Here is a 57627-nt window from a genome sequence, read left to right as displayed (position 1 = left end):
GGTGGGCAATGGCGACAGCGTGCTCATCAGCGGTTTCATTCTGGGAGAGGTGCAGAGTTCGACCGTTGTTCTGCGGGTCCTGGGACCGACTCTGGGCTCTTTCGGAATCGCCAATCCGTTAAGCGATCCGATCATGACGGTCTACAACAGTTACGGCACCATTTTGGCCAGCAACAATAACTGGCAGGACGATCCCAACGCGTCCGAGATTCAGCAGAACGGTCTCGCCCCGGGCAACGCCGCGGAATCGGCGATTGTTCTCCATCTGCCGGCGGGCGCTTACACCACTCTCGCTTTTGGCGCCAACGGATCGACCGGAGTCGGCTTGGTGGAAGTGTTTAATCTCCAATAAACGCTTCGGCGCTCGCGCCGCCTTTCGTCCCAAATCCGGCCCGGTTTGTCCCTAAAAAGTTGCGCTGGCTGCTGGAATCGTGTTTTGGCAATGGCATTCCGCGAAGCCCCGTTGATTCCACCAATGCAAAAACCACCGCAACCCTTTCACATTCCGCTGGAACGACGCCGCTTCCTGAAGAGCCTCGCGCTGATTTCCGCCGGCTTCACCGTTCCCGGCTATCTCGCGGAAGCGTTAACTCTCACGCCCCAAGTAACGCAGGGCCCCTACTATCCGCGGGGCGCCAACATCCCGTTGGACGATGATAACGACCTTGCCATTTTCGACCCAAACATTACGGCTGCCGCCGGAATTATTAGTTACATCAGCGGCCGGGTCCTCGATACCAGCGGCAATCCGATCAAGAATGCGCTGGTCGAAATCTGGCACGCCGACAACGGCGGCAATTACATCTACTCCGCCAGTGCGCCCCGCAATCCCGCCGCCGATCCAAAGTTCGCGGGCTTCGGACAATTCCTGACCGCGTCCAGCGGAGCGTATCTGTTTCGGACGGTCAAAGCCGGTCTTTATCAAGGCCGCACCCGCCACTTTCACCTGGCGGTTACGCTCCCGGGCCAGACGACCCGCTATACGTCGCAAACTTTCTGGAACGAAATCGCCCGCGACGCGAATGGCAATCCGTGGCCGACCCAGAACAGCAATGACATGGTCCTGCAGGGGATCTCAGATCCGCAGCAACGCGCCTCCGTCATTCTCGATTACACACCCGTCCCGGGGGCAACCATGGGAGAAGTGCAGGCCACTTATGATTTTGTCATGGGCATCACTCCGGTCGAGCCGACCTACCCAGGCGGTGGCAGTCTGCTCACCCAAGGCGCCTTAGTCGCGGGACCGGTGGGAGGCAATCCTCGCTTCAAACTCACTTTCCCGGTGTATAACGGCTACACCTACGAAGTCTACGGCGATCCGACTCTCGCCGACGTGAGCTGGAGGGCGCTGCCCTTTTCACTCGCTCAAACGGGGACAATCGACCGGAACCGTTACACAGCCACAGCTGATGGCAGCTTGAGCATCTTCGTCGAAGAGAAAGCGATAAAGGATTTCTACAAAGTCTCCTTCCGCGTTCCTGGCGCTAACATTGGCACTCCCTAATCGACATGAACGGAAAACTTTATCCTGTGAAATTGTCGCGCTCCTTCTTCTGCAACTTTGGCCGCTGGCCAGGTTTGGCACTCGTCCTCCTCTTCGCGACGACCGGTCTTTCCCAAACGGCCGGCAATAGCGACCCGAGCGGTTTCCTCAGCTTGACCGTTGACGGCACCGGCGGCGGCGCCAATCGCCTGACCTATCTGGGCCTCGGCGTCACCCGGCCAGTTGAATATCAGCGCACAGCCAGCGTCGTCGGAAGCAACAGTATCACGGACAGTGGCGCCAGCTGGACTTCCAATCAGTACGGCGGCGGCGTTTACTTCGTCGAGATCACCAGCGTCAATGGCTCGAACTCAGCAGCAGGAGTCGGCACCACCTACAGCATTCTCTCAAACACGACCACCACCCTGACCCTCGCCACGAACCTCGCCGCCGGCATCACGGCGCCGGTCGGGTACAAGATCCGGAAGCAATGGACCATCGCGAGTGTCTTTGGCGCTAACGATGAAGCCGGCCTCCAGGGTGGAACCGCCGCCACCGCCGATCTCGTGCAGCTTTGGAATGGAGCCGCCCTGGACTCCTATTACTATCAAACCTCAGGCAGCGTCGGCTGGCGGAAAGTCGGCGATACCGCGACGGACGCAGGCGGCACCCTGATTCCATTCTATTCCGCGGTCGTGGTAATGCGGCAGCAGACGGCGAACTTGAGTTTTGTTTTGAACGGCACCGTCAAGTCTGGCCAGACGTCAATTCCAATTGTCGTAGGGGATAACTACGTCGGAAATGTTTACCCATCGAATCTCACCCTGGCAGGCAGTAATCTCTACACCGGAAATGGTGCGACCGGGCTGATCGGCGGCGATTCCTCCACGGCAGACCAGGTGATGCTTTGGAACGGCACCGCTTTCGATATTTATTACTATCAAACCTCAGGCGGCGGCGGCACAGGGTGGCGAAAAGTTGGCGACTCATCTACCGACGCCGGACAGACCGTCATTGCGCAAGGCTCCGGCTTTGTCATCAAGCGACGCAATGGGGGTGCCTTCAATTGGGTCGTTCCTGAAACGTTAACTGGGGGCGCGCCGACTCCGACACCTTCCGCAACACCGACGCCAACGGCGACCGCTACCGCGACAGCAACACCCAATCCGACGGCTACACCCACCCCCACCGTGGCGCCCACGGCCACCGCAAGCCCTTCGCCGACCGCCACGCCTGGCGTCACTCCGACTCCTACATCCACACCTTTGCCGTCGGCCCAGACACTTAACCTCTCGACCCGGATGCGCGTTCAAACCGGGGACGGCGTGGGCATTGGCGGCTTCATCATCACTGGGACCGCCCCGAAGCAGGTGCTGATTCGTGGAATCGGACCGTCGCTGTCCGGCTTCGGAGTTCCTGACGCCCTTGCTGATCCGACGCTCGAGCTCCACGGTCCCACCGGTTTTGTTACGGTCACGAATGACAACTGGAGAGACGATCCAGCCCAGGAGGCATTGATCATAGCCAGCGGCCTCCCGCCGGCGAGCAACCAGGAAGCAGCCGTCGACGCGACTCTGCCCCCCGGCGCCTACACAGCCATCCTCGCAGGCAAGAACAACGCTTCGGGAGTAGCGCTCATCGAAGTTTACGACCTGAACCCCGCGGCCAACTCGCACCTCGCCAACATCAGCACTCGCGCCTTCGTGAGCACGGCCGATAACGTCGTGATCGCCGGCTTCATCCTGGGGAACAACAGCGGGAATGACAAAGTCGTGGTGCGAGGCCTCGGCCCCAGTCTGGGCGCGGTGGGCGTCCCGAATGCTCTCGCGAATCCGCTTCTGGAGCTTCGCGACAGCAACGGCACGGTTCTCCTGCAAAACAACAATTGGGGAGACGATACTGCGCAAGCCGCCGAACTCACGTCGGCAGGCCTCGCCCCTTCGAACAATTTGGAAGCCGCCCTGGTAGCAACGTTGCCGCCGGGCGCTTACACCGCCTTACTGGCAGGGGTTAACAATGGCACCGGTATCGGCCTCATCGAAGTCTACGATCTCCCGTAAATCTGCTTCCAGCGCCGGCAACGGGAACCGCACCCGCGAGTTTCCGGCCGGGAGTTCCACAATCCGAAGCCGGCCGGGCGGATTCCTGCATGGTCTTGCTTCCTGGTTGAAGAGCTGGCTCTGGTCCTTTCTGGGATGGAGCGTGGTCCCGCTCGTCCTCGGCGCAAAACTGGCGGCGGATACGGGTGGCCCCTGGACCATGACAATCCGCCCTGGCATTCGCGATTGGCTGCCGTGGGCGGTTCTGACCCCGATTATCTTCCGGTTCGTCCGCCGATTTCCGATTGATCGCCAGAGCTGGAAAACCAGAGTGCCGCTGCATCTTGTCTGCTGCGCATTCGTCGTCGCTCTTTGCCAATGGTGGCAGGCATTCTTCGATCCATTGTTCCGGCCCGCGCCGCTGCCTCCGCCGCCTCCGGGCGCACCACCACCCCACTTCGGACCAGCCCGGCCTCCGCCCCCTCCGCCTCCGGGTGCACCACCTCACTTCGGGCCGAGCCCCGCCTGGGTTGACCTGTTTCACGTCGTCACCTTTGGGTTGCCAATTTATTTGATGATCGTTAGCGGAGCGCACGCCGTCCTTTTTTTCCGCCGCGATCAGCAGCGCTCAGCCAGTCTCGCGCAGGCGCGCCTGGAAGTTTTGAAAAGCCAGCTCCAGCCTCATTTTCTCTTTAACACCCTTAATGTGATCGCGGAGCTGGTGCATCAGGATGCAGAGAAAGCGGACGCCATGATCACGGCGTTGAGCGACATGCTTCGCCTGACGCTCGATTCCGCTGCCGACCAGTTCGTTCGTCTGAGACGCGAAATTGATTTTGTCGAACGCTATATTGCCATCATGCGGGTCCGCCTCGACGAAAGACTCGACTATAAATGCGAAGTCGCACCAGCCCTTCTCGATGCGATGGTGCCTCCCTTTCTCCTCCAGCCTTTGGTCGAGAATGCCATCTTGCATGGGATCGAACCGATCCCGGAAGGAGGCGTAGTCACGGTCCGGGCCTGGCGGGCGGGCGACCAATTGCATCTCTCCGTCGCAGATAACGGCGTCGGCCTCAAAGCACCGCCCGACCGCGAAGGCATCGGCCTGGCCAACACTCGCGCGCGGCTGCAGGAATTGTTTGGAAACGAAGCCAAAATATCTTTGACTAACGGAAGCGGCGTTACCGTTGAGGTGACGCTCCCATTCCGCACCTGATGCCAGACCTGCGCGCGCTCATCGTTGACGACGAACCTCTCGCTCGGCAACGCCTGCGCCGCCTGCTGGCCAAAGATCCTGAAGTCAAAATCGTCGGAGAATGCGCGGATGGCGCCACGGCGTTGAAAGCTGCGCGGAGCCAAAACCCCGATCTGCTCCTCCTCGACATTCAAATGCCGGGCATGGACGGCTTCGGAGTGGTCGAGGGTCTTCCTCCGGGAGAAGCGCCCGTGGTTGTCTTTGTCACCGCCTTCGACGAGCACGCCGTTCACGCTTTCGAGGCCTGCGCGCTCGACTATTTGCTGAAGCCGGTGTCGCCGGCCCGGCTCGCGAAGGCTCTTGCTCGCGTGAGAAAACATCTCACCGCGATGAGAGCCAATCCTCCGGCTCAACCCTCCGAAGACACTTCCACTATCGCCCCGAAATTTCTGGTTCGCTGCGGACAGCGCACCAGTTTCGTTTCCCCCGATGAAATTGAATGGATCGAAGCCGATGGAAATTACGCCATTCTTCATTCCGGCGGACGCAATCACTTTCTCCGGGCCACGTTGTCAGCCTTGGAGACACAGCTCCCGACTCATTTTTTCCGCGCGAGCCGCTCTGCGATTCTCAATCTCCGCTGTGTGAAAGAGCTTCAATCCGCCGGCGGCAACCATTTCGCCGTCATGACGGACGACTCAAAAGCGCCGCTCACCTGCGGCGTGCGCACCGTCGAAGAACGGCTTCGTTCCCTCTGATTGAGATATTAAGCCTCTCGGCGAAAGCCCTTGCTCTTTCTGCTAGAGTCCGACCGTGCCCCGAACCGGAAACAAACGAAATTCCTCTCTCCGCATCGCCACGTCGGCCCGCGACGCATGGGATGGCGTCATTCGCGGCTGGTTTGAGGAAGTGCGGCTCCAATCGTGGAAGGAAGAACGTCCCTGCGCGGTCGTTGTCCCCACCAGAGCGCATGTCCACGCCTTGAAGGAGCGCTTGATGCGCGATAGCCAATCGCATCTCGGCATTCAGTTCGTTACGCCGATGGGTTTGCGCGACCTGCTTAGCCGTGACGGCGCCACCAACGTTTCGCCGCGCGAGCATCTTCGCTTGCTCCTGGCCGTCACAGCGGAGGAAATTCTCCGGGCCTCGAAAGTCGGCGGAGCCACCCCGGAAAATCTGGCGGCCAAAGCGGTCGTCCGGGCGCCAGATCATTTGCTCCGCACCCTGGATCGGCTGGAGAACGCGGGCTGGGATTTCGATCGGCTTGGATTGGATTCGTTTCAACCAATTGTGCGCCGGTTCCGTGAACAACTGGGCCGTAGCGATCTCTGTTTGGCGGGGGAATACGACCGCAAGGTGCTCGACGCCGCGACTTCAACTCCACCGGTGATCGCCCATCTTCTGATTTGCGGCTTCGATGCGGCTCATTGGCCGCATTGGTTTCTTCTCCGCGCCGCCGTCAATTCCACTGAGAAGGCAACCGTGCTCCTGGAGTACCCGCGAGAGAATTCCGGAATCGATCTGGCCTGGATCGGTTCGTGGGAAGAACTGCTTGGTGAAGCTGTCCCCGTTCACGCACCCGCTACTCCGGCGCTCGATGCTCTGTTCACCGAGGCGGAGATGCGCGGCGAATCCGAGGCGAGTGCGGACTGCACCTTTGTCGTCGGGACCGACGCCGCTCAACAAGCGCAGGCGATCGCGCAGGTCTGTTCGCGCTTTCTGGCCGAGAAAAATGCGTTGCGCGTCGGGGTCGTTTTCGCCGCCGCGGGGTCGCTCCCGCGCCTGGTTTCGACCGCGCTCACGAATCGCGAGATCCCGCACAACGATGGTTTCGGCCATCCCGTTCCTGGACTTTTCGAAGCCGCGGAATGGCGAGCGTGGCTTCAACTTCAGCGCGGACCGCGTCTGAGTTCGCTCCTTCGTTTTCTCGGCGCTTTCCGGAATCGGCAAAAACTGTTTCCCGAACTGCGGCCCGAGCGTTTTGAAAAAACGCTTCGTTCAATCCATGCCCAAATTCTGATCGACGACCTGGTCTTGCTGGATCGGTTTTGCCACGCCAATCCGCGGCCGGAGCGGCGGGAAATTATGGAATTACTCGCGCTTCTCCGGTTCCTGCCAGGCCGCGCAACGTTCCCTGAATTCCTGGCCGCTACCGGCGAAGCATTTGAGCGCCTGCATTGGAAGCAACAGTGGATGGCGCTCTCCCGGCAAAACCTCGAGTGGACCGAAAACGTTTCCGCAACGTTCTCGCGGGTCTTGTACCTGCGCTGGCTGGAGGAAGTCGCCTCCAGTTTCTCAGCGGGACGCGACCCGACGGGCGATCATCCCTACGCGCGGGTGCAATTGCTGACGGTGGCACAGGCCCAGGGCCAGGATTGGTCGCATCTCATTTTCGCCGGATGGAATGAAGGAAGCTGGCCGCCGCCGGAAAAAGGCGAGTTCGCGCGCGAGGAAGAGATCGAGGAATTCAACCACGGCATCCAACAACTCAATCGCCACGCCGCGAAACAAGGACGGCAAGGGGAAGGACACCTGACGGTTCGTGAAAATCATGCGCTCTATCTCGGGCCGCGGGAGCAGCGGCAGATCGCGCTGCGCCAATTTTACGCCCTGGCTGAATCCGCGCCCGGCGGAATTGCGATCGGCGCGAGTCTGGCCCAGGAATCAGCGCCTGATCGTCCATGGAATCCGAGCGAATTGTTCACCCAACTTTATCAGAACGCGCGCCGGCGTCCGTTGACTCAGGCCACCCTGAAGGAACTGCAACGCGAGACCGCAGCGTGGTTGGAAAGTGCGGATGCACCAAAGCCGGCCTCGCCTTCGCCGAAGGCAACGCAAACGCGCGTAGCCTACGACGCGCGCCGCGATCCGGAGACGGGCTCGGGCGAATACGACTTCGCGCTCCGGGAACCATCCCCTCTCGATCCGATCTTGAGTGTGAGCGAATTCGAAACGGTGGTGAAATCGCCGGCCCTGGTCTGGATGAAGAAGTATCTCGGGATTGAAGGCGCGGAGGACGATTCGAATCCTTGGAGCGCGGCGACCGGTCAATGGGTGCATCGCTGGCTAACCAAAGTCGCCGGTCCTGAAGCGGAACGGAGTTTCCTAAGGACTCCTGATGCCGCTGAAATCGACCGGGCGATCCGCGTGGCCGCGGAAGATAAATTCGCGGAGATTGAAGCGCTCGGCCGTTCCGCCGAAAGAGCAATCCCAGATTGGTGGCGTTCCGGCTGGCAAAACGCCTTTTGTCTCGCCCGCATTCTCGGAGCCAAGCTCGCCACTATCGAGGATTGGCCGTGGATGGCCGCCGAATGGACAATCGAGGGAACCGAACCGGTCCGGATCGATGCCGAGAACACGCTACGCTTCCGCGGCCGGATCGATCTGATCCTGGCCCATCGCGATATTCGCGGGCTGGAAGCCGATGAACTTTGGATTCTCGATTACAAAACCGGCGCGAACAAAAAGGCGCTCGCTCCCGCGCGGGAAGACACGGAAAAGCGGCGTTCGCAACTCCACAAAAAAATCCTCGACGGCTCGGCGATCCAACTGGCGCTTTACGGTCTCGCGGCGCGGCAGCTGGGGGCGCAGCAGGTTTTCCTGAGCCTGGTGTCGCCGGCAATAAAACCGATCACGCCGCAGCTCTCCGTCGACCAAATGGACGCCGAAGCGGAAGCGTTTCGCGAGCTGGCCAGAATGCAGCGGACTGGAATCTTCGGAATGCTCGGTCCGGTGCGGTCCGCGTGGGCGTTCAACCGCGAATATCCGCTCGCCACCCTCGCCATCGATCCAGAAATCCTCGAGCGCCGCTGGGAGATCACGCATCCGGCGCTCGCGAAGGAAGAAGAGGAGGCCTACTGGTGAACGCCGCCGACGTTAGCGCCAGAGGCGCGAAGGAATACACCCCGAAGCGGAGCGCAGCGGAGCTCCGGGACCAGATGTCATCTCGATCGAACCCCTGCAAAGGGGTGTCGGAAACCGTGGCACGCCAAGACCGACGCCGATTCGCTAATACCGCATTCCCTCGCCCCTTTTCTTCGGACGCTTGCTTTCATCGTTCCGTCCCATGACGCAAAATCTGAAGCAACCAAGCGATCAATCGCAGCGCGACCGTTTTGTTGAAGAATTGGAGCGCAATTTTTCCGTTGTAGCTTCGGCCGGTTCGGGAAAGACCCGTGCCATCACAGACCGCGTCCTGGAGATCGCGCGTTCAGGGGAGGCGCGCGAAGTTCTGCCGCGGCTGGTCGTGGTCACGTTTACGAATCGGGCGGCGGACGAGATGCAGCAGCGCAGCCGCCAGCAAATTCTGGCGGAAAATCTCGATGCGGAAGTCGTGAGCGCCTTCAATCGCGGGTTCTTCGGCACCATCCACGCCTTCTGCATGAAGCTGTTGACGAACTATGGCCATTATCTCGGGCTGCCCGCGCCGCTCGAATTAATCACCGACGACGAAGACCTCTGGCAGGAGTTTGTCCAACAGCAGCCGCGGCTCGGTCAGTCGTTGAGCGAGAAGAATCGTGCCGCCCTTTTTCGACTCGCGCAGGCGCGCGACATCATGGAACTCGCACGCCGTGCCGGGTCCGCGCTCCTCCGACCGGGCGAAATCGGGCCGTGCCCGAAATTCAATTTCAGCGAAGTCCGTCGCGCCCGAGACACCGGCGGACGGGACACGATCAAGAGAACGCAGGAAGAACTGGCGGACTGGGAAACGCGCTTCGAGTCCGATTGGGAATTCCTGCGCTGGCCGAATTGTTTCACGAGCGCGAATGCAAAGTTCACCGGCGTTTGGCGCGAATCGCTACGCCCATTGCGCCGATGGGTGGCCGACGCGGCCCTCTGTGTCGCGGCGGAAGTGCAGCGGGATTACCGGGATTTCCGGCTCGAGCGGGGCGTTGTTACCTATGCCGACCAGATCGCCCTGGCGGACGAATTGCTTCAGCATCCGGCCGCCGGTCGGCGCGTGCGCGAACAGAATTTCCGCGTCATCCTCGACGAAGCGCAGGATACCGATCCCGCGCAATTCTCGGTCCTGCTCGAGACCGCGCGCCCGCCGGAAGCGAACGGCTACTGGCTGGAAACGAAAACGGCGCCGCCGCGTCCCGGCCACTTTTGCATGGTCGGTGATCGCCAACAATCGATCTTCGGCGACCGTGCCGATCTCGCCCATTACGAGCGGGTCCACGATACGCTCGTCGAAACCCGCTCGGCCGAAGAGCTGACTTTCTCGGTCACGTTTCGGCTCGATCAAAGCCAGGTCGATTTTATCAATCGCATCTTCCGCGACATCCTGAACGAGGAGGACGGTCAGGTTCGCTTTGTGGAATTGCAGCCGCGTCCGGCCTTTCTCCCTGGCCAGGTAATCCGCGTTCCCCTCGGCGAAGAGTTGCTCAAGAGCCGCGCGGACTTGAAGGACTACGAGAAGGCGAACATCGAGGCGGAGCAGCTTGCCCGATGGATCGAAACGACCGGCTTGGAGAAATTGCGGGCCGGCTCCTGGCGCGACGTCGCGATTCTGTGTCCGCGCAAAGCGTGGCTCCGGACGATGGCGCGGGCGCTGCGGAAACGCGGACTGCCGGTGGCCATGCAATCGGAAAGCGCAATCAAGGCGGACAGTCCCGCCTACGCATGGTTGACCGCGCTCTGCACGATCATGACCGACCCGCTGAACGGTTACGAAGTCGCCGGAGTTTTGCGCGAAGTCTTCGGGATCGCGGACGCCGACCTCGCGGTTTTCGCCGAGGGCGACGGCACTCGGTTCCGGATCGACAAGCCGCGCAAACTGGCGGGGGACGTTGGCTCGGAGGTCCGCCATCTCGCCGAAACGCGGCAACGTCTCGAGGGGAAATCGCTCTTCGAGGCGATCACGGTGCTCGTTCGCGAAACGCAGTTGCGCGACCGATTGAGCGCGCTGCCCACGGAAGACTTCGACGATTTGGCCGGCGAACTGGATGCACTTCTCGCTCTTTCCGCCGAGGCTGAGGCGCAGGGCGCGACCCTGACCGATTTCGCCGAAAAACTCCGGGCCGATTTTGAAACTCCGCGAGAAGCGCGGCTATCAGCGATCGACGGCATTCAATTAATTACCTCGCAGAAAGCCAAGGGGTCGGAATGGCAGGCGGTGATTCTGCCATTTCTCGGACGCGACATCCGGTTCCCGTCGCCGCGTTATCCATCGCTCATCCGGACGCCGGGATCGGGCGAAATTCTCGTGGCCTTGAGCAAGGAAGACCCAACGGACGACCTGAAAAAGGCGCGCACCCTGGCCGAGCAGCAGGAAATGCAACGTCTGCTTTATGTCGCGACGACGCGCGCCCGGCACACTTTGGTTTTGGCGCTTGATCGCGGCCTTTTCCAAAAAAAAGAGGCTCTGTCGAGTCGCGCGCAACTGACTCTGCTGAATGACGACAAGAACGCCGCCGTGTTCGCGGCGTTGGAGGAAATCCCGGCGGCGTGTCCCTTCACTTCCGCAGCCCGCCTGATCGAGTCTCGGAAAAGCGATGAGACGGCTTCCGCCTTGCCGACTTCAGGCCCGAAGGAGATGCGGACCGCCCGCCGGCGGGCCAACGATTTCGTCCACAAGTTCAATCCGAGCGCCTACGATCCGGAGATCGCTGGGGAAGGCGCGGAGGAACTCAGCGACCGGCCGGTCCGCGCCAAATCCACGCCGGACACGCCCGCGACTTTGTATGGGCAATGGTGGCATACGCTTTTTCAACGGATCGAATGGCGCGACGGGAGTGAAGCGGCAGACGAACTCTTCCGGCAGCTCTTGCCCGTTTCGCCCGATCAGCGGCGGGCGACGGCAGAATGGAAACTCGTTCGACAGCAGTTTGCCGATGACTCAATCCTGAAACAATTTCTCTCGAAGCCGGGCGCGACAGTCCACACAGAATTCCCTTTCGCCTGGAGCGTGGACCAGAAGAGCTGCGTCGAGGGATTGATCGATCTGCTGATTGCCGACACGCAAGAGAACCGTTGCTTTCTGCTCGATTGGAAGACAAACCAGATCGAGAGCGGAGAGGAGAACCTTTTGCGACAGCGTTACCTGCCGCAGCTCGCGGCTTATTGGAAGGCCGTTCGCGAAATTACGAAATGGGACGTCGAAGCGGGCATTTTTGCGACAGCGACTGGGCAGTTCCTGGCTTACGACCCGGATGAGCTGGCGACAGAGTGGAAACGACTAAGCCTCTTGCCAGGAGATGAGTTGACCGCGGAAATTCTGGACGACGGGATTCTATAGTCGCGTCGTTGTAGCGCCGGCGCCCTAGCTCGCCCGCTGGCCGGCGATAAATTCTTCCACGCTGCGGTAGGCTTCTTCATCCGTCATTTGCAAGGGCGGATGCTTCGAAAAATAGGCGGAGGCGGAATGAAGGGCGCCGCCCTGGCCGCGGTCGAGCGCCAGTTTGCAGCAGCGGATCGCATCGATGGCCACGCCGGCTGAGTTCGGCGAATCTTCCACGGAAAGTTTCACGTCGAGCTCCATCGGCACGTCGCCAAAGAGCTTTCCTTCCACGCGGATGAAACAAATCTTGTTGTCGTTCTGCCACGGAACGTAGTCGCTCGGACCGATATGAATGTTTTCATCGTCCAGCCGGTTCCCCATGACCGATTGCACCGCCTCGGTCTTGGAAGTCTTCTTCGAAGCCAGCCGGCTGCGATTGAGCATGTTCAGGAAATCCGTGTTGCCGCCGGTATTGAGCTGGTAGGTGCGCTCGACTTTGACGCCGCGTTTTCGGAACAGATCGACGATGGTGCGATGCAAAACCGTCGCGCCCATCTGCGCCTTGATGTCGTCGCCTACGATCGGCAATTTTTTGTCGGCAAAACGTTTGGCCCACACCGGATCGCTGGCAATGAAAACCGGGATGTTATTGACGAACCCGAGACCGGCTTCGAGGGCGCAGGCGGCGTAGAAACGCGTCGCCTCCTCGGAACCGACCGGGAGATAATTTACCATGATTTCCGCGCCCGACTTACGCAACGCTTCGATGATCTGTTCCCTGGTCGATTCTTTTTCCAGCGGCTGAAACGTCCGGGCTGCGTCGTACTCCTTCATGTGGTCCGCGCAACCATCGAAAACGCAGCCCATCATGACGATGGCGCCCGTGGGCGCGATCTGTTTGGAAAAAACCTTGGTGCAATTCGGCGGAGCGAAAATCGCCTCGGCGGCGTCGAGACCAACCTTGCGGCGGTCGATGTCGAAGGCGGCGACCACCTCGATGTCCTGCGGCTCGTAAGGCCCAATCTTCCGGTGCATCAGCCCGACATCGGCGCCGTTCGTACCGTTGGCGCCGTTTCCACCGTGGGTGGCCGTCCGTCCGTAATAATTGATGCCCTGGAGGAGCGAACTGAAGCAGTTCCCCACTCCAACGACGGCAATTCTGATTTTGTTCATTATGCGAAAGACGGAGCTGAGCCGCAGTCCCTCCGGGAGGACCCGGGCTGAGGTCTGCCATGATAGAGCAAATGGACCGCGATGCAATCTCCGGTGTCGATTTCCCGCCCCCCCCGCCCGGACCGCCCCTTCCCCGGGGCGTCATTATGGGAATTTAGTTGATAAAGCCACCTGTCGGACGTGAGATAGGATGGATGCGCCGTAGTTCCCGAGTCCTTCTTTTCCTGATGGCCTCGGCTTTCGGAGCCCGGTTTGGCGCGGCCGGCCCGGCTTATTCGGTCGACGAGGCCGTCGCCCTGGCAAAAAAGCAGAACCCGGAAATCCTGATGGCCGCGAAACAGGTGGAGGCGGCGCGGGGTGGCGTGGTGGAAGCACGCGCCGGATTTCTCCCGGGGGTGGTTTCCAATGGGATCCTTCGGAAACGGGAACGCGCGGAGCCGTCGCGCCTGCGATCGGATGACTACGATGCCTCGGTCCAGATCGTGCAAAATCTTTATACAGGCGGCGCCATCACGAGCCAGCTCGCCATCGCACGCCTGATCGAGGAAAAGCGCACCCTCGAATACCAGGCGCTCGTCAATCGCGTCTCCATGGATGTGCGGCTGGTGTTTTACGACGTTCTCCTGAACCGCGCCCAGATTCGGGTCCGCGAACAATCGGTGCGCGTTTTCGAAGAAGAACTCAAGACCCAGCGGGAACGATTCGAGACCGGGACCGTCGGGTCGCTGAATGTCAGCCGGGCCGAGGTTGCCTTGGCGAACGAACAACCGGAGTTGATCGACGCCCAGACGCGCCTCCAGAATTCCGAGCTGAGGCTCGCTCAGTTGATCGGCGTGGATGCATCCGGCAAGCCGGTTTCGCGGGTCCAGGCCGCCGGGCAATTGCAATATGCGCCGAAGCATCCGGATTTGACCGAATGCCTTGCTTACGCGGACGTGACCCGGCCGGAAATCAGGGCTCGCCAGATCGACGTGGAAATCGAGACCCAGCAGTTAGCCCTCGATCGGAGCGCGACCCGCCCGCGAGTGGAAGCGTTTGCCGGCTACGAAGTTTATAGCGAGCGCGATCCGGAAGTCGGCCCAGAGTTCAACCACGGGTTTGTGGTCGGACTAAACGCGACCTGGCATATTTTCGACGGCTACGCCACCCGGGGCCGGCTTCAGGCCACCAACGCCCGTCGCGACGCGGCCCTTCATGCTTTGGAAGCGGCGAAGCTCTCCGTTGCCTCTGATGTGCGGAGCGCTTTTCTCGATCTCCAACAGGCGGAGCGCGTCCTTCAATCGGAAACGCGGAACGTGCAGAACGCCGACGAATCGCTCGAGATTGCGAAGGGAAATCTGGCGGCGGGCCTCGGCACCCAGCTCGATATTCTTCAAGCCGCTTCCGATGTGACCCGCACCCGCACGACCCGGGTCGGGGCGATCTATCTTCATAATGTGGCCATGGCGCGGCTGGCGCGGGCCTGTGCGCGCGAACCGGATTCGTTAGGGTTCGCGCCGAAGGTCACGAAAAAAACGCCTGGCACAAAGGCGGTGGCGGATATCGCGGCTCCGCCGACCACGTTAGGAGGGGCGCGATGATGGCGTTCTTCTTCTGTAGCAGTCGCCCTGCGGGCGACTCCAATGTGGGAGGGGCCTGTGTGCCCCGACTGGTCGCCGCGCAAAGGCGCCTCCCACTTTCGCTTCGCACAGCGAAGCGGCTACAGAAGATGGCCGTGGCCACGCTTGTCCTGATGGCCGCGCCGCACAGTTACGCCATTACTCTCAACGCGGCGTTCGCCCGGACGCTCGAGAAGAATCCCGAGATCGTTCAAGCCCGGATCGCTCTCGAACAGGCAGCCGGCCGCCGCCTGGTTTTGCGCTCGAACGCCCTGCCCGACCTCAGGATCCAGGGGCTCGCCGGCGTGCAAGGTGGAAAACGCGCGGACGAACCACCCATTCGGCCGTTCGCCTTTGCCCGCGGTTTCTTCACTCAACCGCTCTTCGACGCCGCCATTCCCGCTTCCCGGCGGCGCGGCGACATCGAAGTGCTCATTGCGCAACAGCGCCTGAACGTCGAGATCGTCCAGCAACTGCACACCGTCCAGATCGCCTTCTACAGCGCGCTCTACAATAACTCCCTCCACGCTCTTGGTGAGGCGCAACGGCAGCGGCTCGCCCAGAACGTCAGCACCCAGGATGAGCGTTATCGCGCCGGGCAAACGAACCGCGCGGGTTTGATTAGCGCGCAGTTGCTCGAACGCGAGCTCGAGCCGCGCATCCAGGAAGTGCAACGCGGCTATGAAGGCGCGTTGCTCACTCTGGCGACCGTCATGGGCAGCCAACCTGACGCCGCCGTTCGGCCCGATGGCCCATTGGAATTCAACCCGATCAACTACGATCTCGCCTCGGAAACGAAGGTCGCTCTCTCGGAACGCGCCGATCTCCAGCTCGCGCGGCTTCTGGTTCGGGCCGCTGAGGAAGATCAACGGATCATTGAAGCTCAATATTACCCGGCCCTCAACGCGACCATCTCCGGCACTTTCATTCCCGTCACGATCCACACCTCAAACAGCGGCGGTTCGGCCAGCGCCGACAACACCCTCTCGTCCGAAGGGGCCGTGGGCGTCGCTTACACCTGGCGGGTCGTGGACAACGGCAAAGTCGGCGGGCAGGTGGCGCGGCAACGCGCGATCCGCGAGATGAACGAGATCTCGCTCCGGCAACTCGAAACGAACACCTCTTTGGAATTGAAACGCATCTCGAACAATCTCCACGCCATCGAACGCCGCTGGAAATCGCTCAACGCCGCCGTCGCCGCCGCCGAACAAAACGTGAACGTGATCCAGCGCACGCTGGAGGAAGGGCTTTCCTCCCAGTTGGAATTTCGCACCGCCGAAAGCACTTTCCTCGAAACCAAGAGCGCGCTTCTTTCCGCCGCTTACCAGCAAAAGGTGGCGCGGGCCGAATGGGACCGCGCGACCGGCCGCTATTTTCAGTTTTCCGGGGACACCGGGAGCAACCTGCATTAGTTCCAGCCGTTGAAGTTTCCGCGCTCGAAAAATCTCATCCTCGCCGGCGTGGCCGCGGTCATCGTGGTGGTCGCGCTGATTTACTTTCTGACGTTGCCCGTCGCGGAAGTCGTGCCCGTGCAGCGCGGCACCGCCGTTTCGGCCATTTACGGCACGATCCGGATCGAGCCGTCGCTGGTCCTCCCGGTCCGCGCTCAAAACGCGGGATTTATTCAACTGGCCGAAGTGCTCTCCGCGGGACGCGGCGCCATCGGCCGCACCGTCGAGAAAGGCGAACTGCTCGCCACGATCGCCGACGAAGCCACCGCGCGGCAATTGAAAGAAGCGCGCGCCGATCTTCAGGCAGCAAGATTGCGCGCGGACCTGCCCCTGCCTTCCGCCGAGGCGCTCAAAGTGGCCGAAGACAACGCGAGCCGTCTCGAAAAACTTAGCGGGCTCAGCAACGTCCCCCAGGTCGAATTTGAAAAGGCGAAGAGCGACGTAAAACGCCTCCGGACCCTGCTCGAATCGGAACGGATCGAGCGCGAACGCAATCTCGCCATGCTCGAGGAAGCCGCCAAAAAGCTCGAGGACCAGATGAAAAATTCAGAGATCCGTTGCCCAGTCGATGGTCTCCTCACCGGAATCAAAACCATCGATGGCGAACTGGTGGCCGAGCGCGCCGAGCTCTTCACGGTTTCGTCGAAAAAGAATTACGTGCGCGGCGAAGTGGACGAGGAAGATGTCGGCGAGGTGAAAGTCGGGATGCCGGCGATCGTGCAGGTTTACGCGTTTCGAACCCGCCAGTTCCGGGCGAACGTTTCGGCGATCCAACCGGCAGCCGATGTCGAGACGCAGCGTTACACCATTGTGTTGGAGCTCGAGAATCCGCCCGAGAATTTGATGGCGGGAATGACCGGTGAAATGAACATCATCACCGGCAACCACGAAAACGCGCTCCTGGTCCCGACGCGCGCCCTGCTCATCGACCAGGCGCTCATCGTCAAAAGCGGCGTCGTCCAGGCCCGCACGGTGAAGGTCGGTTATCGCACCCTCGATTTCTCCGAAGTGTTGAGCGGCCTCTCCGAAGGCGATCACGTGATCCTGTCCGACCAGGACAAGCTGCGACCTGGAAAACCAGTGCGGCAGCGGTTGGCCAAAGTTGCGCCCCGCGCGGATCTCCGGTGACGCCGACGCTTTACATTGCGCTGCGCTTTCTCAGCCATCGCAAGCGCGCGTTCATCCTGAGTCTCTCCGGAGTCGTTTTCGGCGTCGCCATTTTCATCTGCACCCAGGCGCAAACCCAGGGTTTCGCGAAAAATTTTATCGATTCAACTCTCGGCAGTAATGGCGCGCTTCTCCTGCGTTCCCGCTTTCAGCCTGCCAACAGCGGACTCCTGGTTCCGCCGAAAAATGTCCGCGACCCCAATCAGCCCCGGCGTCATTCCCTCGATGGAATCACGAACGCGCCCGAGATCATGCGGGTGAGCCGGCAATTCGCCGATGTCGCGGCCTGCTCCGCAGTCTTGCGCGGCAACGTCAGTGCCCGGGCCGGCTTCGAAAACGCGACGGTCGATCTTTATGGGATCGACGCCGCGCCCCATCTCCAAACCACCAACCTCGCGGAGCAAATTACCGAGGGAAGCCTCGACGATTTCCAGAACAATCCGAACGCCGTCATCATCGGTTCGCGTCTCGGCAACGCGCTCCAGGCGCGGCCGGGCGATGGCCTGCAGTTGCTTGCGCCCGGCGGCGACTACCGCCGGTTCACCATCGCCGCGATTGCACGGAGCGGCGTCGGCGTGGTCGATGCCGCTCGCGTCTATTGTCACGTTCGGGTCGCGCAGACCCTCCTCCACAAGCCCTTTGCCGCCTCGATCATCCTCTACAAATTGCGCGATCCCGACCGCGCTCCGGCCGTGGCCCGTGCTTTCGAAACACTTTTCCAGCACGACGCCCAAAGCTGGCAGGACCGCGAGGAAGCCAACCTTCAGCTCTTCATCACCCTCCGGCTTTCCGCCGCGATCACTGTCTCGCTCATCATTCTGCTTGCCGGCTTCGGCATCTTCAACGTCCTCACCATGTCGGTCCTCTCGAAGATCAAGGAGATCGCGATCCTGCGTTCGATGGGTTACCGCGCTCGCGACATCTCTTCCATCTTTCTCTGGCAGGGCGCCATGATCGCCACCGCCGGCTCGCTCGTCGGTTGCCTGGCCGGCGCCTTTTTGACCTGGGCCGTCTCCCGCATCCCGATCCGGATTCGCGGCCTGATTTACGCCAACCATTTCCTGGTCACCTGGGATTGGCGCCACTATCTCTGGGCCACCATTCTCGCCATCATCGCCGTCTTCATCGCCAGCTACGTCCCCGCCCGCCGCGCCGCCCTCCTGGCTCCCGTCGCCACCTTGCGCGGCTCCAGCGCGTAGCAACCGACCAGCTTGGAAATCCCATCCGAATTTAACATGATGACCACCTCGCTAACCGCCATCCTTCGCGTTTCGCTCGTAAGTTGCTTTTTTTGCCTTAGCTTCCCGAGCTACGCAGCGCGGGATATCGTTATCCCCCCAAGTCCACTTCTATCGAAGACCGGCGACGTCCAGCGTTTCTATGGCCAGGTGAAAGCAATCGACGGCTCCGCCCGCACGATCACGATTGAGCTCGGAGCGCGTTTTGTCGTGCGTGTGCAAAAGGCAACGAAGATCACTCTGCGGGGCGGGGCTGCCGCGACCTTTGACAACATCACGACTGGCGCCGGTGTCGATGTGGTGGCGCGTCGGGGAGCAGGCAACACTTGGACCGCGCTCCAGATTACCTTGGAACGGGGCGCGCACTTTCCGGACGTGATCTCTGCAAAAACGGTAAAGGGCCGAACCATCACCGGGCCGGAGGTTATGAACCTGATCACCTACGAGCCGCCTTCCGAGACCGTCAATCGCCATATCGATTTCGGACACGGCTCCGGCCTATTTCTCCTCTTGCTGCGACCAGATGGGACGGTCGCGAACGCGCGGCCGATCAAGTCCACGGGTGTTAAGGAACTCGATGACCGAGCCATTAACCGGTTGATGAAAATGAAGTTCCAGCCGGGCGCGCTGGCCGAGGTCCGCGTGCCGGTTAGCTTTTTCTCTTTCCGAAGTTACTAATCGGGCATAGTGGAAGTCACCCCGAAGGACCGGTGATCATCGCCGTCCTTATCACCAGCTACGTCCCCGCCCGCCGCGCTGCCCTTCTGGCTCGTGTCGTGACCCTTCGCGGCTCAAGCGCTTAGGTGAGCGCGCATCGGCGACGCTCCCGACCTGCTGAATTCAAATCTAAAATGCTTGGACCCGACGCATGAAAGCGCGACCCTGTCCTTGGGAAACTTCCTGATTGATTTCCCGTATTCAATATATGGACGGTTAGCCTGCATTGGAGGTGATTATGTTCCACACACGGAGAAAGTTCCTAAAGACCGCTGTCGGCGCAGTCGCGGGTACCACGTTATTCGACGCCAGGAGGTTACTCGCGGCCTCTCCAAACATACGAATGGATGTCGGGGGGATGACCGCTACCACACCTGCGCTCGTATCCTACGGGAATGCCATCACGGCGATGAAGGCATTGCCGGCCACAAACCCGTTGAGCTGGGCCTACCAGGCGGCGATCCACGGGACGACTTTGAGCGGCTCATTCCCAGGGTGGAGAACGTGTGAGCACGGCTCTCTTGAATTCCTTTCGTGGCACCGGATGTACCTCTACTGGTTCGAACGAATAATTCGCAAGCAATCGGGAGATCCGAACTTCGCCCTTCCATTCTGGAATTACGAGTTAGCGTCCGAGCGCCATCTTCCGCCACCCTTTGGGGCAGCGGGCACCGGACTCCATGTCCCTGATGCTGATCGCGGGAGCGGATGGAATGCCGGAACCTCATTTTTGCAGGCTTCAACAGTTTCCACAGCCGGGTGCCTGCCGCAGTTGGCTTTCAATTCATTTAGCGGGAATCTCGAAGGCACCCCCCACGCCGCGGTTCACATCGCTTTTGGCTCAACCGGCGGCTGGATGGGGTCCGTGTCGACCGCCGCGCAGGACCCGATCTTTTATCTGCATCACTGCAATATCGATCGCATATGGAACGCCTGGCTCGCGCAAGGCGGCGGGCGGAGCAATCCGCTGACGGATTCAACGTGGAAAACAAAAAAGTTTGTCTTCTTTGACGAGAACGCAAAGCAAGTCACAATGACTGGTTGCGACATTCTTCGCGCGCAGGAGCAACTCAACTATACCTATGCCGGCGAGCCGCCGCAGGTGAAGCAGTACTGCCCCCGGCGGTGGCCGTGGTGGATCAACGTCTACGAGATCCTGCTGAAGTTGCCGCCGATCAAGTGGCCGCCCGGGCCTGATCCGGGCCCGATTGAAATCGACATCCGCCGACTTCGAGACCGATTGACGAAGACCCTTGGCAAGGACACAGAGTTTGCGCTCCAGCTCACCGACGTTACCGCCGATCGCCAGCCCAACGTTTATTGGGAGATTTATTTTGGCCTGCCCAAGGAGGAGCGCGCCACCTCGGAGAGCCCGCATTACATCGGCAATCTCGCCCTCTTCGGCGGCGGCGTGCGCGGCCCCGAGGGACACGGAGCCGCCCATGGCGCGGCATTCGCGTTTCGGATCGATGAGGCTCTGAAGGCAAGCCTCTCGCAGGAGAATCAGGGGCCAGTCCTCCTCCAATTTGTCGCGCGGGGCGCTGGAACGAACGAGCCGAAAGAATTGCGCAGCAATGCCAGTGTTAACATCGGCAACGCGGTGATTTCGGTTCGGCGTTCACAAGAAAAGAAGGATTGAGGCCGATCCGTTCGCTTTTGGCGGCGACCGCCGTGACGTTTACAATCACGGCGCGTTTGCCTCCGATAGTGATTCCGGCCCAATCTGATGCGGTAACTGTTCAAGTCAGCCTTGCCGCGGACCGGGAACAATTGCTCGCGGCGGCGGCCGATCTCACGTCCGATGTCGTCCTCGATCTCGACAAGATTGAGACAGAACGGCCACCGGGCGTTTACTTCGAAGTGTTCGTTCACTCGGACGCAGAGGCCCGCGGACGCTCGGTGGGCAATCTGGCGCTTTATGGAACTGGAATTCGAAGCGAATCGGATGGCGTTTTCCAACCGGCGCATGCTCGACTCGTTATCACAGAAGAGCTCCGCATCGCGCTGAGAAAAAGCTCTACGATCTTGGTTACTTTCGTCGCTCAGGGAGCCGGAGGAGCAGCGACAAATGCACGCACTTTGTCCGCCGTAACGATCCAGGAGCCCTCGATCGCTATCGCACCCAAGATCCGGGAGTAACAAACTTTTCACCTCTATCGCCAAGCACGTCCCGCCCTCCCTCGCTCCGATGGGAATCCTCCGTGGCACCGACGTCTGGGTTAGCTTCTCCTCGTTCCGAAGCTACTAATAGCAAGGGATCGAGGGCGCGGCATCGGCGTCTAGCAGGCACCCGGCGCTCCCACACCGCCGAAGCAGCGGCGGGCGGATGGCGTTTCGGATAGGCGGTCTTCTCTGACCGAATGCTGCGGTGCTCAAAAGCGCCAGCATGGAAAAGCAAAAAATATGACCCTAACCCTTCTCCCACTTACCATTTGGGATCCGGAGAAGGTTCAAATCGCCCACCCCACGATGTCCGTCAGTCTCTTGACGATTTGAAAAAATTGAGTGTCATACAAGTCCTGAAAAATTTTTACGCATGATCGAGGTCACGGATCTGAAGAAGACTTTTGGGGCCATCACGGCGGTGGATGGGGTGTCGTTCACCGTGAAAACGGGGGAAGTTCTTGGGTTTCTCGGGCCCAATGGCGCGGGCAAATCGACCACGATGCGGATGATTACCGGGTTCATTCCGCCGTCGGCGGGCGAGGTCTCGGTGGGCGGGTTCAATATGCTGGACAACCCGATTCCGGCCAAACGGCTGATCGGGTATTTGCCGGAGAACGCTCCTTCCTACACCGACATGACGGTGCGGGGATTTCTGGGCTTCACCGCCGAACTCCGCGGACTTCGCGGCGACGCGAAGGAGGAGGCCATCGAGCGCGTGGTCGAGATGTGCTTTCTCGACTCGGTCCTCCACCAGAGCATCGACACTCTGTCCAAGGGCTACCGGCACCGGACCTGTTTCGCGCAGTCGATCATTCACGATCCCGAAGTTCTCATTTTGGACGAGCCAACTGACGGGCTCGACCCGAACCAGAAGCACGAGGTCCGGACGCTGATTCGCAAGATGGGTGAAACCAAGGCGATCATCTTCTCGACCCACATCCTCGAAGAGGTCGAGGCCGCCTGCTCGCGCGCGATCATCATCGATCGCGGCCGGATCGTGGCGAACGGGACGCCGGAGGAATTGAAGCAGCGCTCGGAACATGCCGGCGCGGTAACGGTGCGATTGGTCGGCGGAGATGCGGCGGCGGTCGCGCAGAGGCTCAAGCAACTTCAAGCGGTCGGAAAATGCACCGTCCTGGCCGAGTCGCCCGTGACGATTCGGGCTTACGCGAAGAAGAACGGCGCGCCGGGTGAATTGGCGCGGGCCATCAGCGAGATCGCCCTCACGGAGCGGTGGAAGATCGAAGAGTTGCACACGGAAGAAGGCCGGCTGGATGAAGTCTTCCGCGGCATCACCCGTCCAGAAACGAAGCAGGAAGGGGATTCGGAATGAGCGAAGCGGTCCTCACCAAATCTTCAGCGACCAAGGCCACTACCGTTGCGCCGGAGAAACCCTCCGGCGGAACCGCGCTTCGGCATATTCTCTCGATCGCAAAGCGCGAAGTGACCGGCTATTTCGCTTCCCCCGTCGCCTACGTTTTGATCGTAATCTTCCTGCTCCTGACCGGCTTCTTCACCTTCATGGTCGGCAACTTTTTCGGACGCGGCCAGGCGAATCTCCTCAGCTTTTTCGTCTGGCACCCATGGTTGTATCTGTTTCTCGTGCCGGCCGTCGGGATGCGGATGTGGTCCGAGGAACGGCGACTCGGGACGATCGAGTTACTCCTGACAATGCCGATTACGCCGTGGCAGGCGATTGTCGGAAAATTCCTGGCCTCGTGGCTGGTGCTCGCGATTGCCCTGGCGCTGACTTTTCCGATCGTCATCACCGTCAACTACCTCGGCCATCCCGACAACGGCGTGATCGTCGCGAGTTACATCGGCAGCCTCCTCCTCTGCGGCGCTTACCTGTCGGTCTCCGCCATGACGTCCGCCATGACGCGCAACCAGGTCGTCAGCTTCATTCTCTCGGTGGTGCTCTGCCTTTTCCTTATCCTGGCCGGCTGGCCGCCGGTGACGAATCTGCTCACGCAATGGGCGAGCTCGTGGCTGGTTGAAACCATCGCGGCCTTCAGCGTGATGACCCATTTCGAGAGCATCCAAAATGGGGTGATCGATTCCCGGGACGTGATCTTTTTTCTGTCGGTGATCGTTTTCTGTCTGTTCGCGACCAGCGTGATCATCCGCGCACATCGGGCCGGCTAGCGTTATGGATTCGACCAAAAAGAAACAGCTCGAGACGTTTCTCTATTCCACGATCGGGATCGTGGCGATGGTCCTGATCCTGATCGCGATCAACTTCATCGCCTCGCGCGCGCGGGCCCGGGTCGATCTCACGAGCGAGAAGGCTTATACGCTGTCGCCCGGGACGCGGGCGATTTTGGCGAAGCTCGATACGCCGGTTCAGATCCGGTTCTATTGCACCAAGAACGCCAGCGCGATGCCGGTTTTCCTGACGAATTACGCCCAGCGGATCGAAGATTTGCTCGGCGAATACCGGCAGGCGTCCAAAGGCCAGATCGAGATCCAGCGATTGAACCCGGAGCCGGACTCTGACGCGGAGGACTCGGCGCGTTTGGACGGCGTGGAACCGCAACAAACACGGACCGGCGAGAGAATCTATCTCGGCCTCAGCGTCGGGATGCTCGACCAGAAACAGGCGCTTCCGTTTTTGACGCCAGACCGTGAGCGGCTCCTCGAATACGACATTTCCCGGGCAATCGCGCGCGTCACCACCGCTGAAAAGCCGGTGATCGGCGTGATGAGCCCGTTACCGGTGATGGGCGAAACGAACCCGATCATGACGCAACGCGGCCAGAACGGGACGCCGCCGTGGGCATTCATGGCAGAGCTGAAACGCGACTTCAACGTCAAACAGGTCGAAGTCACGGCGGACAAGATCCCCGACGACATCAAGGTGCTGGTCGTGATTCATCCCAAGAACTTTTCGGACGTCGCCCAGTATGCGCTCGACCAATTCGTCCTGCGCGGCGGGAAGCTGGTTGCGTTTGTCGATCCGCTCTGCGCGCTTGACCGGTCGGCGCAGTCGCCCATGGGAGGGATGCCGCCGCCGAGCACCTCGAACCTGGACAAATTGTTCAAAGCGTGGGGCCTGAGCTTCGACACGGCCACGGTGGTCGTCGACATGGAGCATGTGGCGCAGTTGCAACAAGGCCCCAACCCCACGGTCCTGGCATTAAATGAAACCGCCATCAACAAGGAGGATGTCGTTTCGGCTCAGGCAGACAATCTGTTGATGGCGCTCGCCGGTGCCTTCACCGGGACCCCGCCGGACGGGCTCACGAAAACGATCCTGATCAAATCCTCGAAGAATTCAGCAGTGACCGATGCCCGGATGGCCGCGATGGCCCCCGGGCAAATCGCGAGTAGTTTCGCCGCCACCGGGACGGAATATTCCCTGGCGCTCCGGCTGACCGGCAAATTCAAGACGGCTTTCCCCGATGGCAAACCAAAGCCGGCGGCGAGTCCCGCTGAGCAGAAGCCGGAAGAAAAACCGGCCGAAACGGGATTGAAAGAATCGGCCCAGCCGAGCGCCGTCGTCCTGATCGGCGACGCGGACATGATCCAGGACCCGCTGTCCGTGCGAGAAATTCAGGGCCTCGGGCAACGATTGATCATGCCGCTCAACAGCAATTTGAGCTTCGCCCAGAGCGTGGTCGAGCAACTGGCCGGAGACAGCAACCTTATCACGGTCCGGAGCCGGGCGTCGCGCGAACGTCCCTTCACGGTCGTGCAGAAACTCCAGGCTGAGGCCGACGCGAGTTACCGCAGCAAGATCAAGGAGCTCGAGCAAAGCCTCGCTGAGACCCAGCGCAAAGTGAACGAGCTGCAACAGAACAAGGACGCCAACCAGCGGTTTATTCTTTCGCCCGAACAGCAGCAGGAACTGGTCAGCTTTCGGAAGAAGGAAGCGGAATCGAAAACGCAGCTGAAACAAATGCGCAAGAAGCTCCGGTCGGAGATCGATTCGCTCGAGAACCGGATCAAGTGGTTCAACATCGCCGGGATGCCCGCGGCGGTGATCGTAGCCGGGTTCGCGCTCGCGCTCAGGAAACGGAAGCGCCAATGAAAGGGAAACAGCTCGCCGTTGTCCTGGTCGTGCTCGCCGTAATCGGCGGTGTCGCTCTGTTTCTCCAGCAGCGCAATGCGGCGTCATGGAGCAGCAGCTCCGTTAAGGCCACCGGCAAGATTCTCGATTTTCCGCTCAATGACGTTTCCCAAATCACGATCAAGGCGAGCAGCGCCGAATTGAACCTCGCCAAAAAGGATGGTGTCTGGAAGGTGAAGGAGCGGGCGGATTATCCGGCCAACTTCGATCTCATCAGCAGCCTGCTCCGAAAAATCTGGGAACTGCGCGCTGTCCAGGATGTGAAAATCGGTCCGTCGCAGTTTGGCCGGTTGCAATTGCTCGATCCCGGTTCGGACCCGAACAGTGGCACCCTGCTCGATTTGAAAGGGGACGGCGGCAAACGGATTGCCGCGCTGCTGATTGGGAAAAAATACCTGAAGCAATCCGATGGCTCATCTTTTGCCCCGCCGGAGGGCATGCCGTCGGGCCGTTACGCCCGCACCGTCGATAGCGCGAACCGAGTCGTCCTTGTGGCCGACACGCTCGATGAAGTCGATCCAAAACCGGAGAAATGGTTGAGCCGCGACTTCATCAAGGTTGAGAATGCGAAGACGATAACGCTCGCCGGCGCCACGCCGCCGATGAATTGGAAATTGACGCGCGATACGGCGACGTCGCCTTGGAAACTGGCGGATGCGAAGCCAGGTGAAGAACTCGACGTTACCAAAGCTTCAGCAATCGCGGCACTTTTCTCTTACGCGCCTGTCGCCGACGTCATGGCCCCGGACGCCCCGGTGGCAGAAACCGGTCTCGATAAACCCGCGGTTATCACGATAGAGACCTTTGACGGTTTCGTTTACACCCTCAAAATCGGGAAACCGGTTGGAGAGAATTATCCCGTCCTGGTTTCCGTCGCCGCCACCCTTCCGAAAGAGCGCACACCAGGCAAAGACGAAAAGCCCGAGGACAAAGCGAAGCTCGACCAGGAATTTCAAATCAAGCAAACGCAGCTCACAGAAAAGCTGGCGAAAGAACAAAAACTCGAGCCCCGCCCTTACCTCATCGCAAAGGGCACCGTCGAGCAGTTGCTCAAGGAACGGAGCGGCCTCCTCGCCGCGAAGACCCCGACGCCAACTCCGGCGGTTGGCACTCCGACGCCGGCGCCGACCCAAAAGCAGCGCAAGTAGGATCGAATTGGCGGAGCGAAACGGATTTCACTGCGACGCCGACTGAAGCTACGGTCAACATTCAGGAACGCCTTCAGGGCGCTCCGTGGTCGCTTTACTGTCCTGGGGTGACTCATCGACTCAGACGGCCGGAGAAAGGACAAGGGGCAGCCCGTCCTAGGGCTGCCCCTTTCCTTTCCGTCAAGAGCGTTGGCGATCCGTCCCTGGATTACTGGGTATTACCTCGATAATAGGTATCGGTTGCCGCATCATTATAGGGTCGGTTCACGCCTCCATACGGGTTGTTCCCATTGAGCTCGAACACGTTGTTTATGACCCGGACGAGGTTGCTGCTAAAAAGAATTTTAATGCAGGCATCAACAGGGTTGACCGGCAAGACGTGAGTGAAATAGTTTTCGCTGATCTGCACCGAGTGACTATTGTTTAGCAGGATGCAGTTCTCGTCTGTTTCGTCAGTGCCTACGCCGACGAATGAATTGGCCGAAATCACCGCATCGGTAGAACTATTCAAAGCCAAGTCATCACCGGATGAAGTATACGGAAGGGTGTTACACGCCGGCCGGGGGTGACACCCCTCGGGCTGGCCATTGTCATCGCAGCATGGATCAGCATATGCGCCGCTAACGTGGATGAAGAGTATTTTTGATACTTTGGCACCGCGAAGATTGGTAAGTCGTATTCCGTTCTGGAGAGCGCCCACATGCCCGTTAACCAGATGAAATGCCGATCCCAAATTGGGAGCCGACGAGCTGAGGTCGATGACGGGCACTCCAAAATCGCCGCAGAACGCAAACTCAAACCCGTTCAGGTAAAGACCTTCTACCCATCCGGACGTCTGCAAGGCCGCATTGCACCACCATATCATTAGGTTGGACAATTGAAGTCCAGTAGTCTTGTAATCGTTGGAGGACACCCACTTGATGCCGTAGTCTTGGCCCGGGTCCCCCCAGCCCGGGTCCGCGCCGGCTACGACGTCCCCTTTCTCAACCGGAGTGTTGCTGATGCCAAAGGGTGGGCGCGGCTGCTCCCAGGGCCCGGCGCCCATTACGCCGTCCTGAAACCGAGGGAGGCCGATGATCTCCGCTTTGTCGATCACGGCATTCTGCGCTCGCTCAAGATAGATTCCGCCGTTCCAGAAACCGGCGACGGAGTTCCCTTGGAGAGATCTAATGATTTGCACATTGTGAATGGTAGCGCTCCGGACCTTGTCGTTTGAGCCCGACGGATTAAAAACCGCATAAATTGCGGTCCCGCAGGCCCTGGAATTCGCTTGAAGGGTGAGTCCGTCGACCTGAAGAGTGGCGGAGCCCATATTATAACCCCAGATGCCTCCGGAGGGGTTACCCGTAAAGACGATGGTTGATACTCCTGGCCCGTCGCCATAGAAGCGATAGGACGTATTCGCCGGAAGCCAAATAAAGCCGGTGTAGTTATAACTCCCCGGAGGAAAGTAGATACTGCGACCGGCGTTCGCGGGACCGGCGTTAACAGCGGCGTTGATGGCCGCCGTATCGTCCTGTCCATCGTTGGGGATTGCTCCGCCTGCGTAAGCGGGATCGGTCACGTTGATACGATCCTCGGCCATTGCTGGCAGGCAAAACCCAAGGCTCAACAGCAGGACAATAGAAAATAAGCGTGTTCTCATGCGAAATAATTCCTTAATTCTTGATCCACCTTACGGGTTGTTCCCACAGACATTCGAAGTCGAAGGGTAGTTCCCGCAATAATACGGCGCGGGCGTCCCCGTCACCGCCACCCAATACTGGCCGTGGCCGAAGTCAGTGAACAAATTATCGGTAATCCGAAGTCCGGGGCATTCACCCCATACGACAACACCCGTGCCGAGGCCCGGCGCAAGCATGTGGTTAAAGTTGTTTCCATTAAGTTGGAGAGACGTTGTGTTAAGTCCTGTAATGCCGTTTTCACCCGGGCCGTTAGCGTCTCCTCCGTAAAAGGAGCATTGCGACACCGTCACATTGAACCCATCGCTGATTTTCAACATGTTGCTGACAGTGGCTCCCGGAGCATTGTGAACGAACCGGACGTTCGATATCTTGGCAAAGCTGGGTTTTGTCAGAACGAGGCCGTCACCTATCATATCGATCGTTCCGTTGACCAAGTGGAACGCCCCTCCCTGGGCGAGCGTGGTGACATTCAGATCCACGGCGGGCAATCCGCCCCGGCCGCACGAAGTAAATTCGAATCCTGTCAGGTAAACACCTTCGATGTGTCCGGTCGTCCGCAAGGCGGTATTGCACCATTTGACCTGGATGTTCGACATGTTGAAGCCGGTGGCGGCCTGCGGCGGGCTGCCCCCCGGCGGTTCGAACCAGATCCCAGTTGTCGTGGCGGTGTTGCCGGTAATCTCGACTTTATCAAGAACCGAGTGGGTCGCGCCCACAAGGTGGATCCCGTTAGACCAACTGGTCCCATTCGTTCCGTCTGTGGAGGTTCCTTTGATTTGGACGTTGTGGATCGTCGCAGCCCGGTATACGCCGTTTCCAAACGTCGCGTCGATCGCTGTTGCGCAACCAGATGAGTTGGCCTGAAGGGTAAGGCCCTCCACGACAAGTGAATTCTGCCCCATACTTGGCGCGTTGATGCCTCCAGAGGAAGCATTCGTGAATATGATCGTGGAGACGCCCGGACCCTCGCCATAAAACCGAAAGGGCTTGCCGGCCAGGGAGCCCTGCAGGATCATCGAGCCGTTGTAGTTATAAGTCCCGGCCGGGAAATAGATGCTCTGACCCTTGGTAAGGGCAGTGTTGATCGCCGCCGTATCATCGGCGCCGTCGTTTGGCACGGCCCCATAGGCCGTGACGTTGATCCTGTCAAAGCCTACCCCCCTGGCGGAGAAACAGGCGAATAAACTTAGGAGAATAATTGCGAGGATTGGAGACAGTCGTTTTTTCATAGGAACTGATGGATGCACAGGCTTTCTGGCTGTTGGGTTTGGTTTAGTAATGAGGGGTTTGGCAGCGAAATGTGAGAGGTGTCTTGGGAGAGTTGTTACAAGGGGAGATCGAAATTGTGGCGCTCCTTTTAACTCGGGCTCACTGGTGGCGCGAAATAATCAGTTTGAGTACACTTTGAAACACTTTGAGAACAGAATTCCGGCGTTGGGGTTCGTTTGTCTCTCTGTCTGCTATTTCCCCGAGGGGAAATGGCGGTCGCTCCGACTTTGGAGCGGGAGCGCAGCCGCGAAAAGGATTTCGCTGCGATTGCGACTGAAGCTACCCTGAAAAACATGGACGCTGAAGTTTCACTCAGCTGTGAGGGCATCGAACGCTTCCTCGGCGAGGAAGATTCGCGGGTGCATGCGTTGCGCGGCGTCTCGCTTCAACTCGAGCGCGGAACGGTGCACGCGGTCGTGGGACCTTCCGGCTGCGGGAAGAGCACGCTGCTATACATTCTCGGTTTGCTCGACCAGGCCGATAGCGGCAGCGTCGCGATCGAAAATGAGATCGTTTCCCATCTGGCTCATGATGCGCTCGACCGGAAACGAAATGAGCTCCTCGGGTTCATTTTCCAGTTCCATTTTCTTCTCGAGGATTTCACCGCCCAGGAAAACGTGATGATCCCGATGCGGCGCCTGGCGGCCGCGACGGAAGAGGAAATGCTGGCGCGTTCCGCCCATTTGCTCGATGCGGTGGGGCTGGGCGGGAAACTGAAGCGGCCCAGCCGGCATCTGTCCGGCGGCGAACAACAGCGCGTGGCGGTCGCCCGTTCCCTGGCGAATAACCCGAGCGTGATTCTCGCCGATGAGCCGACCGGAAATCTCGACAGCGCGAATTCCCGGCGCGTCTTCGAGCTGCTGCAACGAATCGTCCAGGAAGAGCGCAAGGCGATGCTCCTGGTGACCCATAACCCCGAGATCGCCGAGGCGTGCGATTGGATCCACGAGATGCAGGACGGATTGATCGTCGGCAGCCATCCGCGCCGGCTGCGCTACGGCTAGGGCCGGTTGCGTCCGTCGAATTCTCGCGGCGGCTGCGAAACGTCCGGGAGCAACTCAAACATCGCAGCGGCTTCCGAATTCAAAAGGCGCGCCTCGCGGAGCCATTCCTCGCCTTCGACTTTTCCGCCGTCGCGCCGTTGGACGCCGGCAAAAAGATACTGGAGCGGCCGTTGCGCCCAGCGCGAAATGTAGGTGCCTGTGACCAGAGTGCGGTAAAGCGGAACGCGAAAGCCGGTATCCGACAGGCAGAGAACGGGACGATCCTCGAGCGCGCTCAGCAACGATCGGCCCTGGGTATAAAGGACATCCTCTTCGAACCCGAACGACTCGAGAATAGTGGGCACGACATCCAGGTGAGTCGTGGGCACTTCAAGTCGCAGCGGCCCGGGTCCGGCATCGGGCAGATGCATCCAAAGAGGCGTCCGGGCCTGGAAATCGTTCAGGACCGCGGCATGCGTGATCTGGCCGCGCTCCTCGAATTCTTCGCCGTGATCGCCCAGGATCACGACCAGGGTGGAGTCGAGCTCGTTGCGCGCTCGCAGATCATCCAGGACCCGGGCGATCTGCTCGTCGACAAAGTGGCAGGCGTTGCGATAGCGATTCCGAACGAATTCGAGCTCCTCCGGAAAACCAAGGATCATCTGCGAGCCATTCAACGGCGGCGCCGGTTGAAAAACGGCGTGCTCCTGCGGAAACGGGTAGGGCCAGTGGGTGGCGTCGAAAGCAATGAAATCGAAATTGAAGGTCCCCGCAGGCCGGGACGCGCGATCCTCCAGGTATCGGTCGATCATTCGCCGGTCCTCGACGTCCTGCGAACCCTTCTCTACATCCTGCTCGACGGTCCCGGGCGGGAGGAGGACGGAGAGACCGATGTATTTCAACTGCTTCTTTTTCGCGACGCGGAGGCGATAGCCGTTTTTTCCGAGCAGCGTCAGGAACGGATCGGGCATGTTCGCGCGGCTCAAATGATGGAGGTGATAGCCACTCAAGCCGGTGAGCTGGGAAAAGATGCCGAACTGGGTTGCGTTCCCCCCGCTCCAATGCCGGCGCTGAAGCCGGACTTGGAAATGATCCGCGTAGGCCATCAGCCGCGGCATCGTCTTTTCATCGATCGCGTCGAAACGGAATGATTCGATATTGATCCAGACGATGTTGCGCGGCCGCGGGATGGCCGGCATTCGCTCGGTCCGCTTTGGGTCGAAGTAAGCCGCGGTGCGGGTTCTCGATTCCAAAGTGGGAAGGGCTGGCCGGTCGCCCTGGGGGCCGGCGTTCGCCTGCATCACGTGCAGGAACGACGGCACGTAATCGTGGTAGGCGACGATCACGTGTTCTTTCGAGTTTTGGTGAAAGCGCGCGTGCAACCGGAGGGAGAGATGTACGAGCGCGAAAACCAGGACGAAGGAAACGCAGCCGGTCCGCAGGAGTCTCTCATTCGACCGCTGCGAGATGCGATCGCTGAGGAAGCCAAGGGCCGTGCCCAGCAAAACCACCGTGCCCACGCCGAGGGCAAATTCCGTTTCGCCCAGACCGACCGCGGCGATGGCGGCCCGATTCGTTAGGAGTTCCCAGAGAATATCGCTCAACAGTTCAATCCCGAAGGCGCGCCGCACCAGGACCCAAACCACGACCCAGATAAACCAGATAAAGAACGAGGCGAAAACGGCGATGCGCAGAAAGGCCGGGATGCGCCACCGTCGCAGGAGATAGAGAAAAGTCGTCAGGACGGCGCATCCGAAAACGCCGACGTGGAAATGCAGGGTGTAGCGAAAAACGTTAAACCAGGTGCGGTCGATAACCCCGCCGAAAACCTGGAGCTTGTTGAGGACGGTGAGAATTACGCCGACCGCCAGAACCAGGACGCAGTAAGGCGCCCATCCGAAGGGCTTCCGGCCGGGAGAAATGTTGTCGGGACGATGCAAGCCGGGAGACATAGCAAGCGGCGCAGCCCGCGGCAACTGTTTGCGCGGAGCGCTAGTCTCCGCCGGTGGCGGCCGGCGGGACCGCGCTCTTCCGTTTGAAAAGCTGGTCGAGAACGGCGCGATCGCTTTGGTCGAGTCCGAAAATGCGCCAGGCAAGGAAGTATCCCGCCAGGTAAAGGGCGGCGGACGCGATTTCCATCCAGGGACCATGAAGCGTGAGGCGGAGGAGCACGGCGAAAGGAAGCGGCGCGAGAGCGGCGATCCAAGGCTTGGCCAACGCCCGCCACGGCCAGCGCCACTCGACCAGCCACGCGATTTCAATCCAGCGGAGCACGCCTTTGATCACGTACGGAGTGAAAATCCCGAGAGCCGCCCCGGGCGCGCCGAACGCCGGGATCAGGATCAGATTCAAACCAACGGCGGCGACAAACGCGATGGTGGAGTTCATAAGATTGATCTTGGGCCGCTCGACCATCAGAATCGTTTCGCCGAGACCGACGAACGCATTCAGAGCGCAAGCTCCGCCGATGATGGCGGCCCAGACGCCGCCACGCTGAAAAGCGGGGCCGAAGATCATCATGATGGCGCCCCCAGCCAGGGACAGGACGCCAACCGATGGCAACAACAACGCGAGCATCCAACGCGCAAGATAAGCGTAACTCGCCTCGGCCGAACGGATCTGGCCGGCCGCGATTTGCCGCGCCACGATCGGCGTAAAGATCGGGGTGAACGACTGGCTTACTTTGCGGAGGCCGCCGCCGACTTCGAGCGCTGCGGCATAGATGCCGAGGGTCTCCAGAGTTACGCCCGGGGCGCGCCCGACGAACCATCCCAGCATGATGAGGTCGATCCGCATGATGCCGATGTTGAGCAAATCGTAGAGAGCAATCGGCGCCGAAGCGCTCAGGAGCCGGGGCACCAGGTCGTCATCGGATGAGCCGGGGGTTGGTCCGAAGGAAAATAAACGCCGCGCGAGAATGAACGCGACGACGCCGGAGGCAAGCGTCCCCACGATGGCGGCGATTTCGGGCGCGAGATCCCTGACCCCCAGCGCAAAGGCAAGCAGAAGCGCCCCGGCCGTTCCGAAGCTTTCGGTCAAGCCCCGCGAATAGATGTCGTGGTGCATCACCGTCATGCCCCGCGAAATCGCGGTGCTCACCCGGTAAAGAGTCACGCCCGGCAACGCCAGCAGCATGACGGCGATAGCGGGCACAAATTCGGGTCGGATTCCAAGCGAAGGACCCCAGTTCCAAACGGCGAGAAAGCCGCCGGCCGCCAGGAGAAGACTGCTGCCGAACGAGACCGCGAGCGCGGTGTTCATAACCCGGCGGCTGCTGGCGCGGTTGCCGGCTCCCTCCGCCTTGGCGATGAACGCAATGGCGCTGTAATCGAACCCGAGCGTGGAAAACTTGCTCACCAAATCCATCGTCGCCCAGGCCAGGCCGAAGATACCGAGCGCGACGCTGCCGAAGAGCCGCGCGACTAAGAAGGTAAAAATGCCACGGAGATTGGAGGCCAGAAACGCGATCGCGTTGATGAAGACGCCGCGCGCCAGAACCACTCCATCCGCCGAATTGTCGGTCGCCAGAGTTTCCGCCACGGGGTCCGCTTCCATGTTCGTCAGTGGCCTTTGGCCGCAGCGTCACGATAAACCTGCATGGTTTCCTGTGCGCACCGATCCCACGAAAAATCCCGGGCCCGCGACAATCCCTGTTCTGCCAGCGACTGTCGCAGCCGGGCCGATTTGACGAAATCTTTCAGCGCCCTCGAAAGGCCGTCGAGATCACCCGCCGGAAAAAGAAGGACAGCGCCTGCCGTGACTTCGCGAAACGGCGCGATATCGCTCGCGATCACGGGGCAGGCACAGGCCATCGCTTCCAAGACCGGCAGGCCGAACCCTTCGTAAACCGAAGGTTGAACCAGGCCGCCGGCGGCTTGCAGCAGAGTAATCAAATCCTGGCGCGCGATGGTTTCGAGCCAGACGATTCGATCCGCGACGTGGAGGCGATTCGCCAACCGAACGAGCGCACCCCGGCCCTTGCGTCTTTGGACAAGCACAAGCTGCCACGGCGGCGGGACCGCGGCGGCGAAAGCGGCAATCGCAAGGTCGTGCCGTTTGCTCGCGGTGTTTGCTCCAACGAGAAGCAGGTAGGGCGACTCCGTTCCGATCAGTTTTGCGGCGCGCGCCTTTGCCGCATTCAGATCGACTGCAGGACGCAAATCGGCATCCGGTCCCAGCGAAATCACGCTCAAACGCGCGGCGGCTTCCGGACAAACCGCGCAAATGCGATCCGCGGTTGCTTTGCTTTGCGCGATCAAACGGGTGGCGTGCTTGAGAGCGCGCCAAATGGCCTGCGGATAATAAACGCTCTTCACGACCCGCTCGGGGCCCTGCAAATGCAGGTCGGGCCTTTCGAGTGCCATGACATCGTGGATCGTCACCACGCTCGGGCACGGCAACCCTCGGGGCATCAGGTTGTGGGGCGCGTGGAAAACATCGACGCCGTCAAAGGAAGCATAGCGCCGCGGCCAAAGAAGCGGCCAGGGCGAGTTCGGCCCCGGCCGAACGACCACCGCGGAGGTGTTCGTCGCCGGCGAAAGCGGCTGGGGAGCGAGCGGATGCGCCCAAAAGAAAAAATGATCGGCAGGGGCCAGACCGGGCAACCGTTCCACCAAAGCCTGCACGTACGCCCCAATCCCGCTCGGCTTCTCGCGAACATAGCGCGCGTCGAGGGCAACCCGGATCGGCTCACGCGAGACCGCGAGGTGTTCTTGCATCGGACCTGCCCCTAAAATAACAATGGTTCCGATGCAATTCGCAATGGTGTCCCCATGAAACGTGTTTTTATCACTGGAGCGAGCGCTGGGATCGGCCTGGCGACCGCGAAACTGCTGACCGCCCAGGGGCATGAGGTCTGGGGAACGTCTCGCGACATCACCCGCCTTCCCCAGATTCCGCGCCTTCACCCCATCGCGATGGAACTGCGCGACCAACACCTGATCGGCGGCGCCTTTGCCAAGGCGTGGAACCAGGCGGGGTATTTCGACGTGGTGATAAATAACGCCGGCAGCGGCCACTTCGGTCCGGGAGAATTTCTGGCTACGGAAGAAGTGCAGGCTCAATTCCAAATCCTGGTCTTCGCCCACATCGAAATCTGCCGGCTCGCCTTTGCCGCGATGCGCAAACAAGGAAGCGGCCGCATCATCAATGTCACCTCGCTTGCTTCGCGCCTTCCGGTTCCCTTCATGGGCGCCTACAACGCGGCCAAGGCTGCCATGGCTTCCTTCACTATGTCGTTGCAACTGGAGCTCGCGGGGTCGGACATTCGCGTGATCGATTTGCAGCCGGGCGATATCCGGACTGACTTCAATGATGCCGTCGAGAAAACCGACGGAGGCGATCCGCGTTACACCGGGCGCGTCGAACAGGCCTGGCGCGTCGTCGATCGCAACATGAAAGCTGCGCCGGAGCCGGAATTGGTCGCGCGCAGCATCGGCAAGTTGATCGAGGCAAAGAATCCGCCGCGAAGGGTCACGGTTGGGGACGCGTTCCAGACGACAGTCGCTCCGCTCATTTTCCGCTTTCTTCCCCAGGCCGTGCGAGTTTGGGGATTGAAGAAATATTACGGGCTGCGCGATTGAAGATCACGGACGCTGTCATTCTCATGGCGGGGACCGGCTCCCGTTTGCGCGGCTCCGCGACCACAATTGCGAAGCCGCTTATCCCGATCGCGGGCCGGCCGCTTATTTCGTATGCAATAGAGTCATTCGCCAGGGCCGGGGTGAAGAGACTGTCCGCCGTGGTCGGCCCTAACGGCGATGAGTTAGCTGCCGCCGTGGCGCCATTAATCCCCCCGGAGATGCAGTTCAGCCCGATCTCGAATCCGAACTGGCGAAAACAAAATGGCGTTTCCCTTTTGGCGGCGGCCGGAAAAGTTGACGCGCCGTTTTTCCTCGCCATGGGAGATCATCTTTTTGAGTCCTCCATTCTCGATCGGCTCCTGGCCGAAGCCGACCTTGGAAAGCTAAATCTCGCCATCGACCGGAAGATCGATTCCATCTTCGACCTGAACGACGCGATGAAGGTGCGAACCGAACAGAGCCGGATCGTGGCGATCGGAAAGCAGCTCGAGGATTACAACGCGATCGACACGGGCATCTTCGTTTGTCCGGAGCTGGTCTTCGATTATCTGCGACACGCTCTCAACGAGGACGATTGCAGCCTGGCGGATGGCGTGCGGCTGATGGCGGCGGCGGGAAACGCGCTTGCGATCGATATCGGCGCAGCGTGGTGGCAGGATGTCGATACGCCCGAGATGCTGGCGCGTGCCGAGGCGGTCGCGAGCCGTCTTCTGTAGCCGTCGCCCTGTGGGCGACGCAACGCGTCCACGAAAGGCGATAACGCTTCGCACAGCGAAGCGGCTACAGAACATGGCGAGCGCGGAACGCGAACGCGAGCGTGAACGCCGTCACCAGCACCAGAAGATGCAAAATGAAAGCGGGCAAGCCAATGGCCGCGAGAAAAACAAAAAAGAGGATGGCCACATCTCGCTTCGTCAGTTGAATAAGCCAGGAAACAAACGTCTCCCCAAAAACCAACAGGCCCGAGCGCGCCACCAATTCGCGATGACGCGGATAAAGCGTGTCGCCTAACGACCCGGAAGATTGCTGGCCTGGCCCGGACTTGCTCCTCGCCAGCCAAAACTCATTCAGACCGATCAGCGCGGCGGCGAGAAATCCTTCCAGAAGATAGAACCACCCGGAACGACCTGTGAAAGCCATCTGCCGCGAGAGCCCGGCTCCGAGGCCAAGCACCAGCAGAATGTTGCCGAGGATGTCGCATTGGCCGTCGAGCTGGCGCCCACGTTCGCTCTCCAAAAACTTCGCGCGCGCGATCTCGCCGTCGCAGCCATCGAGAATGCTGTAGACCTGATAAAGAATAAGGCCCCAGACGAATGACCAGTAACTTCCATTCAGAAGAATGAGCGATCCCATGATTGGGAGCGCCACAATCGATAGCGTCCAGCCGTTGGGAGTTGTCGGGAAGCGCAGAAGAAGACGCGTCACCACCCGGGAAATCGGGCGATTCAGATATCGAGACACCAAACCGTCCTGGGATTTGCCGCTTCTCCGCAGGAATCTCGCCTCGACCTCGTCGATCTCTTCTCCGTTCGCGATGTAATCCCAGGCGCCTTCCCGGAAATGCGGCAACGATTCGACCAGCCGCTGACAGATTTTCCAGGCATTTGCCTGGTCGTCCGAGGAAAGGGTTTCGGGAGGAGGGAGGAGCGGCGTTTCCAGCAGGGGTCGAATGGCTTTCCGATAAAGAAAGAGCCGCGTCCCGAGAACCAGATCGAACGATTCGCCCTCGAGCTCCGTGGTAAACGCGACTCTGGTTATCCGCTCATGATTTGGCGTCCAGCGCTGGGATTGGTCGAGATCGGGTCGCCAAAAGATGCAGACCTGAACGGGCGCGGTCTCCTTGTTCTCGAGGGCAAATTCGTCGATGGAAAGGGCGAGCCGCTCCAGCTGGCGCAAGCCGGCGACCATCCAATCCGCTGATTCGTCGGCCACAATCAGAACCCGGCGGAGCGAATGGATCTCAGCCATCAGACGCGCCCGGTTTCGTTTAGGCCGCGCCGATAAATCCGGTAGGTCTTGTATTTTTGCGCGCCAATCGCTTCCAGAAATCGGTTGATCATGAAATTATTCTCGAGGGTGAGGCTTAGCTCACCGGTAATTCCCCTCTTAATCATCGCCTCTTCCATGACCTGCAAAACCAGGGCCTCGGCAATCCCGTGCCGCCGATATTTTTCGACGACGCCCAGCGCGATCAGCCGGCCCTTCTTTATCCGATTCTTGTAGTAGAGAAGCTTGGCCAAACCAATGGGCAGCCCAAACCAGGTGAGACGTCCGTTGATTTTTTGCAGCGCAACATTGATGTCGCGCACGGCCAGAATAAAACCCACCGGTTCGCCTTCGACTTCCGCCAGGAGCGTCAGCTCCGGTTCGACAATCGGTTTCAACTCCTTCGTCATGTAGGCCATTTCCGCGGGCGTGAACGGAACGAACCCCCAATTCTTGCTCCACGCTTGATTGTAGATGGCACGGATCCGCTGGCCTTCTGCGTCCAGGTTCTTGATGTCCGCCTGGCGAAGCAGGGCCGGCTGCCGGCTTTTCATTCGTGACATGAGACGACGGAGCCGGGCCGCGGCTTCCTTCGGGTCGGAAAACCACCAGGCGTAGAGATCCATGATTTTCTCAAATCCCCACCCCTCGATCAGGGCGGCATAATAGGGAGGATTATGCCCGGTGAGGAGTGTCGGGGGATGTTCGAAGCCGTCGATCAACAAGCCGCAAAGATAATTGGTCGAATAATCGATCGGTCCCATGATCTCGGTGCGGCCTTTGCCGCGAACCCATCCCGCCGCAGCGTCAAACAACGCGTTCGCCACTCGTTGATCGTCAATCGACTCGAACATTCCGAAACAACCGGTGTTCGTTTCCTGGAGCGTGTTGTAGTTCGGGTCGTCGCTCGCCATGATGCGCCCGACGATTTTGTCGCCGGAGCGAGCGAGAAAGAGCGCGGCATCGCCATGCTCGAAAAAGGGATGCTTCCGGCTGAGGAATTCTTTGCGCTCGATCACGAGCGGAGGCACCCACGCCGGATCGTTCACGTAAATTTGCCAGGGGAACTTGATGAATTCGCCCTGCTCTTTCCGCGAATTTACCTGGGTAACTTCAATCGGGGACATGGCCGGCGACCAGCAATTCCATTTGGCGACAGATCGCATTCTGCCAGGCGAGGACAACAACGAGGAGAAGATTTAGCGGGACAAGCTCGGCCGCGAAATACCAAACAGGCCTCCCCAGAAACAAAAGAACAAAGAGCAGCAGCATGCGGGTATTCGTCCGGAAAAGATTGAGCCAGGGGATCATCCTCAAATTCCTCTCCCGGTAGCGCACGCCAAAGGAATGCGGCACCTCCCCGGGGAAACTCCCCCGGGCAGCCTCTTCCAGGCGCACGACACAAGGACACATCATCTCTTGTTCGACAACGTAGTTGAGGTGGAGCCGGAGCAGCAGTTTTTTCCAGAAATGTTTGCCCCAGGTCACGCTCTCGTATTGCGGGCGCAGATCGGACGACAAATCGAACGAGCCTGATTTCCTCACGGCAAATCGCAGGTAGGCATCGCGGCAGAATTCCGCGGCCGCACTTTGCACCGAATGGCTAAGCGCCGCCAGCAATGCGATTACCCAAATTCCGGCCGATCCGCCCTCGGCCACAAATCGGAGACAGAGATGCACGTAGACGCTCCCAAAGACCAGGTTGTCGCTGATCCCGTCCACCACCCGGCCGCTCGGGCTCTGGCGGTTGATCAGACGCGCGAGCTGGCCATCCGCATTGTCCATCGTATTCGCGACCACGTGGAGAAACATCCCCAGAACATTGGTCGCGAGATCTCGATAGAAATAAAGATGTCCCGCGGCGACGCCGGCCACCGTCCCCAAGAGAGTAACCCCGTTAGGAGTCAGTCCCATCCGGGCGAAAAGGCGCGCCAGGGCAAAGCCGATCTTGCGGTAGAAATGAAGATCGAGAAATCCCTCGATCTCCCGCGCTTTATAGGTCGCTTCGATATCAGCCTGAACGGCTTGATCCGGCGGTTCGACGGCCATGCTGAGAGCCCGGATAGCGAGCGATCGCGACGGCGCCCAGCTACGCGTGTTGCATCGCGGCTGGAGCAAAAGCGTCGGAGAGAATATTCAGCGCTTCGTCCAAATCCGCCCGGGTATGATTCGCGGTCACGCAGGCGCGGAAACAAATCCGGTCGTCCGGCACGGCCGGATAATCTACGGGGGCCACGAACAATCCGTTTCGGCGCAGCTCGTGGCCGATCCGGTACATTCGCTCACGATCGCCGACGATCAGCGGCATGATATAAGTCGTGGACGCTCCAGTGTCGATCCCGAGCGCGTTGACTTCGGTCCGGAAATATTCGGCATTTTCCCAGAGACGGGTCCGCAACTGCGGATCGCGAGTGGCGATTTCGAGCGCTTTCAGGATTGCCCCGATCACGACCGGCGGCAGCGCGCAGGAATAAACATAGGAATGCGCATAGAGGCGAAGGTAATCGAGCGTCTCCTTCGGGCCGGCGACAAAACCGCCCACCGCTCCGAACGCCTTGGAAAAGGTGCCATAGACAAGGTGGATGCGGTCTTCCACCCCCAGAAGTTCGCCCGCGCCCCGCCCATTGTGGCCGCAGCCCAACATCGAGTGCGCTTCGTCGATCAACACGCTGGCATCGTGCAGTTCGGCTACGGAAATGAGCTCGTCCAGGTTCGCCAGGTCGCCGTCCATGGAATAAATCCCCTCCACGATCACGAGGGCGCGTTTCCCTTTTCGCCGGCTTAAGGCGATCTCGAGAGAATCGGGATCGTTATGCTCAAAACGATCGAGCCGGCAACGCGAAAGCACGGCGCCATCGCGGAGGCTGAGATGGGATCTGTTATCCAAAACCGCCACGTCGTTCTTGCGCAGTAATCCGGAGAGCGTTCCGAGCGCGCCGCCAAAGCCGCTGTTGAAAAGCATGGCGTCCTCGCGTCCGAGAAACTCGGCCATCTTCTGCTCGAGCTGGCGATGAAGGTCGGTCATGCCCGAAAGCGTGGGGGAACCGCAGGCGCCGATTCCGTACTTCGAGAGGGCCGCGTGAGCGGCCGCGATTACTTCCGGATGATTCGCCAGGCCGAGATAATTATAGGAACAGAGATTGACGACCGGCCGCGATTGGCCGTCGTATTCGATCCGGGTGCGGACATCGGCGGACCCGAGCAGCTCCGGTTCGTAGAGGCTTCCCGCAAAAACGGCCCCGTTGTGGCGCCACTCCGTAAATCCCTCCGGCGGAGCCAACGGATCGTCACGCTCCCCGGCCACGAAATCTCCGAGACCGACGATCGGATCAAAGCTCATTTCCGCCTCGGGTCCTACCTGGTCGCCTTTCATGTCGTGCTCTCTAGATTGCCCATAGCCCGCCGTCGAATCAACTCAATATCGGGCTGCCCCGGCCCTCCCCACCCCTTCCGGTTCGGTTGGGCGTCGCGAACGAAGGGTGATAGCTGCACGATCGCCTTGATGATCATCGTTTGGGCAGGCCCGCAAGATAAGAGAGCCCCCGCAAAACGTCCATAAACAAAACCATCCAGGCTTCGTGTTCGAACGGGCGTAAGGCAGGAGGTGGATCGGGTTACCGGAACTGGGCTGATAGCGACCATTACCAAAAACACATCGGCGGCGCGGTCGAAAAACCGCCTGCGGAGTGCCGGAGTGGCGACCCTAACGGGATTCGAACCCGTGTTACCGCCGTGAAAGGGCGGTGTCCTAGGCCACTGGACGATAGGGTCAGGAAAAGCGGGGCAATATCTGGAGCGGGCTGGGGGGTTGCAAGTTATTTGCGGTCGCCGGTTTCAGCTTGCGCACGCGGGCCGCGATGGGATAAACCCGAGCTTCCGGTTACCCCCGGACTTATTTCTCACCGCCAAGGAGGTTCCCCATGAAAAAGCAAAATCCCCGCCGCAGTTTCGGCGGCGCAATCGCGATTGGCCTTTGCCTCACCCTCGGCACGCCTTCGATCTCCCTTGGCTTCGGACCCGGCGGGCACATGATGATAGCCCAAATCGCGTTCGACCGGCTCAATCCCAGGGCGAAGGCGCAAGTCAAGGCGCTCCTGGCCATTCCAATTGATCCCGCCGCTGTGTCAACGAAGAGCAAAGACTTCGTCAGCGCGTCCCACTGGGCGGACGACCTCCGATCCATCCCAGCCTTCAAGCCCCTTGAACCGCTTCACTTCATCGACAAACCGTTCTCCACCGATGGAACGCGTTTGCCAGCCATCCCGACGCCCAACATCGTCACCGCTCTTCGGGAAAACGTCAGGATCCTCAAGACGAGCACCGACCAGAAGGCGCGGGCCCAGGCGTTGCGGCTGGTCATTCATTTTGTAGGCGATATTCATCAGCCGCTGCATTGCTCCGCCCGGGTCGATCGTGCCCATACAGACGGAGATCAGGGCGGGAATTTGATGACGATCAAGATACCGGGTCGGAACGGTGAGCTGCATAATACCAACCTGCACAGCTACTGGGACAGCGGCATCGGAAGTTTCCCCAAAGGCGGACCACCTCCTGAATACCGGCCTCCGCCTCTCAGCCAGATTCCGCCCGCGGCGGCCCTGGCGAGACAAGCAAACCCGCCCACCGATCCCGCTCTGAGATTGAATGACCCGTTTAACTATCCGGCATGGGCAAACGAAAGTTTTACTCTGGCAAGAACCGTGGTTTACAGCGGTGTGAGCAACGGGATGGAGCCGAGCGCGGCCTACAAAAGCCGAGCCGTAAAGGTCATCCGGAAAAGAGTGGCTTGGGGCGGATACCGGTTGGCCGCACTCCTGAATTCGATTTGGCCCTGAGGAAATTCGCTGGCGGCTCAGCGCTGCAGAGCGTTGCGGTCGAACGATCCCTTGAGTTGCTCGGCGCAAGCAAGGTTGCAGGCGTGGAAACGGAAGGTCGGCGCGAACATTCGCTTTTTCAGGTCGAGGTTGAAGTGGGGCGCGAGCAGGGCGAGCAACGGGAACGCGGAAGCGTCGTGCATTTCGCCCACGATCCATTTGCATTGGCGGAGGAGTTCAGGCGGCAGCGAAGCGAGCACGTCGTACTCGGACCCTTCGCAGTCGATCTTGATCAAATCGACCTTCGTCAGTCCGAGGGACTGCACCATTGCGCCGGCATTCCTGATTTGGCAGACGGTCGGGCTTAGCGGCCCGGACCAATCGGCGCCGGCGGCGTTTCCCATGAATCGGCTGAAGTCGGCGTTATCGAATTGGACGGAAATCTCTCCGTCCGCCGCGCCCAGCCCGCAGTTGAAAATTTTTACGGACGGAATCCCGGCCACGTTTTTCTCCAGGACCCGAAACGTGTCCGGATGCGGCTCGAAGCCGTAAATCTGGGCGTTGGGAAATTGTTCGTGAAAGAAGAGGATCGACGAACCGATGTTGCTGCCGATATCGAGAATGACATTCGGTTGCAGCCGCGGCGGCAGGTAGTACTCCGCTTTCTCGCTTCGGCGAACAAGGACCTGATAAATCGCGAGCGGATCGGACGTGGCCGGGCGATAGAAAACATCGCGGCCGCCCCAATGGATTTTCGCCAGAGGCAGACCGCGCACGCCGGAGCGGGCAAGCATCCGCGCCTGCACGACGTCCTGGGCGAAGCGCCACGACTTCGATCGCGCGAAAACCCTGAGCCGATGTCGCAGTTTCCGAAACATCAGGAATGCGAGTTAAGTTGCAGAACGATATCGGCCGTCCGTTCCGTCGCGCCGCTGTGGCCAGCGATAATGGCGTGGGCGTTCCGAACGAGATTTGCGGCTGCTTCGCGATCGCGCAGGAGCCAGGCGATCTTTTCCTGAAGCTCAGCCGCTCCATCGACCTGGATCGCACCGCCGCGCGCGATCAACGCAGCCCCGAGCACAGAAAAGTTCTCCATGTGCGGGCCGAACAGGACCGGCTTTCCGGCCAGGATCGGTTCGACTGGATTTTGCCCGCCGCGGGCGGTGAGGCTCTTGCCCATAAAAACGATGGTAGCGACAAGATACCAGCTTTGCAGTTCCCCGGTCGTGTTCAGAAGAAGGCAATCGGCGGCGCCAAACGAAGGGTCGCTCCTCAAGGCTACGGCCAAACCAAGCGCTTGCAGCTGCGTCCGAATTTCACCGGACCGCTCGACGTGGCGCGGCGCGATGATCAGTTGCAAGCCGGGAAACTCACGGCGCAGATTTTGAAAAATTTGCCCCAGGATTTCTTCCTCGCCGGGATGGGTGCTGCCGCCAAGCAAAATGGGTTGTTCGGACTTCAACCCAAGTTCGCGCATCACGCCGGCTGGCGGCTTCGGAAAATCCACCGCGATGGGATCAAATTTGATGCTGCCGACGTGGTGAATGCGCTCGCGAGAAACGCCAAGCGCGGCCCAGCGCTCGATGTCTTCCGGTTCCTGGACGCAGATCGCGTCGAGGCAGCGAAAGGTCGGCGCGATCAGAAAGCGCAAACGCAGAAAGCGCGCTTCGGAGCGCTTCGATAGCCGGGCGTTGACGAGCGCGAGCGGAATTCGGCGGTTTCGCGCTTCGGCGGCGAGGTTCGGCCAGACCTCCGCCTCGACGAGAATGATGCGGACCGGCCGGATGACCGCATACGCCCGGCGGATAATCGGCCAGAAATCGAGCGGGCTGTAGAGTACTTCCATCGCGTCGGTGGCTTGCGCCGTTGCGACCTGAAAGCCGGTGGTCGTGGTCGCGGTGATGACCGCAAAAAACTGCGGATCGCGCTGGCGCAATTTTGCCGCCAGCTTCAACGCGATCGCGACTTCGCCAACACTGACGGCGTGAATCCAGGTGCAGCGATGCCGGGCGAGCCGGGCCCGCACTTCCGCGTCGTAGAAACCGAAACGTTGCCCGAGTTTATGCCGGTAATTTCCGCGTCGCAGCAGCTTTGCGATCTGTCCCGGAAGAAAGAAGATCAGGCCGATGGGATAAAGCAGATTGTAGAACAGCCTGATCATTCAGCGCGCCCCCGCCCCGGTGGTAATGCTGCTCCGGTGCAGGAACAAGACTTCAGTTGCCCCGTATCGCCTGGCCCGGGTGATGTCCCATAAATCCAGGGACGGCATTTGTTCTCCGGGCCGCTTCTCCAGCACGAAAATACCAGACGGCTCGAGCATCCCGGCGAGATGCGTGTCCTGGAGCAACAGCGGAGTGAATTGACCGCCCGATTTCGTCTGCTCGTACGGGGGATCGGCAAAAATTATCTGAAACGGTTCCCGCGGGTGGGTCGAGTGAAGGAAGGCGAAGACATCCTGTTTCCGGACCGCCCCCTTCAGTTTCGTCCGGGCAAGGTTTCGTTCGATCGATTCGACGGCGGCAGAATTTTCCTCGACAAACAAGGCGGACGCCGCGCCGCGACTGAGAGCTTCGATTCCCAAAGCGCCGGTGCCCGCGCAGAGATCCAAGACCCGGGCGCCAATCACTGCTTCGCCGAGGCTCGAGAAGATCGCGGCCTTGACCCGATCCATCGTGGGGCGCACGCCGCTCTTGGGAACATCCAGCCGAATGCCGCCCGCCGTCCCCGCAATCACTCTCATGGTTTGGGACCCGGCGACGGAGAATCGATCGCAGCCGGCGGAAGCGTGGTGGTGGGGGCGGCCGCGCTCTCAGCAGGGGTCGGCGCAACCGAGGGCTCTGCGGCGGCTGCTTCCTCCGCTGCCGCCTTTTTCTTTTTCGCTTTCTCCGACTTTCCGCCGCCAATCAGGCCGCTGAGGACACTACCGAGGTCCTTCAAGTCCCGGCCGATCAGCCGATCCATGAGATTAGTCTTGGGCCGGCCGACGGTCCCCGTGACCTGAAAGCTGACCGCACTGTATCCGGGCTCCTCGGTCGGCTGGAAGTTATCGCGAATCGCGCGGAAGAGCTGGTTCCGCATTTTCTCGTTCACGGCCAGTTGCGATTCGAGCTGAAGTTTCCCATCGAAGGAAACGGTGCCGGTCCCGGACAATCGGACATTCTCGGAACGGAGAACGACTTCATCGATCGTCACCACTCCCGGATCGATATGATATTTCACCTGGGCCTGATCCAGGCGCAGTTGTTGGAATTCCTGGATCTGGAGCAACTGCCCCAGGGCGACGAGCAAACTGTATTGGCGAACCTGACCGTCGCGTAACACGATTTCCCCCTTCCCCGAGAGCGCGTTTTGATCGGCCGTGGTGCCGGCCGCCTCGAGAAACCCTTCCAGCTTGCCCGTAATCATCCCGGACGAGCCGCCGGCGTCCGACACGACCCGGTCGGCCTGCACGTCGTGAAACCGGACGCTGACCGTAAAGGGAGAATCCTCGGCCTGCGGCAGCAGAATGAAACGTCCGGTGATCTCACCTCCCGCGGCGCGGGCCGCGATCTGCGAGAAATTGAGCTCGTCCGGCGAATAACGAAGAGGCGATCGGAGTTCTTCGAGGAAGAACCGGTCGCGCAGCGAAGTCTTCCCGATCATGACGTCCCCGCGAAGATCGTTCGCTGTTCGGAAATTCGAGCGAAACCGCACCTGGTCGAACATCGCGACTTTCTTCAATTTCTCGTCGAGGAAGAGGAAGCGTCCTCCGACCAGATTGACGCGTTCGATTTCGGGCCTGAAGCCGGGGGCCGTCTCCGTTTCCGCCAGAACGGCAGCGGTTTCCGGAGGAGCGGAAGGCGGCGTCCCTTCCGGCGATTGCTCTTTGGTCACTGTCGCCGGAACGGGCGAGAGAGCGGCCTGGGTTTGGGGAGGCGGGTTGGTGACAGGCTCCGGCAGCAGAGACGGAAGTCTCCATTTTCCATCGGCGTTCTGCGCCCAGACCACATCGGGCTCGATCAGCGAGATTTCCTTGATCACGAGGCGTTGGGCGAAGAGGGATGAAAAACGGATGCGCAACCGAAACGTCTTCGCGGTGAGGAAGTCAGGCGAAACGCCGGCCTGACTTTGCGGGATCGTGATGCCGGTGAGTTTCAACCCGGCCCAGGGCGTCACGCTGATGCGCTTGATGCTGAGCGTCGTCCCGAGACGCTGGCTGAGTTCCTGCTGAATCCTGGCTTGTGTCCCTTCCGACTGCACATACATGTTCACGCCAATCAGAATGAGGACCGCCACTCCAAGAATCGCGCCGAGCACGATAAACAGAATCCGGCTCAGCTTTTGCACGCCGGAAGGTTACGCCCTCCCAGTTTGAAGAAAAGACCAAAGCCCTGACCCGTCCGCCTTGAAAAACACCGTTGTCATTCTCAATCCAGCCGCGCGTGGCGCCCGGGCCCAGCGCCTGCGTTCCCAGGTGGAGAAGATCGCGCGGGGAGCGGTCCTCTGTGCCACCTCCCGCGCCGGAGAGGCGGAAGTAATGGCGCGGCATGCCGCCGCGGAAGGCTATGAAAAAATCGTGGCCGCGGGCGGCGACGGCACCATCAACGAGATCGTGAACGGGATCGCAGGCCGCAACGTTGCCCTCGGCTTACTTCCTCTCGGCACGATGAACGTTTTCGCGACCGAACTCGGTCTGCCGTCCAACGACCTCGCGCGCTGCTGGCAGATAATCCAGGAGAATCAGACGCGCCGGGTGGACCTGCCGAGCGCGAATGGAAAGCATTTCGTGCAGCTGGCCGGCGTCGGGCTCGATGCCCAGGCGGTCAAGGAAACCAGCCGCGCGTTTAAACGAAATTTCGGACCGCTCAGTTACCTGATTTCCGCGGCGCAAATCGCCTCGCGCCCTCCTCCGATTTTGAAGATCGAATCGGAAAACGCAGTCACCGGCGAGGGATCGTTTGTGCTCGTGGGGAACGGGCGTCTTTACGGCGGGCGGCTCCCGTTCTTCAAACAGGCTGTGATGGACGATGGCTTGCTCGACGTCCTGGTCTTCAAGCGGCTGAATTACGTCGATATCATCCGCTACCTCCAAAATGTGGTGTTCACACCGCAAATCACCTCGCCGGAAGTGGAATATTTCCAGACCACCCGGTTGCGCGTTACGAGCGAGGAGAGCGTGCCGGTTGAAATCGACGGGGAACTCATTGGGAACTGCCCGGTCGTATTCAAAATCCGGGCGGGCGGATTGCGCGTCCTGCTGCCGAGGTAGCAAAAGGTAGGGACGGCGCGCTGCGCCGTCCGCGCGCCTTCCCGATCTCGGACGCCGCAGCGCGGCGTCCCTACCAGTGCAATTGAGCTACGCACACGGATTTCATCGACAACGAATTTTCACTGCGATACGCTCGGAAGATGCGCCTGTCCGGCCGAAAACCTACGCCGATCACGCAGCGCTGGACGCAGCGGCCGCGCGTGGTCCTGCTCGGATTGATTGGACTGAATGTCGCAGTCTTCATGGTCCAGCTTTTTCTGGATGCCTATCAGCCGGGTTTCGTCCGCGAGTATCTCGCGCTGAGTAGTCGCGGCCTTCGCGATGCCTACGGATGGCTCTTCATCACTGCCGCTTTTCTCCATGACGGCCCGTGGCATCTGCTTGGAAACATGATTCTCCTCTATTTGCTCGGGCGAGACGTGGAATCGATCATCGGGCAGCGCCAATTCCTTTTTCTTTATCTCACCGGCACAGCTGCGGGAGAACTCGGCCATTTGTTCTTGATGCCGGCCTCGTCGGTCCTGCTGGCGGCTTCCGGTGGACCAGCTGCCATCCTGGTGGCATACGCGGCCATCCTTCCGGAACTCGAATTAACCTCGATGCCTTTCTTTCTGTTGCCGGTTCGGCTCAAGGCAAAACATTTGGCTTACGCAGCCTTCACCATTTCCATTTTGGGAGTGGTTTTCGATCGAACCGCGACGGTCGCTCACAGCTCTTTCCTCGGCGGTTGCCTGGCGGGATGGTTTTATGTTCATCTCCTGGGCTTTGGGCGCCCTTCCATTTTGCAGCGCCTTCTGCACCAACGACGCGCCGCGACCGAACGCTATCACGCGATGACGCCCGAGCAGTTCATTGCCGAAGAAGTGGATCCGCTCCTCGAAAAAATTTCCCGCGAAGGCATCGGCAGCCTGACCCGCGCGGAGAGACGCGTCCTTGCCAAGGCGCGGGAGAAGATAGCGGAGAAGAAGTAGAGGGTCTCGTCGCTTCGTCTACTCGCAGAGCCTATCTGGAGAGACAGAAACGTTCAACGTCCAACGTCCAACGTCGAACGTTTAACTAAGACTGCCTACTGTTTCCTAATTGGACGTTGAGCGTCGAACGTTGGACGTTGGACGTTCTGATTTTTTTGCCGCTGCCAACCATGTTCATTTCATCCCAATGAATTCCGCGGAATGGATCAAGAAGATATCTGCCGGGACCCTGAATCCCGCCCAGGTCCAAAACACGCTCGAGCGAATGGAAGCGGACTGGCCGGCCGGCGGAACGCCGTTCCGTGAAGTCGTCGAACAATTTCCGCTGGGCGAAGCTGCGTTGCTTCATCTGATTTCGGTCTCGAGCGTCTGCGCAGCGCGCTTCGTTCGCTATCCCGAAATCCTGCAATGGCTTTCCCGACCCGAGATTTCAAATGAGCCGCGCCCATCCCAGGCCATGCTCGTCGGGTTGCGACGAATTGCGGAAGGTTCCACGTTCGCCGGCAACTTCCGCGCGCTGCGCTTCTGGAAGGGCCGCGAGATGACGCGAATCGCGCTCCGCGAAGTTGCCGAAGCCGCGCCGCTCCACGAAACCACCTTCGAACTATCGCAGCTCGCCGAAATTTGCCTGCGCGAGGTTTACACTTACTGGGACTGCGAGCTCCGCAGCCGGCGGGGCGGGCCCGACACTCCCTTCTCCATTCTTGCGCTTGGGAAACTGGGCGGCCACGAGTTAAACCATAGCTCCGATATCGACGTGATTTTCCTCTATGGCGAGGAAGGACAGGTTTCGGCGAACCTGACCTACCATGAGTGGTTCAATCAACTGGGCGCAAAAATCATCGAAACTTTCGCGGCCCACGATCCGGACGGGGCGCTGTTCCGGATTGATCTGCGGCTCAGACCGGAAGGGACGGCGGGACCGCTCGTGCGCTCGCTCGAGAGCATGGAAAATTATTACGCCGGCTTCGGCGAGACCTGGGAACGCCTGGCCCTAATCAAGGCGCGTGGCATCGGCGGTAGCCGCGAGCTGGCCTACGAGTTTCTTCGCCAGCACCAGCCGTTTATTTTTCCCAAGAGCCCAACGCCAGACGTGCTCGAAGAGATCGGGGCAATCAAACGGCGCATCGAACGCGATATCGTGGGTCACGAAAATATTGGGCGAGACGTAAAGCTGGGCGCGGGAGGAATCCGGGAAATCGAATTTGTAGTGCAAGCCCTGCAACTTCTCCACGGCGCGCGGAACGCGTTTCTCCAGGAAACGAGCACGTTGAAGGCGCTGCCTGTGTTGGCGGAACTGGAGTTGTTACCGCGAGGAGAAGTCCGGGCGCTGGAGGACGCCTACGGCTTCCTGCGGCGGGTCGAACACCGCCTGCAGATCGAGGCCGAACAACAAACTCACACCGTGCCGGAAAACGGCGAGGAGCTGGCTCGCCTGGCGCGGAGTCTCGGCTTTGCTTCGTCGGGAAAATTCAATGCCGCCCTCCAGCAACACATGGGACAAGTGCGCGTTATTTTCCGCCGGGTGATTTCAGAACCGAGCGGAGCCGCGGATTCAGCGGCCGAAAACCTGAGCATCTTTCGAGACGAAAAAAGCGCGGCGAAATCGCTCGCCGATCTCGCGAAGGGCGCGGGTGGCTTTCATGTCGCCCCGCGAACCCGCCAGGTGTTGCGCAATCTTCGCCCGCTCCTGTTTCGGTGGCTGGCCCGGGCGGCCGATCCCGACGTGGCCTTGAATCAGTTCATTCGTTTCGTCGAGGCCTATGGTTTGCGTAGCATGCTTTTCGAACTGCTCGTGGTGAACCCGAAGCTCCTCGAGCTCCTCGTCCAAACCTTCGATTCCAGCCGCCGATTTGGTGACGTGCTCATTCGCCGTCCTCAATTATTGGAGGAAATCACCCGCGCCGGAATGCTGGACCGCGAAGTCAGCCTCGCCCGGCATACCCGGAACCTTGAGGCGTTGAAAGTGACGGCGGAGTCGCTCGATCTGCTTCGCGCTTATCGGCAGACCCAGTTGCTCAGGATTTTCCTCCGTGATGTCCTCGGTCTCGCGGACCTGTCGTCGGTTTTCGCCGAACACTCCGCGCTGGCTGAGGCCTGTCTGCTTTTTGTGAATCGGCTGCGGGGAAGCGAAAGCGATCTCACCATCGTTGCGCTCGGGAAATTCGGCGGCGCCGAGATCGGTTATGGGGCCGACCTCGACGTCTTCTTTGTCGGGGAAGATGTGCGGTCCGCGCAGAATCTCATCGTGACGATGGCGCAACCGACCGCGGAAGGGAGCATCTGGACGCTGGATGCGCGCCTGCGTCCGGACGGTGAGAAAGGCATCCTTTCCTGTTCGCTGCCTGCCTACGAAGCCTACTACCAAACCCGCGGCCAGCTCTGGGAAGTGCAGGCGCTGACCCGGGCGCGACCCATCGCCGGGCCGTTACAAAATGAATTCATGGAGCTGGCCCAACGTGTCTGGAGGCAGGTGGGGCAGCGAATGGATTTGTTCGCCCAGATTGACGCGATGTTCCAACGAATCCGGCGAGACCGCGCCGGAGCCTCGGATGAACTCGATTTCAAAACCGGGACCGGCGGAGTAATCCAGGCAGAATTTCTCGTGCAGGCGCTCCAGATGCGGGCTGGGATCTGGAACCCGCAAATGATTGGTGCAATCTCGGACCTGGCCGCCGCTGGAATCCTGCAGAAAACGGACGCGACCGTTCTCAAGGAAAAATATCTCTACTTGCGCTCCATCGAGTCGGTCCTGCGCCGCTGGGAAAACAAAACCGTCTCGAGCCTGCCGCCGGACAAAACCGAACAGGAAAAACTGGCGCACCGCGTCGGAGCCAGGAGCCTGGAATCGTTTGCGCACGATTACCACCTCGCCCGCGCCAGTCTCCAGGCAATCTATTCGCGGTATTTGCGCTAGCTTCAGCGCCCGAAGAGCATTCGCGCCAGCGCGCCGAGAACCAGAAAGCTGACCGCCACCCCCGCGCAAACGATGGCGAAGAGCGCGATAAGCACTCCAATAACAAACACCCAGTCGCTCCGGCTGGGAGTAGTTGAGCCAAGACGGTGGTTCTTGATGATCTCGTAATTTCGCGCATTCGACTTGAACCAGAACGAAAAGGCGTCACCCACGCCCGGGACAATGCCGATGATTTCGTTGATCAGGATGTTCAACGACATCCGTGCCAGCAGAATCTTGGGGACGCCAAGGCGGGCGGCCTGGATAAGAGCGAACGCGGAAACGAGCGCGGAACTCGTGTCGCCGATGCCGGGAATGAGTCCGATTAGCGGATCAAGGCCAAAACGAAATTTCGTCCCGGGAACGCGGACAACTTCGTCCATGATCAGGGCCAGCCATTTGAAGAGCGGCTCCAACCCCTGCCGTTTCCGCTTTTCCTCGGGAGGCAGGACCTCCCAATCGGGCTCCAGAATTTCCGATTTGCGATTTTCGATTTGCGATTTCAATCGGAGTCCTCGATCGCAAATTGCAATTCGCAATTCGCAAATTCCCTACCCGGGAATGCCCTTCAGCATCTGTTCGTTGGTCGGGAATTTCTTCACGAACATGAGCAGACGCTCGATCGCTTCGCCCGGTTTGTGGCCTGCCAGGCCGCGCCGGATGAGATTGATTTTCTCCAATTCCCAGGGCTGCATCAGCAATTCCTCGCGGCGGGTGCCGGAAAGGAAAATGTCGACCGCGGGATAGATGCGCTGATCGCTGATCTTGCGATCGAGGACCATCTCCATGTTCCCGGTGCCTTTGAATTCCTGGAAGATGAGCTCGTCCATGCGGCTGCCGGTTTCGATCAGGGCCGTGGCCACAATCGTGAGTGAGCCGGCTTCCTCGGTGTTTCGCGCCGCGGAGAAAAGCTTTCTGGGCGTTTCCATGGCGCGGGCGTCGATGCCTCCGCTCATGGTCCGTCCGCCTCCGCCCATGGCATTGTTAAAAGCGCGAGCCGTTCGCGTGATCGAGTCGAGCAAAATGAACACATCTTTGCCGGCCTCGACGAGCCGCTTGGCCCGCTCGACCGCGAGCTGGGCGATCCGGGTATGGCTCTTGATATCGCTGTCGTTCGAGCTCGCCATGATTTCAGCCTGCGGACAGGAACGCCGAAAATCGGTCACTTCCTCCGGACGCTCGTCGACGAGGAGAATGATCAACTTCATCTCCGGATGATTTTTGACGACCGCGTCGGCAATGTGATGGAGCAAAGTGGTCTTGCCGGTCCGGGGCGGGGCGACGATCAAACCGCGCTGGCCCATCCCGAGGGGCGTCATCAAATCCATGATCCGGGTCGTATAACGATCCGGCACCGTCTCCAGCTTGATGCGCCGGTTTGGGTTAATCGTGGTCAGCTCTTCAAACGGCCGGAGCCCCTGATACTTGGTCGGCTCCTCCTCATTGATCTGGTTCAGCCGGACAAGCTGCGGCCCGCGATTGCCGCGCCGCGTTTCGCCATAGATCCACATGCCATCGCGCAGCCCGAAACGGCGCACGATTTCCGGCGTCACGAAAATGTCGTTCGGAGTCTGGACAAAATTGCGTTTCGCGTCTCGCAGAAAACCGAAGCCTTTGCCCGAGATTTCAATGATGCCGTCGCCAAACTCCGGCTCGCGCTCGAGTTCGCCGTTGGCCGAAGCCCCTCCCTCGGTGCGGGAAGACTGCTCCGAACCGGATGAATGACTGTGCTCGTCGCCCTGGGTGGCGGCGGTAGGGCCGCCCGTTCCATCGGACAAATCTTCAGCCCGATCCGCGGGGCCGTTCAGGTCCCCCCGTTGTTCTTGCGGGCCCCGGTCGCGGGGACCGTCATGCCGGCGGGGGAATCTCCTGCGAGGACGCCTCGGACGGTCCGCGGGGGCGTCGGTTCGCAGCGGTGGCTGGTTATCGTTTTCTTCGCTCATAAATACAGAGATGATCTCAATGCTGCCGGAGCAGCGGACCGCCCACCTCACTGGCGGCGTTCTTAAGCCGGCAATTTCGCCAGCAACTCGTCAGGAATATCTAGATTTGAATAGACGTTTTGAACGTCGTCGTCTTCTTCGAGGCTATCGCACAAGCGCAAGATCTGCAGCGCGACCGCCTCATCGTTGACCGGAACTGTCGTATCAGGGATGAATGTAAACTTTTGCCCATCGGTGGTAACGCCCGCGTTTTTGAGCGCCTCAGCTACTGCATAGAGCTGATCGTGGGAAGTGGTAATAACATACTGCTCCTCCTCCGTTGTCAACTCCTCCGCGCCGGCTTCCAGGGCGAGCTCAAAAATCCGCTCCTCGTCCAGGCTGCCCCGAGGGACGGTGATCCGGCCTTTCTTGTGGAACATGTAGGAAACACTGCCGCTGGTCGCCAGGTTGCCGTCATTTTTGCTGAAGATCCTCCGGATTTCGGCCGCGGTGCGGTTCTTGTTGTCGGTCGCGGCTTCGACAATCACCGCCACCCCTCCCGGCGCGTAACCTTCATAAATAATCTCGTCGAAATGCTGCGCCTCCATCCCTTCGCCCGTCCCCCGCTTGATCGCCCGGTCGATGTTATCGTTCGGCATACTTTGGGCGCGGGCGGAAAGAATCGCGCTGCGGAGACGGACGTTGCCGTCCGGATCGCCGCCGCCGATCTTGGCGGCGATGGTAATCTCGCGCGAGAGCTTGCTAAAGAGCGCGCCCCGTTTCGCATCGAGCGCGCCTTTGAAGCGCTTAACCTTCGACCACTTGCTGTGCCCCGACATGAGATGGGAATTCTAGGAAGTTGCCGCTCAAACCTAACCTTTGTTCGCGAGAAACCCGGAACCGGAACGCCTCGAAAAGAACGTTGATCGAGGAGGCAAACTAACGATCCAATTCAACTGCTTTCGGCCGTTATTGTCAAGATACAGCGGTGGCGTTTTGAGCACGCTTCCGGGCGGTCGGATCCAGGATGCGTTTGCGCAACCGAAGCGATTTCGGAGTCGCTTCCACAAATTCGTCCGCGCTGATGTATTCGATGGCCCGCTCCAGCGTCATTCGAAGCGGCGCTTCGAGCTGAATCCCCTTGCCGTCGCCCTGGCTCCGCATGTTGGTCAGGTGTTTCGCCTTACAGGGATTCACCGGCAGATCCTCCGGGCGCGCGTTTTCGCCCACAATCATGCCGGTGTAAATCTCCTCCTGCGGGCCGATAAACAATTTGCCCCGCGCCTGAATATTATTAAGGGCGTAGGCGGTGCTGACGCCCGGCTCCATCGAAACCATCACGCCCCGATTCCGCCCTTCGAGCTCGCCCTTGAAAGGCGCGTATTCGCGGAAGAGATGACTCATCAATCCTTCGCCCCGAGTCAGATTCACGAGATCGCTTTCGAATCCAATCAAGCCTCGGGTCGGAATGACCGCTTCAACGGAAACACGGGTCCCGTGGTGATCCATGGTCACGATCTCGCCCTTGCGGGAAGCGAGTGATTGCAAAACGTCGCCGAGATTGTCATTCGGAACCTCGACGTAGAGATTTTCGATCGGCTCCAGCAAAGCCCCGGTGTCGTCGCGCTGATAAATCACTTCCGGCCGCGAGACCATGACTTCATAACCTTCCCGCCGCATTTGCTCGACGAGGATCGCGATCTGCATCTCGCCCCGGGCGTTGATCTCGAACGCGCCGGCAACTTCGGTGTCTTTCACCTGGAGGGAAACATTCCCGCGGGTTTCCCGGATGAGACGTTCGCGAACGTGACGCGCGGTCACGAACTTGCCTTCGCGTCCCGCAAAAGGCGAATCGTTGACCAGGATTCGCATCCGGATCGTCGGTGGATCGATGTCGACAAATTGAAGCGGCGGATGCTCTTCGCGGTCGGTCAGCGTCTCGCCGATGTAAACCTCCTCGAAGCCGGTCAGTCCGACAATATCGCCCACGCTGGCATGTTTCAGTTCCACCTGCCCCATCCCGGCAAAGGTAAAAAGTCCGGTGACCGAAGCGCGTTCGCGCCGGCCATCCCGATGAATACAAACAATCGAGTCTCCCACACTCACCCGGCCGCTGACGATGCGTCCCAGGGCGATCCGTCCGAGGTAATCGCTGTAGTCCAGATTCGAAACGAGCATCTGAAAGAAAGGCTCCGGCGATACCTGGGGCGGCGGCACGTATTTCACGATGGCCTCGAACAAAGGCGTCATGTCCTCGCTGTTTTCATGCAGCTCGCGCATGGCAAAACCATTCTTGGCGCTCGCATAAACGATGGGAAAATCGAGTTGCTCGTCGGTTGCTTTTAACTCGACGAAAAGATCGAACACCAGATCGAGCACTTTGTGGGGCCGCGCATTTTCGCGATCGATCTTGTTGATGACCACAATCGGTTTGGCGTGGTTTTCGAGCGCCTTGCGCAAAACGAACCGGGTTTGGGCTTGCGGACCGTCATGCGCATCCACGACGAGAAGAACGCCGTCGACCATCTTCATGATGCGTTCGACTTCGCCACCAAAGTCCGCGTGGCCCGGGGTATCGACGATGTTGATGCGGTAGCCGTTCCATTGGAAGGCGGCATTCTTGGCGCGGATGGTGATTCCCTTTTCCCGCTCCAGATCCATCGAATCCATCATCCGTTCCTCGACCTTCTGGTTCGACCGAAAGGTGCCGGATTGCCGCAGTAGTTGATCGACAAGAGTGGTCTTGCCGTGATCGACGTGCGCAATAATGGCGATGTTGCGAATCTTATCCATGTGGTCAGTTCCGTGGTGAGTAACCGTTCGGTTGCCCGCGAAGGCAGGCGAAGCGCCCGCCCTCCAATTTTCGGAGGACGGAATATGGGGGCGGCCCCGGCTGTCGTCAACCGCGGCCGCGAAGTTACCTCCCGGCGCGTGACGGAACTGTCAGTTACAAGTCGCGTGGCGAGAAGTGACCGGTTTACGGACCACGATCATAGACTTCCACGAGTCCTACGCCGATGGCCGCGTCGTGACCCACAAGGATCGCCGTGTAGAGGCCCGGTGGCAGGGTTGCCGCGATCGCCGATTCCTTTGTGTTCGAAGGCGCCAGCCCCGCAGCGGTGATCTCCGCGGCTTGCACCGGATCGTCCTGCCAGTCGTTGTTGGATTTCAGAAGGGTCCCATTCTGATCGCGCAGCTCGAGCGTTGGATCCTGCAACGGGTTCGAGATGCCGAACCCGCCCAGGCTTGGTCCCAGGCCCCGAACCACGACGCGGTCATCCCCAGCGCCATTACCCAGGATGAAACCAGCGATTACAACATTGTTGCCAGTGCGCACGAAGGCGCGGGTGCTGAGGTTCCCCAGCTTCGACGCGGCCGCCGTGTCGAGATCGTACACTTCGACTAGACCAACGCCCACCCCTGGGCCGTTGCCACGCAGGATCGCGGTGTAAGCACCGGGAGGCAGCGTCACGATGATGGCCGACTCCAGATCATTCGTCGGCGCCAACCCGGTGGCTTGAATCAGCGCTTCCTGGGTATCTCTC

Annotated in this window: 44 protein-coding genes and 1 tRNA gene; 25 read left to right on the top strand and 20 right to left on the bottom strand. The window is 60.0% G+C overall.

What is annotated here, in order from left to right; genetic code table 11:
- The 7 genes from VJU77_09645 to VJU77_09615 all read left to right on the top strand — a co-directional run.
- Nucleotides 1-352 (top strand): hypothetical protein (locus VJU77_09645; protein ID HKP03608.1); only part of this gene is annotated, 352 nt, incomplete at its 5' end.
- Between the two features lie 123 nt (nucleotides 353-475).
- The gene (locus VJU77_09640) at nucleotides 476-1504 is read left to right on the top strand and encodes a hypothetical protein (GenBank protein HKP03607.1); all 1029 of its coding nucleotides are present in this window, start codon (nucleotides 476-478) and stop codon (nucleotides 1502-1504) included.
- Nucleotides 1505-1509: 5 nt separating this feature from the next.
- Nucleotides 1510-3543, top strand: a complete 2034-nt coding sequence (locus VJU77_09635) for a TIGR02597 family protein (protein ID HKP03606.1) — start codon at nucleotides 1510-1512, stop codon at nucleotides 3541-3543.
- The gene (locus VJU77_09630; protein HKP03605.1) at nucleotides 3500-4738 is read left to right on the top strand and encodes a histidine kinase; all 1239 of its coding nucleotides are present in this window, start codon (nucleotides 3500-3502) and stop codon (nucleotides 4736-4738) included. Before VJU77_09635 ends, VJU77_09630 begins: the two co-directional genes overlap by 44 nt.
- Nucleotides 4738-5475, top strand: a complete 738-nt coding sequence (locus VJU77_09625) for a LytTR family DNA-binding domain-containing protein (GenBank protein ID HKP03604.1) — start codon at nucleotides 4738-4740, stop codon at nucleotides 5473-5475. The genes VJU77_09630 and VJU77_09625 overlap by 1 nt, the downstream gene beginning before the upstream one ends.
- Nucleotides 5476-5530: 55 nt before the next feature.
- Nucleotides 5531-8581 (top strand): PD-(D/E)XK nuclease family protein, encoded by a 3051-nt coding sequence (locus VJU77_09620; GenBank protein HKP03603.1) that lies wholly within the window; start codon nucleotides 5531-5533, stop codon nucleotides 8579-8581.
- Between the two features lie 202 nt (nucleotides 8582-8783).
- Nucleotides 8784-11957, top strand: coding sequence for a UvrD-helicase domain-containing protein (locus tag VJU77_09615; GenBank protein HKP03602.1), 3174 nt, complete (start codon nucleotides 8784-8786; stop codon nucleotides 11955-11957).
- 24 nt (nucleotides 11958-11981) lie between these two features.
- Here the strand turns inward: VJU77_09615 and VJU77_09610 are convergent, their stop codons facing one another.
- Entirely contained in the window at nucleotides 11982-13112 is a 1131-nt protein-coding gene (locus VJU77_09610; GenBank protein ID HKP03601.1) for an inositol-3-phosphate synthase, read from the bottom strand.
- A 227-nt stretch (nucleotides 13113-13339) separates the two neighbouring features.
- On the opposite strand from VJU77_09610, the gene VJU77_09605 reads away from it, so the two are divergent.
- The 11 genes from VJU77_09605 to VJU77_09555 all read left to right on the top strand — a co-directional run bounded on the left by VJU77_09605 (nucleotide 13340) and on the right by VJU77_09555 (nucleotide 26666).
- Nucleotides 13340-14692: a TolC family protein gene (locus VJU77_09605; GenBank protein HKP03600.1), complete on the top strand. Its 1353-nt coding sequence runs from the start codon at nucleotides 13340-13342 to the stop codon at nucleotides 14690-14692.
- 134 nt (nucleotides 14693-14826) lie between these two features.
- The gene (locus VJU77_09600) at nucleotides 14827-16122 is read left to right on the top strand and encodes a TolC family protein (protein HKP03599.1); all 1296 of its coding nucleotides are present in this window, start codon (nucleotides 14827-14829) and stop codon (nucleotides 16120-16122) included.
- 9 nt (nucleotides 16123-16131) lie between these two features.
- Nucleotides 16132-17289: an efflux RND transporter periplasmic adaptor subunit gene (locus tag VJU77_09595; protein ID HKP03598.1), complete on the top strand. Its 1158-nt coding sequence runs from the start codon at nucleotides 16132-16134 to the stop codon at nucleotides 17287-17289.
- A complete protein-coding gene (locus VJU77_09590) occupies nucleotides 17286-18527 on the top strand; it encodes an FtsX-like permease family protein (GenBank protein HKP03597.1) in 1242 nt (413 codons plus the stop codon). Before VJU77_09595 ends, VJU77_09590 begins: the two co-directional genes overlap by 4 nt.
- Nucleotides 18528-18563: 36 nt before the next feature.
- The gene (locus VJU77_09585; GenBank protein HKP03596.1) at nucleotides 18564-19244 is read left to right on the top strand and encodes an energy transducer TonB; all 681 of its coding nucleotides are present in this window, start codon (nucleotides 18564-18566) and stop codon (nucleotides 19242-19244) included.
- A gap of 397 nt (nucleotides 19245-19641) precedes the next feature.
- Nucleotides 19642-20922 carry a tyrosinase family protein gene (locus tag VJU77_09580; GenBank protein ID HKP03595.1) on the top strand — a complete coding sequence of 427 codons (1281 nt, stop codon included), beginning with the start codon at nucleotides 19642-19644 and terminating at the stop codon, nucleotides 20920-20922.
- A gap of 32 nt (nucleotides 20923-20954) precedes the next feature.
- Nucleotides 20955-21422 (top strand): hypothetical protein, encoded by a 468-nt coding sequence (locus VJU77_09575; protein HKP03594.1) that lies wholly within the window; start codon nucleotides 20955-20957, stop codon nucleotides 21420-21422.
- A gap of 397 nt (nucleotides 21423-21819) precedes the next feature.
- Nucleotides 21820-22782 carry an ATP-binding cassette domain-containing protein gene (locus VJU77_09570; GenBank protein ID HKP03593.1) on the top strand — a complete coding sequence of 321 codons (963 nt, stop codon included), beginning with the start codon at nucleotides 21820-21822 and terminating at the stop codon, nucleotides 22780-22782.
- Entirely contained in the window at nucleotides 22779-23594 is an 816-nt protein-coding gene (locus VJU77_09565; GenBank protein ID HKP03592.1) for an ABC transporter permease, read from the top strand. Before VJU77_09570 ends, VJU77_09565 begins: the two co-directional genes overlap by 4 nt.
- Nucleotides 23595-23598: 4 nt before the next feature.
- Nucleotides 23599-25479 (top strand): Gldg family protein, encoded by a 1881-nt coding sequence (locus tag VJU77_09560; GenBank protein HKP03591.1) that lies wholly within the window; start codon nucleotides 23599-23601, stop codon nucleotides 25477-25479.
- A complete protein-coding gene (locus VJU77_09555) occupies nucleotides 25476-26666 on the top strand; it encodes a DUF4340 domain-containing protein (GenBank protein HKP03590.1) in 1191 nt (396 codons plus the stop codon). Before VJU77_09560 ends, VJU77_09555 begins: the two co-directional genes overlap by 4 nt.
- Nucleotides 26667-26874: 208 nt before the next feature.
- Here the strand turns inward: VJU77_09555 and VJU77_09550 are convergent, their stop codons facing one another.
- Entirely contained in the window at nucleotides 26875-28311 is a 1437-nt protein-coding gene (locus tag VJU77_09550) for a glycosyl hydrolase family 28-related protein (GenBank protein HKP03589.1), read from the bottom strand.
- Nucleotides 28312-28341: 30 nt separating this feature from the next.
- Entirely contained in the window at nucleotides 28342-29580 is a 1239-nt protein-coding gene (locus VJU77_09545) for a glycosyl hydrolase family 28-related protein (protein HKP03588.1), read from the bottom strand.
- 249 nt (nucleotides 29581-29829) lie between these two features.
- On the opposite strand from VJU77_09545, the gene VJU77_09540 reads away from it, so the two are divergent.
- Complete coding sequence (locus VJU77_09540) at nucleotides 29830-30624, top strand: ABC transporter ATP-binding protein (protein ID HKP03587.1); 795 nt, start codon at nucleotides 29830-29832, stop codon at nucleotides 30622-30624.
- Here the strand turns inward: VJU77_09540 and VJU77_09535 are convergent.
- The 3 genes from VJU77_09535 to VJU77_09525 are packed head-to-tail and all read right to left on the bottom strand — an operon-like array spanning nucleotide 30621 to nucleotide 35321.
- Nucleotides 30621-32555: a sulfatase-like hydrolase/transferase gene (locus tag VJU77_09535; GenBank protein ID HKP03586.1), complete on the bottom strand. Its 1935-nt coding sequence runs from the start codon at nucleotides 32553-32555 to the stop codon at nucleotides 30621-30623. The genes VJU77_09540 and VJU77_09535 overlap by 4 nt on opposite strands.
- Nucleotides 32556-32595: 40 nt before the next feature.
- Nucleotides 32596-34158, bottom strand: coding sequence for an oligosaccharide flippase family protein (locus tag VJU77_09530; protein ID HKP03585.1), 1563 nt, complete (start codon nucleotides 34156-34158; stop codon nucleotides 32596-32598).
- Between the two features lie 5 nt (nucleotides 34159-34163).
- Nucleotides 34164-35321 carry a glycosyltransferase family 1 protein gene (locus VJU77_09525; protein ID HKP03584.1) on the bottom strand — a complete coding sequence of 386 codons (1158 nt, stop codon included), beginning with the start codon at nucleotides 35319-35321 and terminating at the stop codon, nucleotides 34164-34166.
- A gap of 54 nt (nucleotides 35322-35375) precedes the next feature.
- Between VJU77_09525 and VJU77_09520 the strand changes: the two genes are divergently transcribed.
- Both VJU77_09520 and VJU77_09515 read left to right on the top strand, forming a co-directional pair.
- Complete coding sequence (locus VJU77_09520) at nucleotides 35376-36185, top strand: SDR family NAD(P)-dependent oxidoreductase (GenBank protein HKP03583.1); 810 nt, start codon at nucleotides 35376-35378, stop codon at nucleotides 36183-36185.
- Nucleotides 36182-36901 (top strand): NTP transferase domain-containing protein, encoded by a 720-nt coding sequence (locus VJU77_09515; GenBank protein HKP03582.1) that lies wholly within the window; start codon nucleotides 36182-36184, stop codon nucleotides 36899-36901. The genes VJU77_09520 and VJU77_09515 overlap by 4 nt, the downstream gene beginning before the upstream one ends.
- A 64-nt stretch (nucleotides 36902-36965) precedes the next feature.
- Here the strand turns inward: VJU77_09515 and VJU77_09510 are convergent, their stop codons facing one another.
- From VJU77_09510 to VJU77_09490, 5 genes are all read right to left on the bottom strand, one after another.
- Entirely contained in the window at nucleotides 36966-38153 is a 1188-nt protein-coding gene (locus tag VJU77_09510; protein HKP03581.1) for a CDP-alcohol phosphatidyltransferase family protein, read from the bottom strand.
- Entirely contained in the window at nucleotides 38153-39298 is a 1146-nt protein-coding gene (locus VJU77_09505) for a GNAT family N-acetyltransferase (protein ID HKP03580.1), read from the bottom strand. Before VJU77_09505 ends, VJU77_09510 begins: the two co-directional genes overlap by 1 nt.
- Nucleotides 39285-40220 carry a CDP-alcohol phosphatidyltransferase family protein gene (locus VJU77_09500; GenBank protein HKP03579.1) on the bottom strand — a complete coding sequence of 312 codons (936 nt, stop codon included), beginning with the start codon at nucleotides 40218-40220 and terminating at the stop codon, nucleotides 39285-39287. The genes VJU77_09505 and VJU77_09500 overlap by 14 nt, the downstream gene beginning before the upstream one ends.
- A gap of 40 nt (nucleotides 40221-40260) precedes the next feature.
- The gene (locus VJU77_09495; protein ID HKP03578.1) at nucleotides 40261-41544 is read right to left on the bottom strand and encodes an aminotransferase class I/II-fold pyridoxal phosphate-dependent enzyme; all 1284 of its coding nucleotides are present in this window, start codon (nucleotides 41542-41544) and stop codon (nucleotides 40261-40263) included.
- A 322-nt stretch (nucleotides 41545-41866) separates the two neighbouring features.
- Nucleotides 41867-41942 (bottom strand) — tRNA-Glu (locus VJU77_09490).
- A 149-nt stretch (nucleotides 41943-42091) separates the two neighbouring features.
- On the opposite strand from VJU77_09490, the gene VJU77_09485 reads away from it, so the two are divergent.
- Entirely contained in the window at nucleotides 42092-43006 is a 915-nt protein-coding gene (locus VJU77_09485) for a S1/P1 nuclease (GenBank protein ID HKP03577.1), read from the top strand.
- Nucleotides 43007-43023: 17 nt separating this feature from the next.
- Here VJU77_09485 and VJU77_09480 read toward each other — a convergent pair whose 3' ends face one another.
- From VJU77_09480 to VJU77_09465, 4 genes are read right to left on the bottom strand one after another with little or no spacing between them, the layout of a single operon-like run.
- Nucleotides 43024-43863, bottom strand: a complete 840-nt coding sequence (locus VJU77_09480; GenBank protein ID HKP03576.1) for an FkbM family methyltransferase — start codon at nucleotides 43861-43863, stop codon at nucleotides 43024-43026.
- The gene (locus VJU77_09475) at nucleotides 43863-45146 is read right to left on the bottom strand and encodes a 3-deoxy-D-manno-octulosonic acid transferase (protein ID HKP03575.1); all 1284 of its coding nucleotides are present in this window, start codon (nucleotides 45144-45146) and stop codon (nucleotides 43863-43865) included. The genes VJU77_09480 and VJU77_09475 overlap by 1 nt, the downstream gene beginning before the upstream one ends.
- The gene (rsmD, locus tag VJU77_09470; protein ID HKP03574.1) at nucleotides 45147-45725 is read right to left on the bottom strand and encodes a 16S rRNA (guanine(966)-N(2))-methyltransferase RsmD; all 579 of its coding nucleotides are present in this window, start codon (nucleotides 45723-45725) and stop codon (nucleotides 45147-45149) included. It lies immediately after the preceding gene.
- Entirely contained in the window at nucleotides 45722-47311 is a 1590-nt protein-coding gene (locus tag VJU77_09465) for an AsmA-like C-terminal region-containing protein (protein HKP03573.1), read from the bottom strand. The genes rsmD and VJU77_09465 overlap by 4 nt, the downstream gene beginning before the upstream one ends.
- Before the next feature lie 58 nt (nucleotides 47312-47369).
- On the opposite strand from VJU77_09465, the gene VJU77_09460 reads away from it, so the two are divergent.
- The 3 genes from VJU77_09460 to glnE all read left to right on the top strand — a co-directional run bounded on the left by VJU77_09460 (nucleotide 47370) and on the right by glnE (nucleotide 52121).
- Nucleotides 47370-48233: a diacylglycerol kinase family protein gene (locus tag VJU77_09460; protein HKP03572.1), complete on the top strand. Its 864-nt coding sequence runs from the start codon at nucleotides 47370-47372 to the stop codon at nucleotides 48231-48233.
- Nucleotides 48234-48373: 140 nt separating this feature from the next.
- A complete protein-coding gene (locus VJU77_09455) occupies nucleotides 48374-49204 on the top strand; it encodes a rhomboid family intramembrane serine protease (GenBank protein HKP03571.1) in 831 nt (276 codons plus the stop codon).
- 187 nt (nucleotides 49205-49391) lie between these two features.
- The gene (glnE, locus tag VJU77_09450; protein HKP03570.1) at nucleotides 49392-52121 is read left to right on the top strand and encodes a bifunctional [glutamate--ammonia ligase]-adenylyl-L-tyrosine phosphorylase/[glutamate--ammonia-ligase] adenylyltransferase; all 2730 of its coding nucleotides are present in this window, start codon (nucleotides 49392-49394) and stop codon (nucleotides 52119-52121) included.
- A 2-nt stretch (nucleotides 52122-52123) separates the two neighbouring features.
- On the opposite strand, the gene VJU77_09445 is transcribed toward glnE, so the two are convergent.
- The 5 genes from VJU77_09445 to VJU77_09425 all read right to left on the bottom strand — a co-directional run.
- Nucleotides 52124-52666, bottom strand: coding sequence for a DUF4112 domain-containing protein (locus VJU77_09445; GenBank protein ID HKP03569.1), 543 nt, complete (start codon nucleotides 52664-52666; stop codon nucleotides 52124-52126).
- A gap of 45 nt (nucleotides 52667-52711) precedes the next feature.
- Nucleotides 52712-54103 (bottom strand): transcription termination factor Rho, encoded by a 1392-nt coding sequence (rho, locus tag VJU77_09440; GenBank protein HKP03568.1) that lies wholly within the window; start codon nucleotides 54101-54103, stop codon nucleotides 52712-52714.
- 62 nt (nucleotides 54104-54165) lie between these two features.
- On the bottom strand, nucleotides 54166-54921 hold the full coding sequence (locus VJU77_09435) for a YebC/PmpR family DNA-binding transcriptional regulator (protein ID HKP03567.1): 756 nt from the start codon (nucleotides 54919-54921) through the stop codon (nucleotides 54166-54168).
- 136 nt (nucleotides 54922-55057) lie between these two features.
- A complete protein-coding gene (gene typA, locus VJU77_09430; protein HKP03566.1) occupies nucleotides 55058-56875 on the bottom strand; it encodes a translational GTPase TypA in 1818 nt (605 codons plus the stop codon).
- 184 nt (nucleotides 56876-57059) lie between these two features.
- Nucleotides 57060-57627, bottom strand: a 568-nt coding sequence (locus VJU77_09425) for a hypothetical protein (protein ID HKP03565.1), incomplete at its 5' end; no start/stop codon positions are given.

It is taken from the genome of Chthoniobacterales bacterium (assembly GCA_035274845.1).
GTDB lineage: Bacteria > Verrucomicrobiota > Verrucomicrobiia > Chthoniobacterales > UBA10450 > AV80.
The sequence above is the reverse complement of the archived record's forward strand: the minus strand, read 5'-3'. Positions and strand labels throughout refer to the sequence as shown.

Coding starts and splice junctions, on each gene's coding strand:
- VJU77_09640 (HKP03607.1), top strand. CDS start 476: ATGCAAAAACCACCGCAACCCTTTCACATTCCGCTGGAACGACGCCGC.
- VJU77_09635 (HKP03606.1), top strand. CDS start 1,510: ATGAACGGAAAACTTTATCCTGTGAAATTGTCGCGCTCCTTCTTCTGC.
- VJU77_09630 (HKP03605.1), top strand. CDS start 3,500: ATGGCACCGGTATCGGCCTCATCGAAGTCTACGATCTCCCGTAAATCT.
- VJU77_09625 (HKP03604.1), top strand. CDS start 4,738: ATGCCAGACCTGCGCGCGCTCATCGTTGACGACGAACCTCTCGCTCGG.
- VJU77_09615 (HKP03602.1), top strand. CDS start 8,784: ATGACGCAAAATCTGAAGCAACCAAGCGATCAATCGCAGCGCGACCGT.
- VJU77_09610 (HKP03601.1), bottom strand. CDS start 13,112: ATGAACAAAATCAGAATTGCCGTCGTTGGAGTGGGGAACTGCTTCAGT.
- VJU77_09605 (HKP03600.1), top strand. CDS start 13,340: ATGGCCTCGGCTTTCGGAGCCCGGTTTGGCGCGGCCGGCCCGGCTTAT.
- VJU77_09585 (HKP03596.1), top strand. CDS start 18,564: ATGATGACCACCTCGCTAACCGCCATCCTTCGCGTTTCGCTCGTAAGT.
- VJU77_09580 (HKP03595.1), top strand. CDS start 19,642: ATGACCGCTACCACACCTGCGCTCGTATCCTACGGGAATGCCATCACG.
- VJU77_09570 (HKP03593.1), top strand. CDS start 21,820: ATGATCGAGGTCACGGATCTGAAGAAGACTTTTGGGGCCATCACGGCG.
- VJU77_09565 (HKP03592.1), top strand. CDS start 22,779: ATGAGCGAAGCGGTCCTCACCAAATCTTCAGCGACCAAGGCCACTACC.
- VJU77_09560 (HKP03591.1), top strand. CDS start 23,599: ATGGATTCGACCAAAAAGAAACAGCTCGAGACGTTTCTCTATTCCACG.
- VJU77_09555 (HKP03590.1), top strand. CDS start 25,476: ATGAAAGGGAAACAGCTCGCCGTTGTCCTGGTCGTGCTCGCCGTAATC.
- VJU77_09550 (HKP03589.1), bottom strand. CDS start 28,311: ATGAGAACACGCTTATTTTCTATTGTCCTGCTGTTGAGCCTTGGGTTT.
- VJU77_09545 (HKP03588.1), bottom strand. CDS start 29,580: ATGAAAAAACGACTGTCTCCAATCCTCGCAATTATTCTCCTAAGTTTA.
- VJU77_09540 (HKP03587.1), top strand. CDS start 29,830: ATGGCGGTCGCTCCGACTTTGGAGCGGGAGCGCAGCCGCGAAAAGGAT.
- VJU77_09535 (HKP03586.1), bottom strand. CDS start 32,555: ATGTCTCCCGGCTTGCATCGTCCCGACAACATTTCTCCCGGCCGGAAG.
- VJU77_09530 (HKP03585.1), bottom strand. CDS start 34,158: ATGGAAGCGGACCCCGTGGCGGAAACTCTGGCGACCGACAATTCGGCG.
- VJU77_09525 (HKP03584.1), bottom strand. CDS start 35,321: ATGCAAGAACACCTCGCGGTCTCGCGTGAGCCGATCCGGGTTGCCCTC.
- VJU77_09520 (HKP03583.1), top strand. CDS start 35,376: ATGAAACGTGTTTTTATCACTGGAGCGAGCGCTGGGATCGGCCTGGCG.
- VJU77_09510 (HKP03581.1), bottom strand. CDS start 38,153: ATGGCTGAGATCCATTCGCTCCGCCGGGTTCTGATTGTGGCCGACGAA.
- VJU77_09505 (HKP03580.1), bottom strand. CDS start 39,298: ATGTCCCCGATTGAAGTTACCCAGGTAAATTCGCGGAAAGAGCAGGGC.
- VJU77_09500 (HKP03579.1), bottom strand. CDS start 40,220: ATGGCCGTCGAACCGCCGGATCAAGCCGTTCAGGCTGATATCGAAGCG.
- VJU77_09495 (HKP03578.1), bottom strand. CDS start 41,544: ATGAAAGGCGACCAGGTAGGACCCGAGGCGGAAATGAGCTTTGATCCG.
- VJU77_09485 (HKP03577.1), top strand. CDS start 42,092: ATGAAAAAGCAAAATCCCCGCCGCAGTTTCGGCGGCGCAATCGCGATT.
- VJU77_09480 (HKP03576.1), bottom strand. CDS start 43,863: ATGTTTCGGAAACTGCGACATCGGCTCAGGGTTTTCGCGCGATCGAAG.
- VJU77_09475 (HKP03575.1), bottom strand. CDS start 45,146: ATGATCAGGCTGTTCTACAATCTGCTTTATCCCATCGGCCTGATCTTC.
- rsmD (HKP03574.1), bottom strand. CDS start 45,725: ATGAGAGTGATTGCGGGGACGGCGGGCGGCATTCGGCTGGATGTTCCC.
- VJU77_09455 (HKP03571.1), top strand. CDS start 48,374: ATGCGCCTGTCCGGCCGAAAACCTACGCCGATCACGCAGCGCTGGACG.
- glnE (HKP03570.1), top strand. CDS start 49,392: ATGAATTCCGCGGAATGGATCAAGAAGATATCTGCCGGGACCCTGAAT.
- rho (HKP03568.1), bottom strand. CDS start 54,103: ATGAGCGAAGAAAACGATAACCAGCCACCGCTGCGAACCGACGCCCCC.
- VJU77_09435 (HKP03567.1), bottom strand. CDS start 54,921: ATGTCGGGGCACAGCAAGTGGTCGAAGGTTAAGCGCTTCAAAGGCGCG.
- typA (HKP03566.1), bottom strand. CDS start 56,875: ATGGATAAGATTCGCAACATCGCCATTATTGCGCACGTCGATCACGGC.